Here is a 55,545-nt window from a genome sequence, read left to right on the forward strand (position 1 = left end):
AGCAGCTCCAGGTCCGACAGGACGGCGACGGGGTCCTCGCCCTCCATCACGGCGTACGCGCGCAGCGACGCCCGCAGCCGTCCCATCGCGGCGACCGCGCTGGGCCCCGACCCGGTGACGGAGCCCACGGTGAGTCCGAGCGCGGCGTCCGGCAGCGGCAGCGCGTCGTACCAGTCGCCGCCTCCGCGCGGGGACGTGCGGTGCCGCGCGGCGAGCTGGACGCCCGGGACCCGGGGGAGCCGGGAGGGCAGCAGCTCCTCGGCCATCGTGGCCATGCGCACACGTGTGCGCTCGAGTTCGAGGAGTCGCGCCAGGTACTCGGCGCCGTGGCGGACGTACAGGCCGACGAGGTGGCGCTGCCGCTCCGACGGCTCGGCCGGCTCGTCGTAGAGCCACACCGCGGCCCCCAGGCGCCCGGAGACCTCGGCGGTGAGGGGGAGGGTGAAGCTGGCCGCGTAGCCGAGGCGGGCGGCGACCTCGCGGTGCCGGGGGTCGAGCCCCTTCTCGGCGAACAGATCGGGCTCGGCGACGCCGTCGTCGGTACCGGGCAGCCCGTCGAGGATCCTGCCGTACGGCAGTGAGCCGCGCGGCACCGTCTCCAGGTGGCCGAGATCCGCGCGGGCCAGTCCCAGGCCGACGCTGGTGGCCGGGCCGAGACCGTCGGCGGGCTCCAGGGCGACGAGGCCGCGCCGCGCGCCCACCAGGGCGGCTCCCGCGCGGAGCAGTTCCCGGAGCGCCTCGTCGAGCGTGTCCGCGCGTGCCAGACGTTCGGTGAGCTCGTGCAGGGTCGTGAGGTCGGAGACCCAGCCGGCAAGGCGGTCCTGGAGCAGCGCGCCCGGCGCGTGCTGGGGGTTTGCCGCAGGGGTGGGGGAGGTACTCGCGACGGGCGCGACAGTGTGTGCGGGCGAGGGAACCGTTGAATCGATTCCGGCCACTTTCGGAGGGTGCGGGGCGTTCATGGTGTCCGGCTTTCCGACCGGTACGTACTGCTCAAAAGCATCGCAAACCCCCATGTCATTCTGCGTCGCCGGCAGTGTCTCCACATGTACACGTACTCGTGAGGAGATGTCCAGCATTGTCCTGCTGGGATTCCTGGTGTCCGTGAGACTGAAGGGAACTCCCGGCACACCTCTTGCCGAAATGTGAAGTTGGCTTGAAACTGCCTCAGGGGGAGGCTTATTGCGGTCGACTGGCCTTGCTCGACGGAGCGTCACAGCGGTCGTGATGGGTACGTACTCGGAGAAGGCCAGGGGTGGTTGGAAACCACTCGGGAACCTGGCGACGGACCCGGGCGTCTTAACCACCGACGACCGTGCCCCATCCTCCCGTGGCGGAGGCGGAGAGAAACACGCGCGACGGTAAACGCCAGACTTCGCCACCCCCACGCCACGCCCGTACTTCTGATACACGCAGTATGGGTGGAACGGCCGCGGAGGCAGCCCATGCTCGGCCCATAGGGGTTCCCCCTGCCCGGCGCGGGGGTGTGATGCGCCAACAGGTACGCACAGTGAAGTGATCGACACATGACGTGATCTGGACCCACGGTGTTGCCAGGCGTGCAACGGAAAGGAACGAGCGCTCATGCGCGAGATCCTCGGAAGGCGACGCAGGCTCCTGTCCCGGCGCGGCGACGAAGGGCCCGATCTGATCGGCGCGGCCCTGACCTTCGCCTCGGACTGGCAGTGGCCCGTACTCCCGGGCGTGGCGGTGGACCCGCAGGACCGGTCCCGCTGCGCCTGCCCCGACCCCGAGTGCACGGTGCCGGGTGCCCACCCGTTCGACCCCGGCCTCCTCGCCGCCACGACCGACGCGCGCATGGTGCGCTGGTGGTGGGGCAACCGGCCCACGGCGCCGATCGTCCTGGCCACCGGAGGCAACGCGCCCTGTGCGGTGTCCCTGCCCGCGGCGGCGGCCGCCCGCGCCCTCGGCGCGCTCGACCGGCGCGGTATGCGGCTCGGGCCGGTCGTCGCCGCGCCGGCCCGCTGGTCGATCCTGGTGCGGCCGTACTCCATGGAACAGCTGGGTGAGCTGCTGTACGCGAAGGACTTCGTGCCCGGCTCCCTCCGTTTCCACGGCGAGGGCGGCTACATCGCGCTGCCTCCGTCGCGGACCGCGCAGGGCGAGATCCACTGGGAGCGGGCGCCACTGCCCGGCTCGGCCTCGCCGTGGGTGCCGGACGTGGAGGCGGTGGTGGACGCCGTGGTCCACGCCCTGACCCGTACGGGCGTGAACGCGCCGGAGCTGTAGGCCGCGCGTCCCGCGCGACGCATATGCCCCACCGGGGGCACGGTCCACGGGCGGTATGCCCCCGGCCCGGTACCAACGACAAGCCGCTGAACCCCGCCGACGCCGGCGGGGTTCACGTCTGCGCGCGGCGGTCGATGCACGGCCCCGGGATCCGCCGTCACCGTGCTCCGGGGCAACTCGCCCATGGCAACGGGACGTCGGCGGTCGAACGCGTTCCGTGAACGGCGGGGGCATGCGAAGACCCGGTTGCTGGCGACGGGGGATGCACCAGCAACCGGGCTATGGGAACGGTAACAAGAGATCGGCGGTTCGCAAATTCGATCTCGGCGTTTCCGGTCACCGACTGGCTTGTCCGCGACGGGAGTTACGCATGAGTACGGTGGTGCGCGACAGGCCGGTTCCGCCGGCCGGGGAGCCGGCGGAACCCCGTCGCGGACCCCCGCCTCAGCTGAGCGTGACCTGGCGGTTCGTCAGCCCGCCGCGAGCGCGGCGCTCGTCGGCGGTCAGCGGCGCCTCCGTGGCCAGCGCGGCGGCGAGCCGCTCGGCGAACTCGGCCGCCGGCTTCTCCACGTCCTCGGCACCGACCGCGCTCGGCAGGTCCCATACCGGCACGGTGAGGCCGTGAGCGCGGAAGGAACCCACGAGACGGGTGCCCTCGCCGAGCGAGGAGCGTCCCGCCGCGTGCAGCCGTGCGAGAGCGTCCAGAAGCTGCTCCTCGGGGTACGGCATGACCCACCGCAGATGGTTCTTCTCCGGCGTCTCGCACCAGTACGCCGAGTCCACGCCCGTCAGCTTCACGGTCGGGATGGCCGCGGCGTTGGCCCGCTCCAGGGAGGCGGTGACGTCCGGCGTGGCGTTCTCCGGGTCCGGGACCCAGAACTCGAAGCCGCTGTGCACGACCGGCTCGAAAGCGCCCTCGGGGTCGAGCAGATCCTGCAGCCGGACACCGTCGGCGGGGGCGCGCCGGGACTGCACCGGCGTACCCGGGTCGGCGGTGAGCGCGCGCTGCAGGGTGTCGGCGAGGTCGCGGCTGATGTCGCCGGAGGAGGTGTCGTTCTGCAGGCCGAGCAGGACCGAACCGTCGTCGCGGCGCAGGGCGGGCCAGGCCATCGGCAGCACCGTGGCCAGCGTGACCGACGGGACGCCCTCGGGCAGGTCCTCCTTGAGCGTCAGTCCGACGGTGGCGGCCGGCACCAGCTCGCGCAGCGCCACCCAGTCGCACTCGCCCGGCAGGCCCTCGAACGGGCGGTGCACCAGCTCGGTCACCGCGTGCGCGGCCTCACGGCCGTGGCAGGCCTTGTAGCGGCGGCCGCTGCCGCACGGGCAGGGCTCGCGTGCGCCGACGACCGGGATCTGCCCGTCCGTGAGCTGCGGGCGCTTGGCCTTCGTCTGGGGTCGCTTCTTGGCCATCGTGGGTGTCTCCCGGTTACGGCTCGTCTCGTACGGGCGCGAGCCTAGCCGTTCACGCCACGGCCGACCGGAACCTGTGGACAACGTGCCGACCTGTGGACGGGGCGACCACCCCGGAGCGGGAGCCCGCCCTCAGCCCACGTCGTCGAAGACGTCCCCGAAGTCCAGCCCGGGCATACGGGAGACGGACGGAGCCGTCACGCGCGCTGCGAAGTCCTCGCGCCGACGCCCGGCGGCCCTGGCGTCCGGGTCGTACACGTCGTCGTGGACGACCACCCACACCGTGACCTCGCCCGGCACCTCGTCGCGTACACCCCAGTCGTCGGCCAGCGCCGTGATGATGTTCAGCCCCCGGCCGCCGTGCGCCGTGACCGACGGCGTGGCCGGCGCCGGGCGTGTCGGGCCGCCCCCGTCCGTGACCTCGACGACGAGCCGTCCGCGTGGATCCACCTGCCACGCGGCCCGTACGTCCCCGTCCCCGGCCAGGGCGTCGCCGAGCGGCCGGCCGTGCTTGCACGCGTTGCTCAGCAACTCGGACAGGATCAGTACGGCGTCGTCGATGACCGAGTCCGCCACCCCGCCGTCGCTCAGCTGCGTACGCATCCGGCGTCTTGCCTTCCCCACGCCCGCAGGGCCATGGGGCACGGCCATGCTCGACGACGTGGGCACCTCCTGTGCCACCACCAACGCCACCCCCGAGACCTCCTTCGCCCCACGCCACGGTGTGGATGCCCCATGGGCCCGAACCGGAAACCGGCCGATCCCCGGCCGATGACGCACTCGAAACGGCCGAACACGCACCGAACGCGCCGGAGCACACCCCGTAGCCATGTGGCTGGATCTCGTCGCAGTGGCCGAGATGTGAGGATGCGCCGGTTCCGGGCGCCGGGTCAAGACATGTGCGCGCTACGCGTGGGACGGGCGGGACGGATGGTGCGCCGCGCGGTCAGCGGCCGAGCTGATCGAGCACCGCGCGGGGACGGTTGGTGATGAGGGCGTCCACGCCGAGACGCACACAGAGGTCCACGTCCTCCGGCTCGTTCACGGTCCACACGTGCACCTGGTGGCCGGCCCGCTTGAGGCGCTCGATGTACGCGGGGTGGCTGCGCGCGATGCGGATCGAGGGTCCCGCGATCCGCACACCGGCGGGCAGCCTCCCGTCGCGCAGCCGCGGCGTGACGAACTGGGCAAGGTGGACCGTGGGCAGCGTCGGCGAGGCGGCGCGCACGCGGTGCAGCGACCGCGCGGAGAAGCTCATCACGCGCACCGGGGAGTCCTCCGCGGCGGCGGGCGCGTCGAGGCCGAACCGCTTGAGCAGGAGCAGCAGCCGCTCCTCGACCTGACCAGCCCACCGCGTGGGGTGCTTCGTCTCGATCGCCAGCTCGACCCGGCGCCCGGCGTCGGAGACCAGCCCCAGCAGCCGCTCCAGGGTGAGGACGGAGGTGGCCTCCCGGTCCTCCGGGCGGTGCTCCCAGTCGGGTTCCTCCACACGCGGCCCCCCGGCGGCGTCGCGGCTCTTCCAGGAGCCGAAGTCCAGGGCGGCCAGATCGGAGAGCTCGAGCGCCGACACGGCACCGCGCCCGTTGGACGTACGGTTGACGCGACGGTCGTGCACGCACACGAGGTGACCGTCGGCGGTCAGACGCACATCGCATTCGAGTGCGTCCGCACCGTCCTCGATCGCTTTGCGGTACGCGGCCAGGGTGTGCTCGGGGGCGTCCTCGGAGGCTCCGCGGTGTGCGACGACCTGGGGCGGGTGCTGTCGTGCGTGGGTCACCGCGTCATGGTGCCATCGCGCGCGGGCGGACGTTCGCCCGGAGTCGTGTGAACGGTGTCGCCGTCCGGTCGGAGGCATCGAGTGGCGTGCCTTACGTGAGTAATGCCCTATATAAAGAATGACTCCGGACCCACAGGAACGGCTTATGGTGCCCTGACGGCCCATGGGAAAAGCTGTCGTCATACAAAGAGACATGCACAGCTGTATCGCGCCGGCTCGTGGACGGGCGTGAACGAGCGTGACCGAGTGCGACCCAACAACAGCCGTGGACCGAGGAGAGAAGCTGTGAGCACCGAGAACGAGGGCACCGCGGTACCCCCGGCCCCGTCGGCACCGCCGCCCGCGCCGGTGGATGCTCCCGCTGCTTCGGCGTACCAGGGGCAGCCGGTCCCGGGAGCGGCTCCGGAACCGGGCCCCGCCGCGCAGAACGCCGATCACGGATACGGCACCGCTTCCCAGCCCCCGGTGGGCGAGCACGGCTGGGGCCGCCCGCTCGGCACGCACGGCGGACAGGAACCCACCCCTCCCCCCGCATCCTCCCCCGACGCCTCCTGGCCGCCGCCGGCGTACGGCGGCGGCGGGCACGGCGAGGGCGGCGGCTGGGGCTCCTCGTACCAGCAGCCGGCGCCGAAGAACGGCGGCGGGCGCGGCCGTACGGTCGCCGCGGTCCTGGTGGCCGCGCTGGTCGCGGGCGGCCTGGGCGGCGGTCTCGGCTACACGCTGGCCAAGGAGAACGACACCGACGGCTCGACGACCGTCTCGGCGTCCACCAGCGGCGGCAACGTGAAGCGTGACCCGGGCACGGTCGCCGGCGTCGCCGCCACGGCGCTGCCCAGCACGGTCACGATCGAGGCCGAGAGCAGCAGTGGCGAGGGCGGCACCGGCACCGGTTTCGTCTTCGACACCCAGGGCCACATCGTCACCAACAACCACGTGGTCGCGGACGCCGTCGACGGCGGCAAGGTCTCGGCGACCTTCCCGAACGGCAAGAAGTACGACGCGGAGGTGGTCGGCCACGCGCAGGGCTACGACGTGGCGGTCATCAAGCTGAACAACGCCCCCTCCGACCTGAAGCCGCTCACCCTCGGCAACTCCGACGACGTGGCGGTCGGCGACTCGACGATCGCGATCGGCGCGCCCTTCGGCCTGTCGAACACGGTGACGACGGGCATCATCAGCGCGAAGAACCGCCCGGTCGCCTCCAGTGACGGCTCCGGCAGCCAGGCCTCGTACATGAGCGCCCTGCAGACCGACGCGTCCATCAACCCGGGCAACTCCGGCGGCCCGCTGCTCGACGCCAAGGGCAACGTGATCGGCATCAACTCCGCGATCCAGTCCACCAGCAACGGCGGCTTCGGCACGGGACAGGCCGGCTCGATCGGCCTGGGCTTCGCCATCCCGATCAACCAGGCCAAGTACGTCGCCCAGGAACTGATCAAGACGGGCAAGCCGGTGTACGCCAAGATCGGCGCGTCCGTGTCCCTGGAGGACTCGACCGGCGGCGCGAAGATCACCGAGCAGGGCGCGGGCGGCTCCGAGCCGGTGGACCCGGGGGGCCCCGCCGACAAGGCGGGCCTGCAGCCCGGCGACGTCATCACCAAGCTCGACGACCGGGTCATCGACTCCGGCCCGACCCTGATCGGCGAGATCTGGACGCACAAGCCGGGCGACGAGGTCACGATCACCTACGAGCGCGACGGCAAGGAGCGCACCACGGAACTCACCCTGGGTTCCCGCGTGGGCGACAGCTGACCGCACCCGCGCACCCCGCACCCGTTACCCTGGTCCCCGCGCCGCCGATCACCGGCAGGCGCGGGGAGGCGTGCCCGAGCGGCCGAAGGGAACGGTCTTGAAAACCGTCGTGGCAGCGATGTCACCGTGGGTTCAAATCCCACCGCCTCCGCGCTGAGAGCAATGGAAACGGCCCCTGACCTGGTGATTCGGTCGGGGGCCGTTCTCGTGCCCGGCCCTGTGGCTCCCCGCTGTTCCCCGCGGTTTCCCGCTCGAACGGGCACGCAAGGGGCACGCTGGGGCACGTAGAGGGCACGCGCGGAGGGCTATCGAGAGATCGGGATCTCGTAGACGATCTCGCAGAGCGCGGCGGGTACGACGATGTCCGCGGTCTCCACGGGGCGACCCTGGTCGCTGTAGTACGTCCGCCGGATGTGCGTGACGAGCGCGCCCTTCTGGATGCCCAGGAGTGAGGCCTCCTCGGCGGTCGACTGCCTCGGCTCCGGCTGCTCCACGGCGTGGCTGACGGTGATGCCGATCTCCGACATGCGGTTCACGACCCCCGCCCCGGCGTGCGGCCCTCCCTCGGGGAGGACGACGAGTGTGCCGCCGGTGAGGTCGTACGGCTCCCAACTCGTCGACAGCTGCACCGGCCGGCCGTCAGCCAGGAACTCGTACGCGGTCCGCACGCACAGATCGTCTTCGGCGATACCGAGACGCGTGGCGATCTCCGCCGGCGCTGGCACCTTGGCCTCGGTCTTGCTCTCCCAGTCCCCTTGCCTGCCTACGGCCTTCATGTCGGCGCGGAACGGTGAGCCGCTGGGCTGTTCTCGCGCGGACGAACGGACTACGCGCACGCGCTGTCGGGGCTCGGCGACGTAGGTGCCGGAACCGGCGCGGCCTTCGAGCATGCCTTGGGAGATCAGCAACTCCTGTGCCCGGCGGACCACGTTGTCGCCGACGTCGTATTCCTGGCCGATCTGGGCGCGGGAGGGGAGTCGGTCCCCCGGTTCCCACTCGTGCTCCGCGATCCGCCGCCGTAGCTCGTCGGCGATGCGGAGATAGGGCGGTTGCTCAGACATATGGAAAATCTAGTCCACTAGCTCTAATCTAGTTAACTAGCTTCACTCAAAGTGATCGTCGCTAACCGGAGGGCTGCCCTGTGCCTGCTTCCAAGGAGCGCGCGGAGGCCATCGCCGCCCGGTTATCGGCCGTCGGGCTCGCCACGCGTGTGGAGGAGCGCGACGACTGCACGGCCATCGAGGCGGAAGTGCCGGAACCACTCTCCGCCGAGTCATGGCGGGAGGTCCTGGAAGCAGTGGCTACGGCCGACCGCTTCGGCCTCCTCGCCACCAGTTCGAATGACCGCACCCTCTGGGCGGTCGTACGCAAACGGTCCCTGCGACGGGCGATGTCGGGGGACCGGGTCATCAGCGATAGGGGCTGAATACCGTGCTCGATCGTATCCGCCGTACCGCCTCGCACCTCAGGGAGCGGTACCTCTACAAGGGTCGGCACCGCCGGTCTGTAACGCCTGTGCGGCCGGAGGTGCCGGCCTTTGAAGTGGCTCATGGTGCGGTGCTGTTCCTGCGCCGCCACCGCGAACACACGGGCGTTCTCGTGGGCGAGGAGACGGCGCTCGTCCGCCCGTACGTTCTGGCCAGTGAGGCCCGCGCACGGCACCGCTCGGCACCCGTGAGCAGCGCTCCCCTCGCTGGCTCTTGGTACGCCCCGGCAGGTGACCACTGATGCCGCCCCGCCAACAACTCCGCGCACCGGGGCCCGACTCCTACCGATCGGCCTCCTGCCGGATCGGGACGCACCACGCCTGTGCGGAGTCGTCCCCGGCCACCGCACCGGTCGACGTGCCGGTGATCTACGAAGCCTGCGACTGCTCGTGCCACACCATCGCCAATCGCCTGGCACGGACGGAGGCGGCACGGTGAAGGTAATGGCACCCAGTGGCGCGGTACTTTCCCCGGTCGAGATCACCTCGGCGAGCGTGCAGCGCGGCGACGTCATTCAGGTCGGGGGTCAGCAGTGTCGAGTGGCTGACCTCTTCCAGCTGCCTGGCGGAGCGAAGCGACTCGTCTTCGACTCGGGCGAGTTGCTGACCATCCACACGATGACACGGCTCGTCGCCCTGCGGCTCGTGCGAGTGAGGGGCGGTGATCCCACCCATGCCCTCGCGACGCGACACCATCGCCGATGACCTCCGGGACCGGATCGCTTCTGGTCGGCTCAAGCCCGGCGACCCCCTGCCCTCTGAGGCGCACTTGGCTGCGCAGTACAGGGTGAGCACATCGACGCTGCGGAACGCCCTCGCCGTGCTCCAGGCGGAAGGCCTCGTCGAAAAGGTCCACGGCAAGGGGAACTTCGTTCGCCGTCCGGTCCGCAGGATCACGTACGTGGGAGGGGCCCGGACACCGGACACCCTCGCCATGGACCTCGCACCCCTGAGCGTCACTGTCCGCATCAGTAAGGTCCGGGCCCGCGGGCATCTTGCGGCCTTGCTGAAGATGCCGACCGGCAGCCGTTTGACGGAGATCCTCTGTCTTGGCCATGAGGGCGGGAGGCCCCACAGCCTGGCTCGTATCTACGTCCCGTGCGACCTGGCGCCGGCCGCTCGCGAGTTACTCCCGTACGAGGCGGTGGTGACGCGATTGATGGAACTCCGCCCACCGCCGGTTGAAGTCCGGGAGGAGATCAGCGTTCGCCTCCCGACATCGGAGGAGGCATCCACTCTCCGGATCAGTTCCGCTCTGGCAGTCCTCGCTATCACCCGCCAGACGGCCGACACCGCCGGACGCGTGGTTGAGGCGGCCCTCCTGGTGCTGCCGGGGGACCGCGCCGACGCGGTGTTCACCACTCACCACATGCTCGACGAAAGGCCGGCGGAAGCATGACGACGTTCAACGAACTGCGACTCCTCCCCTGGACGGGCCCCGACGGCAAGCCGTGCTTCCTCAGCACCGATGACAACGGCGGCCACATGTCCCGCCTGGCGGACAACATGGAGTCCCTGCAACTCGGCATGGCCACGGACCTCCTGAACCAGGCATCAGAAACCCTCGCCGACGCCGAAACGGGACCGGACGAACTGCGACTCCTCGCGAGGGACCTGACCGGAGCCCTACGGGACACGCTCCGCGTCGCGACGAGTCGCGGTCACCGCCTCGATAGCCGGTCTACTGATCACCGGCTCCGCTGACCAGCGGGCCTGACGAAGCCCACGGCTCTGACCAGTTCAGATGCCGTGGGCTTCTGTCGTTGTCGGTCGACGTCGGCTGACCTCGTACGGCCCGGAGACGGCCCAGCTCTCTCGCCAGAGTAGACACTCAGCCAGCAGTCGTGGCGTGAGCTTCAGTCGCCCCCGAACCACAGATAACTGCCGGGAGTGGCTGCGCACTCACCCAGCATCCTCGCCAGGTCGTCCAACGCGGCGAGCTGACGCTCGTCGCCGCACTGTTGTTTCAGATCGCCAATCTCCTGAACGGCGGCTGCGGCCTCCTGCTCGTTCATCAACGTATCCCCGTACGGATCGACGGCAGTGAGCCGCCCTGGTACGCCGAGAAGCTGAAGCGAGCCGAGCGCATCGGCTAGGGCGTCACCATGCCCGTAGGAAGTCTGCAAGAGCGTCGCGCGCCAGGGCCTGCGCGCCGGCCGTGATGAGTGCAGCTCCAGATCAATCCCCATGCTCCATGATGCATGTGTCGAGCTGCTGTACAGCCACAACTGACCCCGGGCGGCCGTGACCTGCTGCCGCCTCACCGATGCAGCTGTTTTATGGTTCTGCCCCCGCCTGCCGATGCGCCGTGTCATCATGCCGCTCATGGATTGGAAACTGCTACTTGAATACATCAAGGTTTTCATATGGCCTAGCGTCGTCCTCGTCCTCGGCCTCGTGTTCAGGAAGCAGCTAGTCGGACTCGTTCAAAATATCGACTCAGTGGAAACGCCGATAGGTGGCGTCACTTTTCAAAGGCAAGCTGAGGCGGTGGCAGAAGAAGCGGCAGAAATTGAAGGCGAGATTGCTGCTGAAATCAGCGAGCCGACGCGTGGCGTTGACCAGACCGAACGACAGGAAGACGCAGACGTTGACGTTCGTAATGTGGTCGAAATAAGGCCCGAACGACTCCAGCGTGAACTTGCTAGCCTTCTCAAAGTTGCGCAGTCAGACCCCACCGCAGCCGTGCTAGGGGCATGGAAGGAACTTGAAGGAGCCCTGTCCGATGTAATTTCGCCTTCCAATGTTCGGCACACCGCAGGAGCCATGATCAGAAGGGTCGAGGTGCAAGGGATTCTTCCTGCGAGTCTTGCCCGTGTTGCCAATGACCTAAGAGCACTTCGTAATCGTGTGGTGCACGAGGGTGATGTGAGATTGACGACCGAAGGTGCGTCCTCTTATGTCACTGCTACGCAGAGTGTCATTGACGCACTATCTCTGGCGAGGACGCCCCAAGCCCGTGCCATCCGCTATGAGCAGGCAGTCTTGCGTGCATTCGTCGACCTCGGCTTTCCGATTCAGCAAGTCCACCGCGATGGAGATTTGGATTTTTTCGCGCATGTCGACGATAGGCAAGTTGGAATAGTCGTGAAGTATCGAGGTCAGGGCCGGTTCGAGCGATACGATCTAAAGCGTCTAGCAGAAAGGTTCCCTGTCTCGGTCGCGCCTGTACTGGTTGTTGTTAATGTCCCTCCGAGTGGTCCAGTCGTTGACTTCAACGCAGGAAATGGTGCGCTTCCGGATACGGCTATCCGTGAGGTTGTGCAGTGGAGAGACGGGCAGGATGAAACCCGCCTTGTGTACGCATTGCAAAGAGTGGCTAATTCCTGACTGTGCACTATTTAGGTCGGCGGAGCGGCTTTGGGCTGGAGCTGCTTTGGGGCGAGTGATCTTGGCCCCGTAAGCTGATGGCGAGTCGGGCAGTCTCTGGACCTGCCCGTTAAAGCACGACGTTGGGGCCAAGATCTTAGAGGCTCGCCCCAAAGTGGCTGCGTAAAGCCGCGGAGCCGGCCGCCCCAGCCACAGAGGGTGTCTCCCACTTCATGCCCGCAGACGCCGAGCGCGCCGCCGGGCGCGGCCAGCCGGGGCGCAGACAGGAGGCGGGCCGCGCCGCAGAGGCGGCGCGCACCCGCGCCGTGCGCGGGCCTTGATGAAGTAGGGAAAGTCTTATCCCGCTGGGATGAGCTGCTTGCCGTCGTGGCTCCGTACGTGGGGACCGTTGCCGTCCAAGGCGTCCAAGAGTCTGATCGCGTAGACCTCGGCCATGCGCTCGCTGACCTCCTCGGGTGTGAGCCAGGAGACGGCTGTCGACTCGTCAGAGGTGCGCTCGGTGCCGCCGGAGGGCTTGCAGCGGAAGACCAGGGCCACGATGCCGCGGGTCGTGTTCTTGTAGACGCCGGTGAGTTCGTCCACCTCGACGTGGATGCCGGTCTCCTCCCAGACCTCGCGGGCTACGCCGGCCTCCGGGGTCTCGTCGAGTTCCAGCACTCCGCCGGGGAGCTGCCATGTGCCGTTGTCGGCTCGGCGGATCGCCAGGAGGCGGCCGTCCTCGCGCACCACGACTCCGGCGACGGACACGGAGTGCAGGGGTGAGGCCGTTGCTTCCTGTGATTGACTCATGTACAGGAGCATAGGAGGCGGAGAGCAGCTATGGGAACTGCGGTAGAGGGGGGCAGGTCGGGGCCTCGGTACGTGCAGATCGCCGATGAGATCGTGCGGCAGATCCGCGCCGGTGTGCTCAAGCCCGGTGACATGGTGCCGAGTGAATCGGAGCTGGTGGAGCGTTACGGCGTCTCGGGCGGCACGATCCGTAAGGCCATGGTCGAGGTGCGGGCGAGCGGGCTCGTCGAGACTCGGCACGGCAAGGGTTCGATCGTGAAGGACCGGCCGCCGGTGCGGCATCGGTCGTCGGATCGGTTCCGGCGGTCCCTTCGGCAGGGGGGCAAGGCCGCGTATCTCGCGGAGTCGGCGCAGTCCGGTGCCACGGCGAAGGTGAGCGTCCTCTACATCGGGCCTATGGAGGCTCCCGAGGACGTTGCCCGGCGGCTCGGCGTTCCCGTCGGTACTCAGGTGCTCGCGCGCCGGCGTCTCTACTTCCGCAACGGCACCCCGGTCGAGACCGCCTCCTCGTACCTCCCATGGGATGTTGTCAAGGAGATCCCGGAACTGTTCGCCGAGAACCCTGGCGGCGGTGGCATCTATGCCCGACTCGAGGACCACGGGCATGAGTTCGCCGAGTTCGTTGAGACGCTGCAAGCGCGGCCGGCCTCGAAGGTGGAGGCGTCCGAGCTGGCGCTCAGCCCCGGCGCGCCGGTGGTTCACCTGATCCGTGAGGCTCGTACGACGGCCGGTCTCGTGGTCGAGGTCTGCGACACGCTCATGGCTGCTGACCAGTTCGTTTTCGAGTACCGGATCCCCGCTGACGACTGACGCCCGTTCAACTCCTCGCAACCCGTCGTGACTTCGTAGCCGCGGCGGGTTGACTCATGTACAGGAGTCAGGCACTCTTCTTCCCATCACTCATGTACATGAGTGATGGAGTTCAACATCTATAGAGGAGTGATCTGCTGTGCGTCAGATTCCCGTCGAGACCGCCGGTGCCACCGTGATGGTCGCCAAGGCCCCGCAGCCCAAGGTCCGCGACCGCCGTACCGGGGAGATCGCCACCGACATGGAGACCGGCGTCAAGCTGATGACGGTCGACGTGATGTTCGCGGCCAACGACGAGGTGGAGATCCTGTCCATCACCGTCCCGGAGACCGGCTTCTCCGGTGAGCTGACCATGGGTACCCCGGTGGCGCTCACCGGCCTGGTCGCCCGACCGTGGGAGAGCGAGTTCAACGGCCAGAAGCGGCACGGGATCGCCTTCCGCGCGGTCGCCGTCACCTCGCTGGTCGACGTCGACTCGGCCTCGAAGGCGGCCTGAGCCATGACGTGGCTGTTAGTCGCCCTGGTGCTGGTCGTTGCTGCTGCGGGTCTCCTGCGGTGGCGGCGCCCCGCCTGGTACTGGCTGACCTTAGGGGTCACCCTCGCGGTTCTGCGGGTCCTGGTCCGGTACGGCTCGGTCATGGACGCCTGCGGCCTGACGGTCCCGCCCTCGCGCTGGCGTCTGACGCTGGCCCGGATGACCAACCGCCCGGCTCCGGAGTCCCGCGCACCGCGCATCCTGCGGCTGCGGCCCACCCGTACCGGCTTGGTCCTGCGGCTTAAACTCCGGCCCGGACAGGATGCTTTCGACGTCGCCGCCGCCTCGGACCGGTTGCGCCACTCCTTCGGGATGTACGGCGTCACTTCCCGTGAGCTGCGCTCGGGCGTCGTCGAGATCCGGATGACCGGCTACGACGTACTCAAGCGGGTGCAGATGCCCGCCAAGATCGATGCTCGCCCGATGCGGGTTCCGGTGGCGCTGCGGGAGGACGGTTCGGTCCACTACCGCGACTACCGTGCCGTGCCACACGGGCTGACCCTCGGCGCGACGGAGTCCGGTAAGTCGGTCTATCAGCGGAACCTCGTCGCCGGGCTCGCCGCGCAGAACGTTGCCCTCGTTGGCATCGACTGCAAGCAAGGGGTGGAGCTGTTCCCGCTGGCGCGCCGGTTCTCCGCGCTCGCCGACAACCCCGATACCGCGTTGGAGCTGCTGGAGGCGCTGGTCTCCCACATGGAGGACGTGTATCAGCTCATCCGGGCCGAACAGCGCGTCAGCGTCGCCGTGCCGGATGCGGAGATCGCCGCCGACATCTGGGACCTGCCCGAAGACCTGCGGCCGGTGCCGGTCGTGGTCCTGGTCGACGAGGTCGCAGAACTCGCCCTCTTCGCGAGCAAGGAGGAGGAGAAGCGTCGGGACCGGATCATCACCGCCCTGGTCCGCCTCGCCCAGCTCGGCCGCGCGGCCGGCATCTATCTGGAGATCTGCGGGCAGCGCTTTGGCTCCGAACTCGGCAAGGGCATCACCATGCTGCGCGCCCAGCTCACCGGCCGCACCGCACACCGCGTCAACGACGAAACCTCGGCGAACATGGCCTTCGGAGACATCGCCCCGGATGCGGTCCTTGCCGCGATCCAGATTCCCGCTGAGACGCGCGGGCTCGCCATCGCCGGTGACTCCACCGGCGGTTGGCACCGCATCCGCGCCCCGCACACCTCGCTACGACACGCCGTGAACATCTGCAACAAGCACGCCGACCGCACCCCGGATCTCCCGGCCCTGGCCGCGTTCCGGCCCCCGGTCGCCGCGTTGGCGTCGGCCCGTGTGCCGCTGTCCAAGACAGCCCCCGCCACCGCCTGACCCTCGCCCCCACGGTCGGCGCGACCGCACTTCGCGCCGGGTCCCTACCCTCGCCATGCCCGATCACAGGAGGAGCCGTCATGACCCGCTCCGCCCTCCGCGTGGACGCCGTGCTCGTTCAGGCCGTCATCGCCGGGGCACTGTCCTTCGCCCACCTTCACGACCTCGCCGCCGCCGCTGGACAGGACGGCTGGAAAGCCTGGGCCTACCCGGTCTCCGTGGACCTGCTCCTCGTCGCCGCCTGGCGACGGCTGCGTACGGACGGGCCGTCCCGGCTGGCCTGGTGCTGGTTCCTGATCGCCCTCGTCGCCTCGCTCGGCGCGAACGTCGCCACTGCCGGACTCCTCGACCTGGACGACGTCCCGGCCTGGCTGCGCATCCTCGTCGCCGCATGGCCGGCCCTGGCCTTCATGGGCGGCACTCTCCTCGCCCACTCGTCCGCAGACCACACCTCGGCTTCGCCGGACCCTGCGCCGGTGCCGGACCCCGTGCCCGAGGTGGAACCCGAACCGGCCTCCGCTGCTGAGCCGGAACCGGCCCCGGTTGACTCCGCCGACGCTGCCCCACCCCTCCCGCCCGTCCACTCCGCTCCGGCTTCGCCGGCCGTTCCGGTCCCGGCCGCGCTGGTGGACCACGCCCGCAAGGTCGCCGACGACCACGAGCAGCGGACCGGCGCACGCATCGACACCGACACCCTGCGCGCCCGCCTCGGCGTCCCGCCGCACCTGGCCGACGCCATCGCCGCCCAGCTCACCTGACCCGACAGGAGACATGCCGTGCTCATCGACCCGGCCGACCTGACCGCCGCCGACCACCTCGACGCCGCCCGCGAGATGACCGCCGCGAACCGGCCCTTCCTCGCCCACCTGCTCGCCGAGGAGGCCGCCCGCCTCACCGCCGACCCGGCCACCGCCGCTGCGATCCGCGCCACCTTCCCCGCCCCGGCGCCGACCCGAACGGAGACCGACTGACATGCCCGCCCGCGACTTCTTCCACTCCGTGATGCGGATCGGCCCCGTGCAGATCGGCACCCACCGCGACCGCAACGGCACCACCAAGCACGCCGCCGTGTGCAGCTCGGACGGCTGTGGCTGGTCCGCGGACTACTCCACCCAGTCCGCCGCCCAGCTCGCCGCCCGCACCCACCGCTGCCGCGTCCGCTAGGAGGCCACCGCACATGGACGTCCCGCTCTGGCTCGCCCTGATCGTCGTCGGCTGGCTCGGCGTCAAGCTCGTCCGCCCGCCCTGGTGGCTGATCGCCGTGCTGCTCCTCGGCGGCTTCCTCCTCGCCGACAGCGTGTTCGCCCCGCTCATCGACTCCGCCGTGAAGTAAGGAGATCCGCTGATGTTCCGGCCCAAGCTCCCGACCATGCCCCAGCCCACCGGCACGGTCACCCCGCCCGTCGTCGTCGAGCCGACCACGATCACCCCCGGCGCCTCCACCCCGCCGGCCACCGTTCCGGCCTCGACCCGGCCCACGGTCCAGCTCACCCCCGGCACCGCGCTCGCCCTGGTCGGCGGCGGCACCGCCGTCGTCCTGGTTGTCGGCGCCGTCCTGGTCTCCATGCTCCTCGCGGTCGCCATCACGGGCGCCTCGGTCGCTGTCTGCGCCCTGGTGATCCGCTCGCTCGTCAACGCCGACGCCAAGCGTCGCTGACCGGCCCCCGGGCGGCCTCGATACCGCCAAGCATCCGCCGCCCGGGAGCCGTCCCTGTCCGATCTCGCAACCGGAAGGAAGCACCCAGCATGGCGCATCGCGCCTCACTCGCGCCTGAGCCGCTGCTCGACCCGGTCATCCTCGGCGACCTGCTGAGGGTGGCCTCGGCCGACGACTACACCCGATGGGAAGAACAGATCCGCCGCACCGGCGGCTGCTCCGACCCCATCCACCTCACCGGCTGGACCCTCCACAAGGACAAGACCACCGGCGAAACTCTGCACCACTACACCACCGCCGACGAGCCCGGCGGACGCCTCCGTCTCGCCTGCGGCAACCGCCGCGCCTCCCGCTGCCCGGCCTGTGCCTGGACCTACGCGAGCGACACCTACCACCTGATCCGCGCCGGCCTCGCCGGTGACGACCGCCGCGATATCCCCGCCACCGTCCGCGATCACCCGCGTGTCTTCGCCACGCTCACCGCGCCCTCGTTCGGCCCGGTTCACAACCGGCCCGATCACGGCGTCTGCCGCTGCGGCACCCGCCACGCTCCCGACGCACCCGAACTGGGCACCGCCCTCGACTCGGAGACGTACGACTACGCGGGTGCCGTCCTCTTCAACAATCACGCCGGGCAGCTTTGGCAGCGCTTCACCACCCGGCTCCGCCGCGAACTCGCCGCCCGCGCCGGCCTTCCCCGCCGGGAACTCGCCGATCACGTCCGCCTCTCGTACGGCAAGGTCGCCGAGTTCCAGAAGCGGGGGGCCCTGCACTTCCATGCGGTGATCCGGCTCGACGGGCCGGAGGGTCCTGGAACACCGCCGCCCGCGTGGGCCACGGCTGGTGTCCTCGCCGACGCGATCGGTGCAGCTGCGGCACACTCCTACACGTCGGTCTCCGTCCCGGCCGCCGGGGACCAACCGGCTCGGTCATTTCGCTGGGGCACACAGCTCGACGTCCGGCCGGTGAAGGCGTTCGGGGACGGCTCCGACATCACCGAACAGGCCGTCGCCTCCTACGTCGCCAAGTACTCCACCAAGGCAGCGGAGAACACCGGCACCCTTGACCGCCGCATCGGCGAACTTGCCGAACTCGACCGTCACCGGGTCCCGGACCACACTCGCCGACTCATCACCGCGTGCCGCGACCTGGACAGCCTGTACCCGGAACGGCGCCTCTGGGCCTGGGCGCACATGCTCGGCTTCCGCGGCCACTTCTCCTCCAAGTCCCGCCACTACTCCACCACCCTCGGCGCCCTCCGCCAGGCACGCGCCGACTACCGCGCCGCACAGGACGCCGAGGCCCTCGGCCTGGACGACCGCGAGCCGGAGACCGTCCTCGTCCTGAGGGACTGGCAGTACGCCGGCCACGGCCACACCCCCGGTGAATCCGCCCTCGCCGCCACCATCGCCCGGGACATTCGAGTCAACCGGGAGACCGCCCGCGAGGCTCTGGCCGCGCTGCCCGCCGACGAGAGGGGGTGGTGACCGTGGACCGCCTCCTTACCGTCGACGAGGTAGCTGAGCGCCTCGGTACGGGCGTCCGCTTCCCCCGCCGCCTCATCGAGGAACGCCGCATCACCTTCGTGAAGGTCGGCCGACATGTCCGCATCCCGGAGAGCGCCGTAGCGGCATACGTGGACGCCAACACCGTGGTGCCGATCGTCCTGCGCCCCGCCGGTCTTCGGAGGGCCGCCTGATGGCCGGTAAGCGCAAGTCCCGCCGGGGCTTCGGCCGTGTCCGCAAGTTGCCGTCCGGCCGGTTCCAGGTGCGCTATCCGGGGCCTGACGGCGTCCTGCGCCCTGGGGATCGCACGTTCGCCACGTCGACCGATGCCGACCGCTGGCTCATGCGGAAGCGCATCGAGATCGAAGAGGGGCGCTGGCTCGACCCGGCCGAGGGGCAGACGACCGTACGGGACTGGTCGGCCCGCTGGCTTGCTGCCGTCTCTCCGCAGCTCAAGCACAAAACACAGGCGTCGTACCGGTCCCTGATCAATTCGCTGATCGTTCCGGCCCTCGGCGACCGTGAGCTGTCCGGCCTCCGACCGATCACCGTCGCTGAGTGGGTCGGTGGGATGAAGTCCAGAGGGCTCAGCGCGTCGCGAATCAGGCAGGCGTACCGGGTCCTGTCGCAGATCATGCGGTCGGCCGTCGACAACGACATGATCCCGCAGACGCCCTGCCGGGGCGTGAAGCTGCCTCGGATGCCGCAGACCGAGCCGCACATCCTTACCCCGCTGGAGGCTTCGCGGATCGTCCAGAGTGCGGCCAAGCCGCATGACCTGCTGATCGCCCTCCTCGCGTACGCGGGCCTGCGGGTGGGTGAGGCGTTCGCCCTTCGGCGCGCGGACATCGACGTCTCCGGCGGCTTCGTCCTGGTCGACGAGAACCTTGCCGAAGCCAACGGGACCTTGGTCTTCGACACCCCCAAGTCACATCAGAAGCGGCTCCTTAGGGTCGGTCCGTCGCTCGCGAAACGGCTCGGCCGGCACTTGGAGACGCTGCCCGGCGGGGATGACGCGCTCCTGTTCCTGACACCCGGCGGCAAGCCGCTGCGCTACAACCAGTGGCGCAAGGCGTACTTCGACCCGGCGGTGTCGGCAGCCGGACTGACCGACGTCACCCCGCACGACCTCCGCGCCTCGCACGGCACGTGGGTCGCCGACCGGTACGGCGTCATGACCGCCGCTCACCGGCTCGGCCACTCGAACGCGAGCGTCACCACTCGGCACTACGCCCGTCCTGTCGCTGGTCGTGATGACCAGGTGGCCGAAGCAGCGGACTCATGGCTCAGTGGGCACGATGGCGACGGCTCCGTCGGGATGCTCGCACCCGACTGACCTGTGGGGAAGCAGTCGGCCCATCCGAGTGGTGAAAGGCCTCAGGAACCGTCGTGGTAGCGATGTCGCTGTGGGGCGACTCCCGCTCCCTCTGCATGTTGAGCAGCGAAGACGGACCCTGACCGGGGTAGATCGGTCAGGGTCCGTTCTGCTGCGTACTGCCCGAAGTACTCGTCGTTGCCCTGTGTCTTCCGCTCGACTGAGCATGGATGAGGCGTTGGCATCCGGACACAAGCCGATGGGGATCGATCAACGACGGTGAGTCGGCTGCGTATAGCTCTGCGGACGCTGCTGTGGGGGGTCAGATACCGTACGTCGGTACCGGCTGCCCTTGTTGACGGGTTCTCGATCCCCAACTACTCCTGGTGGGTAGGATTTTGTCGACCTTCATCGACCTCAGGGGGGCTCCATGATCGAGATAGTCGCTGCCTTAATTGGCGGAGTTTGCCTACTCGGCGGTGCTGTGATCACTGCTCGGTGGACACGCTCGCGGTCCACCGGCAACCGGACCCCTCCTCCTCCGTCACCCGGTAGTGACACGCGGCCAGACGACGACACCAACATCCCTCGGCCCTCTCGTGGCGCTCAGCCGGGCGGCATTACTGTCAACGGGCAATTCATTGAAACGAACAACGGCACCGTGTCGCAGAACAACTACCGAGATGGCCAGCAGTGAAGCTCCCTGCTAGCAATGCGGGTTGGATAGGGATTGCTTATTACGTGTTCGGCGCTGTCTTAGCCGTTCTCGTTGCAGCGGCTGGCGCTGAAGTGATTAATAACTACTTCCCGTATGTTTTGCCAACTCTCGAATGGCTTTTCCGGCGTTTGGTTCGCCTATCCTCTGATGAGTACGTCGGGGCCTTCGTGCGAGACCGGCTACTTGTCTTCGCTGCAATCGGTTTGATCTTCGTCTTTTGGGTCACGCACAAGTGGCCCACTTTGGTCAAGACGATCGGTCAGGCGCTAAACCCGTTTGCACGAGTCGGAGTGGCTACCGTGTCAGCCGTTGCTGCGGTCTTGATTGCGCTTATATTGGCTGGTCCGCTTGGTCAATCAAAAAGCGAAGGTGAGTGCGCCTCATCCTTTCACCTAAGTCTGGACCGTGCGCCTTCACTGGTGAGCAATACGACGTGCGAGGGGGGGAAGCGTGTCCGGGACGGCGATTGATCAGTATATTCAGACCAATAACGGCAGCGTGTTTCAGACGATTATTAAAAATGAGGCGATTGACGAGGAGACCAAGCGAAACGTACGTAAACTGGCGGTCTCCTCTCCTCAGATGCTCGCCAAGATCGATGAAATGCTAAAGGACTCGGGTGATGTGAAGGCAGCTGCTGCTCTGGTGCGGGAAGCGAGTGACATCCTGACTGGTAAGGGGGACTTGACGACCCAGTTCACAGGCGCGGGCGACGACCCCATGTTTCCCGGAAAAGGTGAAAGAGAGCTCCGCAAGGCAGTTGCCAGCCCATTTGTTCTCCTCGTTGTGATCGTCGCTCTGATCCTTTGGTTGTGACCCCCTCCGACCACTACAGGGCAGATAGCCGTTCACCCTCACCCAACTCCCGTCTGGTCCGCCCTCGACCCACACACCGCGGATCGGGCGTGGGTACCTGGCGTCCAGGTGGAGCGCGCCGCTTATATGAATGACCGACGCCGAGGGCCGCTCCGCCGCGACGGCCAGGCGGCCGAAGCATCCGACGTGTGGTCCAGCGGACATGACGGCGTCCAGGGGCACGTAGGGGGCACGACGGCAACGGCGACGGCTCGGCGGGGATGCCTGCGCCCGTCTGACCTGCGGCGCAGCGGTCATCGGCTGTGATCGGCGAAAGGTCTTGAAAACCGTCGTGGCAGCGATGTCACCGTGGGTTCAAATCCCACCGCCTCCGCGCAGGTCATAGATGTTGCAGGTCAGAAGGGGTGCCCCGTTCGCCGGGGCACCCCTTCTGCGTTCACCTTGTCTCACCTTGAATCGCCGGTATCCCACTTCTGTCCAGCGCGTGCGGCCAACCTGCGGCCAGAAATCACGCTGGTCTGCAAGAAAATGGTGGCAGACCGATCTCAGTCCTGCTCCCAGCAGACGAACACCTGACGCAGGTAGGGCCAAGTCCTGGGACCGACCTTGCCGTCCACGTCCAGGACCCTCTCACCGCACAGTTCGTTGACGCTGGCCTGGAAATTCTTCGCGGCCCTCTGCGAGTTGCTTCCGAAGATGCCGTCCACGGTCCCCGGGTTGTACCCCTTGTGCTTAAGGAGGCACTGGGCCTCCGCCCCCGCCGCCGACACGGATGTGGAGGAGGGCTGTATGGTCTCTCCGCTGTAGTGCCCGGCGTAGTACTTGATGTCGTCGATGTCATTGCCAGGCGACTTCTCCGTGACGTTGCACGAGTACGCTTGGATGCTGGCGTCAGCGGCCGTTGCTGGAGTGATTGCCATACCGGACATGGCCAGTGCAGCCGCCCCCAGGGCCATGTTGAGCTTCACACGCAGTCGCAAGTCCTGCTCCCATGTTTGGCGGGACACCGGGAATGCTTCGCGTTTCTATCCCGTCCCGTTGAATCGGTCGCGCACTGTGCTGTCGCAGAGTGCGCGACCAGTGTGAAGAGCTTCCGAGGTAGGGCGTACCTATAACCTTCCGGGTTGTGTTCAGAGGTACCCCGTGCCTCACCTCGGTGATGGACCTCCTGCGACCTTTCGGTCCCTCTCCCGTGCTCCGCCAGACCCTGCTCGATCAGGGCGTTCATCGTGTCCTCCTGACCTGCGCAGGTGTGAGCGCCTTCCGGCGGACCTCCTTCCATACTGCGCCGTACTCCTGCGACCGGACCGGGCCACCCGCGCACAGCGCTGAACGTGTTCGACGGCCAGGCGCAGGCAGTTGCTCAGCACCGCGCGGCGGCGGCCGGCTTGCCGTCCTGCCGCTTGGCCAGGTGCTTTCACACCGTGCGCACCGTGGGTTCAAATCCCACCGCCTCCGCGCTGAGAGCAGTGAGAACGGCCCCTGACCTGGTAGTTCGGTCGGGGGCTGTTCTTGTGTCCGGCCCTGTGGCTCCCCCGGGGGAGCCGGTCGAACGGGGCGCAAGGGGCACGCGGGCTTTCTCCGTGGTCGGGAGACGGGGGCGTGTCGGTCGGGGCGGGGGGGACAGAATGAGGCATGCGCGTGGATGACTGGTATCTCACCGAAGACGTTGACGACCTTCTCGACCGTGCCGGGGGGTTTCTGCGTTCGCGGCCCGGGATGCATGTGATGGCGCTGACCTGGGCCGAGAGGGTGCGTACGCGGGGGCCGGCGGCGTTCGGGGGCGGGACCGCGCTCTTCGGGGTGCTGGAGTCGGCGGGTGAGGTGCGGGCCGTGTTCTATCGGCTGCCGCCGCGCGGGGTGAGCGTCACCCCGCTGACGGCCGGGCAGGCCGACAGCCTCGCCGCCCGGCTGGCCGGGGTGCTGCCCGAACTGCCCGCCGTCAGCGCGGACCACGAGAGCGCCGCCGTGTTCGCCGAGGCCTGGGGGCGGCACACCGGTGCGACGTCCAAGGCCCGTGACCTGCGACTGCGGCTGTACCGGCTCGGCACGCTCACCCCGCCCGAGCCGTTGCCGGCGGGGCGGGCGCGCGTGCTGGGTGAGGGGGATCTCGACGAAGCCGCTTTCTGGTGCGGAGAGTTCGCCAAGGCCGTCGGTGAGGACGTCACCGTGAACGCCGAGACGTGGAGCAGCACCCGGTACGCCGACAAGCGGTACACGCTCTGGGAGACCCCGGACCGTACTCCCGTCTCCGTCGCGGGTATGAACCCGCTGATCGGCGGACAGATCCAGGTGGACATCGTGTACACCCCGGCCCGGCTGCGGGGCCGGGGCTACGCGGCCGCCGTGGCGGCCGAGGTGAGCCGGGCCGCGCTGGCCGCCGGCGCGCGGGACGTCGTGCTGTTCGCGGACCTGTCCAACCCCACCAGCAACGCTCTCTACCAGCGGCTCGGTTACCGCACCCTCGCCGACTGGGGGACCTACGACTTCGCGTACGTGGAGCCGGAGGCCCGCTGAGCACCGCCGGAGCGGTTTCAGGACACCACGCGCAGCAGGCGCAGCTGGCCGATCTCCGCCACGTTCTTCATCAGTTCGGCGTTCACCCAGGCGACCATGTGCGCCTTGGTGCGCGCCGGGTCGTCCGGCCAGGGGAAGGGCGCCGGGGTGCTCAGCTCCGCGTCGGTGAGGCCGTCGAGGACCGCGAGCCATTCGTCGCGCAGGGAGCGCAGCCAGTCCACCGTCGCCGGACCCTCGCCGGGCCAGACGATCTCCGTCCGCGCGCGGGGGAGGCGTCCCCGCGCGTGGTCCGTCGTCACGCTCCACCACCAGCCGATGTGCCAGGTGACCCAGGCGATGGTGGGCACGGGCACGGGGTCGGGCTCGGTCTCCGCCCAGTCGGGGACCCAGGCCCCTTCGGGTGACCGGCGCACGGTCCAGCAGTGGGGCGTGGGCTCCCACAGGAAGTCGTCCGGTTCCAGGCGTTCCAGGTGGTACTCGAACAGGGACCAGGTCAGGTCGAACTGGAAGCGCAACAGGGAGGTGGGCATGAGGGACCTTCTGTGGGGCGGCAGGGGGTCAGAGTTCCTCGTCCGCCGCGAGGGTGTCCCAGTTCACTTCCAGGAGGCCGGGTTCCGCGTCGTGGCCCGAGGGGACGCACGCGGTGGGCTGGAACCAGACGACGGTGAGGCGGGAGCGGTACAGGGCGCGGTCGTGGGACGGGTCGAGAGCCTCCGCGCGGAAGCTGCCCACACAGGCGACGGAGGGCAGCACCTCCACCGGGCCGAAGGCGCCCGCGTACTGGTCGGGGTACTCGCGCGGGGGCGGGATCAGATGGACCTGGGCGCCCGGGAAGGAGCGGCCGGCCATGCGCACCAGCGCGTCGATCCGCCGGTCGTTGAGGGGTTTGCAGGGGTAGCCCTCGAGCAGGCCGCCGTAGGTCGACGACATATGGAGTGCGGAGAGGTCGACCGGGCGGCCGGAGGCCAGGACGACGCGGGCGAGTGCCATGGTCGGCACCTTATGGCGGTGGTGCATTCGGGGCTTTCGAATTTCAGGGGCGGTGGGCTGTCATGCGGGCGGCCGACGCGATCGTCGCGCGGGCCTCTCGTGCGGTCAGGCCCGTGCTGACGGCGGCGGTGACCAGCGGGTCCACCAGGTCCGGGCCGATGCCGTCCTCGTAGGCGCGGCAGGCCGCCCAGAACAGGCGGGTGTTGCGCTGCCCCTCATGCGCCGCGAGGACGAACTGGACCAGGCCCTGGCCGTGTCCGCCGGCCGACGGGGGAGTCGGGTGGTGCGCGCGGGGCGGCGGGAGAAGCAGGCGCAGGAGCGCGGGCGGGCAGGGGGCCGGGGGCAGGTGCGCGGTGCCGGGGGCGGTGGCGTACGTGCCGCGGTCCGTACGGGAGCCGGGGCCGACGAGATAGCCGCCGGCGCCCCGGATGTCGATGCCGGGGGCGAGGCGGCCCGCGGAGTTGGGGACGACGACGTCCGGCGGGCCGCTCAGCCACAGATGGCGGCCGCCGCTCGGGGTGAGGACGACCACCGTGGCGGGGATCGTGAACAGGTGACGCAGTGCCAGTTCGCGCAGGGCGGCGGAGGCGTCCGTGCCGGTCTTGGTGTCCAGGTCGATGCCGACGAGGTGGTGCGGGGGCAGTCCGCAGGCGATGCCGTAGCCGGTGGCGCGGGGTGCGGCGGCGAACAGGGCGCGGATCCGGGCGGGGTCGGTGGAGGCGTCGTGGACGCCATGGCCGTAGTGGCCGCACTCGCCGTGACAGGGCGGGCCCGCCGGCTCCGGTAGGTCGCGGTGGGGTGAGCGCAGGGCCGGGAGCTTGGTCCGGGACAGGGGGATGACGGCCAGGCCGCGTTCGGCGGCTGACAGGGCGTGTGCGAGGGCCAGCGTCGTGGCCTGCCGGTCGGTGGTGGCCATGAGCTTATTTTCGTACATGCGTTCGAAAAAGGGAAGGGGGAGTGCGGACGGCGTGCGGGAGTGGAGCCGTCGCCGGGACGGTGGCGGAACGCTTCACCCCTTGCGGGGGCGGGCGCGTGCCAGTCCCGTGCGGGAGTGGTGGGAATTCGGGGGCGTGCCGGGGTTTATCCCGTTGTCGTCACGCTTGCGTGCGAAGGCGGCGTCCAGGGTGGTTCGGCGGGGATTGCCTGGGCAGCACTGATCTCGCGACGTCGTGCACAGCACCGGGGTGGGGGGCCAACTTCCCTGGTGACAGCCGAATCCCACGCACAGGCGGTCATGAGCCGGTGCGTCCTTGTTCTGGAGGGAATACAACATGGCAAGTATCCGTACCGCCCGCGTCATCGCCGCGGTCTCCGCCCTTCCGCTCGCGGCCGCCCTCTTCACCGGCGTCGCGACGGCGGACAACGGCGTCCTGGCGGACGACGGATCGATCGCGACGGCCACCAGCTCCGACGCCGGCGCCCTGGGCAGCGGCGTAGGCGGCGACAACTTCGGCAACTCGGCGACCTCGCAGCAGCAGGCCACCGGCTCCGGCGCCACGAACCAGAGCAACAGCGCCCAGGTCAGCGGCTCCGCCTTCACGGCCGTCAACCAGGGCAACGACAACGTGGCGGTCAGCTTCAGCCCGCTGTGGTGAGGGGGCCGGCGGCGACCTGACGGGGGGTGTCACCGGGGCGCCATGGGGGGCCTTGGGGGGGAAGCGTTCGCGCGGCAGTGCTTCGGCGCTGCCGCGCGGGCGTTTTCACCGGGGGAATTCCTCGTGAGGGCTTCCGGGGCGGCCCGTCACGGCACTTCTGCGGGGCCCTCGCGGGCGTCTCCCCGGCGGCCCGGAACGGGTGCTTCTCGCGGAGGATCCCCCGTGGGCGTTCCTGCCGTGGTCCCTCATGGGTGTTCCTGTGGCGGGCCTGTCACGGGTATCTCGTGGGCGTTGCTGCTGTGGTCCTTCATGGGTTCCTGTGGCGGGCCTGTCACGGGTACCTTGCGGGCGCTCCTGCCGCGGGCCCGCCACGGGGGCTTTCGTGGCGGCCCGTGGCGGGTGCGTCTGCGGCGGCCCGGCACGGGGGCTTCCGCGGCGGCTTCCCGCGGGTGTTCGCGCCGAAGCCCGTCGCGGGCGCTGCCGTGCCGGCCCCGCGCGGGTGTTCCGCCGCGGCTGCGCACAGGTGTTCCGCGGTGGCCCGGCACAGGTGTTCCGGAGTGGCCCCGCGCGGGCGTTTCCGTAGCCGGCCTCAGGGGTCGACCCGCAGTACCCCTCACCCGCTCGTCCACCTTCAGGAGGTGCAGCCCGCCCCACCCCTACAACCTGAGGGGGACGTGGCTTCGGGACCTGCGGGCGATTTGCCGGGCGGCACCCGCTCCTAGCGTGGAGCCATGACCACACCCGTCTGCACCAGCGCTTCGAAAGCCGCCGCACCGGCGACAGTGACGCAGACCCGGACCCAGAACCTCCGGTACCCGTCGTTCTCGTCGTACATGAGGGCCCGCCAGCCGGTACTCCTGCGTACCGCGCGGTCCCTGACCGGGAACCCCAGCGACGCGGAGGACCTCCTGCAGACGGCCCTCGCCAAGACATACGTCGCCTGGGAGCGCATAGAGGACCACCGCGCGCTCGACGGCTATGTGCGCAGGGCCCTGCTGAACACCCGGACGTCGCAGTGGCGCAAGCGCAGGGTCGACGAGTTCGCCTGCGACGAACTGCCCGAGCCCGACCTGGTGCCCACCGGCGGCGACCCGGCCGAGCAGCAGGCGTTGCGCGACGCGATGTGGCGGGCGATCATGCGGCTGCCCGCGCGACAGCGGGCGATGGTCGTCCTGCGGTACTACGAGGACCTCAGCGAGGTGCAAACGGCCGAGGTGCTCGGGGTCTCGGTGGGAACGGTGAAGTCGGCCGTGTCGAGAGCCCTCGGCAAGCTCCGCGAGGACGCCGAACTGTGCCTCGTCCGCAGCTGAAACGCGCCGGCTCCACGGCACGGCGGTGATCGATCATCCGCTCCCCTAGTGACATACCGCGCGGTATGTGCGCAGAATCAGCGCAACCCGTACCGCCCGCGCAGGCAATGTCGCCCAGGAGGACGCCGTGCTGAGCACCATGCAGGACGTACCGCTGCTGATCTCGAGGATCCTGACCCACGGGTCGACGATCCACGGCACCTCACAGGTGACCACCTGGACCGGCGAGGGTGAACCGCACCGCCGCTCCTACGCGGAGATCGGCGCCCGTGCGGCCCAGCTGGCCCACGCCTTGCGCGACGACCTCGGTGTCACCGGCGACGACCGGGTCGCCACCCTCATGTGGAACAACGCCGAGCATGTAGAGGCGTACTTCGCGATCCCCTCCATGGGAGCCGTTCTCCACACCCTGAACCTCCGCCTGCCGGCCGAGCAGCTCGCGTGGGTCGTCAACCACGCCGCCGACCGGGTGATCATCGTCAACGGTTCGCTGATCCCCCTGCTCGCCCCGCTGCTGCCGCATCTGAAGACCGTCGAGCACGTGGTCGTCTCCGGCCCCGGCGACCGTTCCGCGCTGGCGGACGCCACCGCGCGGGTGCACGAGTACGAGGATCTGCTCGCCGGACAGCCCGTCGCCTACGACTGGCCGCGGCTGGACGAGCGTGCCGCCGCCGCCATGTGCTACACCTCCGGCACCACCGGCGACCCCAAGGGCGTCGTCTACAGCCACCGTTCCATCTACCTGCACTCCATGCAGGTCAACATGACGCAGTCGATGGGCCTGACCGACCAGGACAACTCGCTGGTGGTGGTCCCCCAGTTCCATGTCAACGCCTGGGGCCTGCCGCACGCCACCTTCATGACCGGCGTCAACATGCTGATGCCGGACCGCTTCCTGCAGCCCGCCCCGCTCGCCGAGATGATCGAGGGCGAGAGGCCGACCCACGCCGCCGCCGTCCCCACCATCTGGCAGGGCCTGCTCGCCGAACTGACCGCCAGGCCCCGGGACGTCTCCTCCCTCACCCAGGTCACCATCGGCGGCTCCGCCTGTCCGCCCTCCCTGATGGAGGCGTTCGACGCGCTGGGCATGCGGGTCTGCCACGCCTGGGGCATGACGGAGACCTCCCCGCTCGGCACCATCGCCCGCCCGCCGGCGCACGCCGTGGGCACCCCGGAGGAATTCGCCTACCGTCTCACCCAGGGCCGCTTCCCGGCCGGCGTCGAGGCCCGCCTCACCGGCCCCGGCGGTGAGCGCCTCCCCTGGGACGGTGAGTCCGCGGGCGAGCTGGAGGTGCGCGGCACCTGGATCGCGGGCGCCTACTACAACGGCCCCGGCGCCGAGCCGCTGCGCCCGGCCGACAAGTTCAGCGAGGACGGCTGGCTGAAGACCGGCGATGTGGGCACGATCTCCCCCGACGGCTTCCTCACCCTCACCGACCGCGCCAAGGACGTCATCAAGTCCGGCGGCGAGTGGATCTCCTCGGTCGAGCTGGAGAACGCGCTGATGGCCCACCCGGACGTCGCCGAGGCCGCCGTCGTCGCGGTCCCCGACGACAAGTGGGGCGAGCGCCCGCTGGCCACGGTTGTCCTCAAGGAGGGCTCCACCGCCGACTTCACCACCCTGCGCGCCTTCCTTCAGGAGGAGGGCAAGATCGCCAAGTGGCAGCTCCCGGAGCGCTGGTCGGTGATCGCGTCGGTCCCGAAGACCAGCGTCGGCAAGTTCGACAAGAAGGTGCTGCGCAGGCAGTACGCCGAGGGGGAGCTGGACATCACCCGGCTCTGACACGGACGTACGCGATCCGGCTCTGACGCCGGCGTACGGAGTCGGCCTATGGCGTCGGCGTACGGATCGGGCCCTGACGCTCTGGCGTACGGGTCCGGCCCTGACGCTCTGGCGTACGCGATCCGGCCGTGACGCCGGCGTACGGATCCGGCCTCTGACGCGGACGTACGCGATCCGGCTCTGACGCCGGCGTACGGAGTCGGCCTCTGACGCCGGCGTACGGAGTCGGCCTCTGACGCCGGCGTACGGATCCGGCCCCTGACCTAGGCGTACGTGATCCGTCCCTGACGTAGGCGTACGCGACGCCGACGCCGACGCCGACGCCAACGCCGACGCCGACGCCGACGCCGACGCCGACGCCGACGCCAACGCCAACGCCGACGCCAACGCCGTGGCCGGCACCGGCGTACGCGATGCGGCGCCCGAGACCCGCGTACCTGCCCGGCCCCGGCACTCGCCGGGTGGCGAGGGGCATGCCCCGCCACCCGGCGAGCACGCCCTGCTCACCGTCGTATCGCCGTGCTTCCCCAGCCCAGCGCCAGCCAGACCGCCGCGACCGCCGACACACCGCTCCAGCCGAGGTGGGTGAAGGCGGTGCCCGCGAGGGCGGAGGCGGTGGCGCCGCCGGCGAAACCGGAGACGACGTAGGCCGTGTTGGCGACGGCCGGGCTGGAGGTGGTGGTCAGGGCGAGGGTCTGGTTGGCGACTTGGGAGGCGACCAGGGCCGTGTGGATCGCGACCGCGGCGACGAACAGCGCCCAGATGACCTGCCCGCCCAGCCAGAACAGCGGCACGGACCCGGCCGCCAGCAGATACGCCCCCCGCACGACCCTCGCGGCGCCGAACCGGTCGACGAGCCCGCCCGCCAGCGGAGCCACCACGCTCGCCGCGAGCCCGAAGAGGCCGAACAGTCCGGCGGTGGCCGTGGACAGGCCGTAGGCCGGGCCCGTCAGCAGCAGCGCGAGTGAGGTCCACAGGGCGCTCCACGCGCCGAACATCCCCGCCTGGCGCACCGACGCGCGCCACAGGTCGGGCGAGCGGCGCAGCAGTCCGGGCAGCGCGGCGATCCCGCCGAACAGCGGGCCGTCGCGGTGCCGCCGCCCGGACGGCAGGACGAGGGCGGTGGCGACGCCGAGCGCGAGCGTGAGCACGGCCGCGCCCGCGAACACCCACCGCCAGCCGAAGGCCTGCCCGGCGAGCCCGCCGAGCACCCGGGCCGCGACGATGCCGGTGAACAGTCCGGCGATCACGGCGGCGACATGGCGGGCGCGGCGCGCGGCGGGGGCGCGTTCGGCGACCAGCGGGACGAGGAGCTGCGGTACGACCGTTCCCGCCGAGGCGACGAACACGGCGACGGCCAGCGCCCCCGTACCGGGCGCGACGGCACTGGCGAGCAGGGCGGCGGTGGTGACCAGGGTGAGCGTGGTGACCAGCCGGCGCCGGTCGACGGTGTCGCCGAGCGGGGCGAAGAACAGCAGTCCGACGGCGTAGCCGAGCTGGGCGACCGAGGCGATCCAGGCCACGGCGGACGGCGTGGAGCCGAAGTCGCGGGCGATCAGGGAGAGCAGGGGCGCGGCGAGATAGATGTTGGCGGCCGTGACCGCGGTGCACACGGCGATGAGGGCGAGGAACGCGCCGGAGCCGCGGGACGGACCCGGCTCCGGGGCGGCGGCCGGTGGTCTGCGGACCTGTCGGCCGGTGGTGGCGCTGGGCGGCGCTGAGGACATGAGCGGGGTACCCCTTCGAGCCTGCTCTAACAACTAACTGGTTGGTTGGCTGACGGGAGAACAGTCTGCGGCCCGGTTCGATTCCCTGTCAACCAAACAGTTGGTTACATGCCGCGCTACCCTGTCCCGTATGGGAGTCAGGGACCCCGAGGCCACCAAGGCCCGGATCTTCGAGTCGGCGGTCACCGAATTCGCCCGCCATGGCATCGCCGGCGCCCGCATCGACCGCATCGCGGCCGACGCGAAGGCCAACAAACAGCTCATCTACGCCTATTTCGGCAACAAGGCGGAGCTGTTCGCGATCGTTCTCGAACGCAAGATGCTGGATCTCGCCGAGTCCGTGCCCGTCGAACCCGACGACATCGACGGCTGGATCGACCGGCTGATGGACTACCACGCCGCCCACCCCGAGCTGCTGCGCCTGCTCTTCTGGGAGGGCCTGGAGTACGGCACCGACGAGCTGCCGCACGAGGGCGAGCGCCAGGAGCACTACGTCCGCAAGGTCGCCCTGCTGAAGGACGGCCAGGACCGGGGCGTCGTCACCGACGCCATCCCGGCCGGCGACCTGCTGTTCCTGCTGACCGCGCTGGCCAACTGGACGGCCGTCGTCCCGCAGATGCGCCGCATCCTGGTCGGCGCGGACACCGGCGACCGCGCACGGCTGCGCGCCTCGGTGAAGGAGGCGGCCCGCCGCCTGGTCGCCCGCTGACCACGCCCGTCAGTTGGTCCCGATCCGCGACAGCAGGTCGACGATCCTGTCCTGCACCTCGTCGGTGGTGGACCGCTCCGCCAGGAACAGCACCGTCTCGCCGGACGCCAGCCGGGGCAGGTCCGCCTGGTCGACGGCGGCCGTGTAGACGACGAGCGGGGTGCGGTTGAGCTGCCCGTTCGCCCGCAGCCAGTCGATGATCCCGGCCGGCCCCGCCTGGCGCCGGTGCACCTGCATCAGGTCCATCACCACCAGGTTCGGCCGGAACTGTCCCGCCAGCGCCACCGCGTCGGCGTCGCTCGCGGCCCGCGCGACCTGCATCCCGCGCCGCTCGAGCGTTCCGGTCAGCGCCAGCGCGATCTCCGCGTGCTCCTCGACGAGCAGCACGCGCGGGGGGTGCTGCTCGCTGTCGCGCGGTGCGAGTGCCTTCAGCAGTACGGCGGGGTCGGCGCCGTACGCGGCATCGCGCGAGGCCTGTCCGAGTCCGGCCGTGACCAGCACCGGCACCTCGGCCGCCACCGCCGCCTGCCGCAGCGACTGCAGCGCCGTACGGGTGATCGGACCGGTCAGCGGGTCCACGAACAGCGCGGCGGGGAACGCCGCGATCTGCGCGTCGACCTCCTCGCGCGAGTGCACGATCACCGGCCGGTAGCCGCGGTCGCTGAGCGCCTGCTGGGTGGTGACGTCCGGCGGGGGCCACACCAGCAGCCGGCGTGGGTTGTCCAGCGGCTCCGGGGGCAGTTCGTCGTCCATCGGCTGCGGACGCGGCGGGTCCGCCACCTCGACGGCCCCGCCGGGACCGTCCAGCGGCTCGGGTCCCTCGGCCGCGTCCGCGTCGGGCGCCCCTATGGCGTACGAACGTCCGGTGCCCTCGGTCGTCGACGTGCGCCGGGACTGCGCCTGGGCGTTCGCGGGCACGGGCTCGGCCGCCGGGTGCGGGCGCGCGCCCTGCTCACCGCCCGCGGCCGGATCGGGACGCGTACCGAGCTTGCGGCGCCGGCCGCCACCGCCCGGCTGGTGCGGGGGCGGGGTCGCCGACGGCAGCGGCTGCTGCACCTGGGCGGCCTGCCGCGTGAACGGCACGCCCTGCCCGAGCGTGCGCACGCTGATCGCCCGCCCCTGGGTGGAGTTGGGATCGACCGGAGCCGAGGCCTCCGCCGGCAACGGCTGGGCGACCCGCCGCACCGGTGCGCCCTCCGGCGGCAACGGGGTCCCGGAAGCGGGCGTCGGCTGCGGTACGGCCGTACCGGCACCGGAGGTGTCACCGGCGGCGGGCCACTGCTGTGCACCGGGGGCGGCTTCGGCGTGCGCGGCCTCCTCGGGAAGCGGCTGAGCGGGGGGCAGGGGCTGGGCCTCGGCGGACGGCTGCGCGGGAACGCCCCGGGGCACGACGGGCATCGCCTGCGGCGGCAGCGCGGTGCCCTGCGGGGCGGGGGGCACGGCTCGGGGCGGTACGGCGGCATCTTGCGGCGCGACGGGCGCCCCTTGCGGCGGTACGGCGGCGGCCTGCGGCGGAGCCGGCGCGACCGGCGCCCCTTGCGGCGGTACGGAGGCGGTCCGCGGCTGGGCGGCGGCGCCCTGCTGCGCGGCCGGTACTCCCTGCGGCGGGACCGCGGCGCCCTGGGGTGCGACGGGCGCTCCTTGCGGTGGTACGGCGGCACCCTGCGCGGCGACCGGTACTCCCTGGGACGGAGCGAGGCCACCTTGCGGCGCGACCGGCGCCCCTTGCGGTGGTACGACGGCGGCCTGCGGCGGCACCGCGGCGCCCAGGGGCGCGACCGGTGCCCCATGCGGCTGCGCCGCGACACCCTGCGCCGCCACCGGCCCCCCATGCGGCGGCACGGCGCCGGCCTGGTGCGCGTGTCCCCCCTGCGCCGGAACCGTAGCCCCCGGCCCGGCCACGGCCGGAACCGCCTGCGGAGCCGCGGCCCCCCACGGCGCCGGAGCCCCCGGAGCCTGGACGTTCGCCGACGGGACGGCCGGAACGGCACCCGGAGCCTGCGCGGGGGCGCCCTCCGCCTGCTGGGCGGCGGCCCGCCGACGGCGGCCCGTCGGCGCGCTGGTGGGATGCGGCTGCGGCGGGGTGTGATCGTCGGCCTGGTCGTGCGAAACGGCGTCATGACGCCCGTCGTCCGCACCCACGTGCCCGAGCGCCTCCGCCGCCGGTCCGGCCTGCTGCTCCTGGTCCGCCTCGGCCGGAGGCAGCGCGAACACCGTACGGGGCGCGGCCTCCTGCGCCGCCGCCCGCTCGGTGGCGGCGGCCAGCGCGCGCCGGCGCCGTCCCGTGGCCTGGGCCGGGCCCGAACCCTGCGCCGTGCCCGAACCCTGGGACGGTACGTGCACCGCGACCTCGGCCCCGGCCGCGCCGTCCGCCGCGTCCCCGCCGGACGGCGCGGGCAAGGCCGGCGGCAGCGCCTGCTGTTCGTCGGACCCGTGCCGGGCCCGCCGCCCGGACGGTGCGGGCATCCCCTGCGGCGGTACGGTCCCGCCCAGCCCCGTGTTCGAGGCGGCGGCCCCCGCCGCGTGCTCGGCGGCGGTGACGACGGCACCCTCGGACACGCCGGCGGCCCCGGCGAGTTCGATCTCGGCGCCCACCGCGGCCGGCGCGTCCTCGGCCGGCCGGCCACGCCGCCGCCCGGTGCCACCGGACGCCTGCGTCGGCTCGTCGTCGGCGGCGGCCGCAGCAGCGGCCGCGCGGCGCCTGCGGCGGCCGGTGGGAGCGGACTCCGAGCCGTCGTCCGCGCCCGGCACCTCGCTCTCCAGGAAGGCGTCCACGGAAGCGCGCCGCGCCCGTCGCCGCCCGCCACCGGAGGCCGGCTCGGCGACAGCGGGCTCCGTGGCCACGATCGCCAGCTCGGCGGCCGGTACGGACCCCGCCCCGCCCCCGATCGGCACCTCGAGGACGAAGGCACTGCCGCTCATCCCGGGCACCTCGTGTGTCTGCAGCACACCGCCGTGCGCCCGGACGATCCCGCGCACGATCGGCTCGTGCACCGGGTCGCCGCCGCCGTACGGTCCGCGTACCTCGATGCGTACGACCTCGCCGCGCTGCGCTGCCGCGACCACGACCGTGTTGTCCAGGTAACCGCCCGCCGACACGGGCGTGTTGCCGGTCGCGTCGACACCCGCGACGTCGGCGACGAGATGCGCGAGGGCGGTCGCGAGCAGCCGCGGGTCGACCTCGGCCTCGATGGGCGGCGCGTGCACCGCGAACTGCACCCGGCCGGGCCCGATGAGCTCCACGGCCCCCTCGACCCCGGCGGCGACGACGGCGTCGAGCATCACCTTCGTACGGGCGACCTGTTCGCCGCCGGTGTCGAGCCGCTGGTAGCCGAGGACGTTGTCGATGAGGGTGGTGATGCGGGCGTAGCCGGCGGACAGATGGTGGAGCACCTGGTTGGCCTCGGGCCACAGCTGCCCGGCGTCGTCGGCGGCCAGCGCGGACAGCTCGCGTCGCAGTTCGTCGAGCGGGCCACGCAGCGACCGGCCGAGCAGGGTGAGCAGCTGGTCGTGCCGGGCGGCGAGGGCCTCGTAGCGGTCCTTCTCCCGCTCCCCGAGGGCGGCGTACCGCTCCTCGTTCGCGGCGAGTTCCTCGGTGTGCCGCTCGGCCAGCTCCTCCAGCTCGGTGACGTGGCTCTGGCGCAGGGCGGTGAGTTCGGAGGCGTGCTTTTCGGCGAGCCGCTCCAGCTCCTCGGCGTGCTTGCGTCCGGCCTCCTCCTTCTCCTCGGCGAGCGAGTCGAAGGGGCGCCGGTCGGCGAAGGTCATCACGGCGCCGACGAGCTGGTCGCCGTCGCGCACCGGCGCGGTCGTCAGGTCGACCGGCACCTGGTCGCCGTTCTTGGCGTACAGCACCTGCCCGCGCACCCGGTGCTTGCGTCCGGAGCGCAGGGTGTCGGCGAGCGGGGACTCGCCGTACGGGAAGGGGGCGCCGTCCGCGCGTGAGTGCAGCACGAGCGTGTGCAGTTCGCGCCCGCCGAGTTCGCCCGCGCGGTAGCCCAGTATCTGGGCGGCGGCCGGATTGACGAGGACGATCCGTCCGTCGGTGTCGGTGCCGACGACGCCCTCGGAGGCGGCGCGCAGGATCATCTCGGTCTGCCGCTGGGACCGGGCGAGCTCGGCCTCGGTGTCGACGGTGCCGGACAGGTCGCGGACGACGAGCATCAGCAGTTCGTCGCCGGCGTAGCCGTCATGGTCGTACGCCTGCTGGCCGGTCTCCAGATTCGCACTGGTGACCTCGACCGGGAACTCGGTGCCGTCGGTGCGCCGGGCGACCATCCGCGTGGGCTTGGTGCGCGCGTGGGGGTCGATGTGGTCGGGCCGCCGCATGGATCCCGGGATGAGCTTGCTGTCGAACTCCGGCAGCAGATCCAGCAGCCCCCGGCCGACCAGCGCGGTGCCCGGGGTCTCGAACGCCTCGAGGGCGATGGTGTTGGCGTTGACGACGGTCCCGTTGGCGTTGACCAGCACCAGGGCGTCGGGTAGCGCGTCCAGTATGGCTGCGAGGCGAGCAGCGCCTCGGGATGGCCTGCTGCTCACGAGACGCTTCCTCCCTGTTACCGCGACGTGCCGACCGCTCGGGCCATCTTGCCAACCTGCCCGCAACGTGTCACGCGAGGGATTCTAAGGGCTGGGATTGCGCTCGCGACGCGGGATGGGACGCACATCGCATCATGAAGTGACGGTGATGTGACGCCCGGTGCCCTCCGGACCCCTGACTGCCTGCGCCGACACGGCCGGAACCTTCGCTGTACCTTTACGCCCCCTGTGCCCCGACTCGCTGCCGCACGCCCCCCTCAGGCGCCCCGCGCGGAGCGCGTTTCGGGCAGCAGCGGCACCAGCCGGTCCCAGCGGGCGATCTCGCATCCGTTCGTACGGCCGTACGTCGCGTCGACGGGGCGGCCGGCCCAGGTGCCGGTGACCCGGGCGGTGGCGGGACCCCCGTACCGCAGGGTGCAGACGGCGTCGCGCGGCACGGGGGCGAAGGCGTCCCGCCCCCACCGGGTGTTCCGCTCCACGGCCGCGCAGGCCCCGGCGGGATCGGGGTGACTGCCGCCGCCGGGCCGGCACCGCACCTCGTACGTCCCGTCCGCACCGCCGCCCGCGTCGCGCACGGTGACGGTGAGACGGTCCCCGCGCGGGGACGCGTCCTGGGCGTGCGCCGGGGGAGGCGCGGCGGACAGGGGGACCAGGAGGTGTCGTTCGGATCTTGCCGGGGTCGCGGGGTCCGGCACGCGCATCTGCGGCGTTGTCGTCGGTTGCCAACGCTCCGCGTTGACGCCCTCCTCCGCCTTGCAGCCGCACGCACCAGACCCCGCTCGGGTCGACAACAGGACGCCGTTGCCTGGAGCCGGCCTGATCCAAACGACACCCCCTAGGGCGGCGGCGGATACGGCGACGGCCGCGCGGAGGTGTGTCATGAGCCGGGACATGACCTGACCAACGCGCCACCGCGCGGGACGTTGCGCCACGCGGGCGTGACGGCGGCAAGTGCTTTGCCCTGCGGGCTACCCGCCTAGTACCGTGGGTGCCGATTGGTGACAGCCCACGCGGTTGTGTCATCATCGGCACGCACCGACTCGCACGCGCTCACGCGCGGACAGTCTGTGCGACCTGTGCATGGAGGCGTCGCCTAGTCCGGTCTATGGCGCCGCACTGCTAATGCGGTTTGGGGTTTACGCTCCATCGAGGGTTCAAATCCCTCCGCCTCCGCACTGTCACGAAGCCCCGGTCCCCGCGACCGGGGCTTCGTCGTTCCCACCCCGCCGATTCCGGCGTTTGCGCAGGTCGCAAGGGGTGAACCAAACGGATTTCACATGGCGGCGGCAGTCATGTAATGTTCTTCCTGTCGCCGCGAGCGGGCTGAAAGGACCGGGAAGCGGCGAGAAAACTGAAGAAACAAGCACTCGTAGCTTAACGGATAGAGCATCTGACTACGGATCAGAAGGTTGCAGGTTCGAATCCTGCCGAGTGCACACAGAGCGAAGGCCCCGGAGTGATCCGGGGCCTCTTGCGTTTCAGGGGCGTACAGCAGCGAAGTACAGCAACCGCGTCTCAGCCGGCACCGCCCTTGGCGTCGGACAGTCGGCCGATCGCGGCGCGCACTTCCTCCTCGCTCGCTTCGGCGTAGACCTCCGTCGTCATGGCGATCTGTGTATGCCGAAGGATGCGCCGGGCCACTTTCGGGTGGACCCTGAGCGAGCTGCACATGTGCCGCGTGTTCCGAGCGAGATGAACCGGAGCCCGGCGCGACGAGCCCGCAGGGCGAACATACGGGTCATGCGGCCCGGCTCGATGGGCGTGCCGTACTTCGTCGTGAAGAGCGGGTCATGGCTGTCCTGCCAGAGCTCCCCGGTGGCTTTCCGATCTCCGGTCTGCCTCAAGGCGCCGCTGATGCGGCGCCTTGAGGCAGAGTGCCGGCAGAGGGAGGGAATCGTCGGAGTCCTCGGTCTTGGTCTCGCGATGCGGGATCTCCCACCCCGCGCGCTGGATCTGGTGGTCGACGTACAGCTCTCCCCGCTCGAAGTCGACGGCCTTCCACGTAAGGCCTAGGACCTCACCCCGGCGCAGGCCGAGGCAGAGCACCAGACCCAGGCGGCGACGAGATGGTCCTCCCGGGCGGCGGCATCGGTGAGAAACCGACTGGCTTCGGCGACGGACCACGGCTTGATCCGGCGGCGACGAGGCTTCGGCACCTTCACGAGCGAGGCCACGTTCTTGCTGGTTTCCTCCTCGGTGACCGCGTGGGTCAGGGCCGCTCGGAGAGCATCGCGCGCGGCTCGGATCACGCGGCGGGACGGGTACGCCTCGCCGCTCTCCCCGATGGCGCAGCACTACCTCCTCGCGAGTCCTGCCGTAGGCGTACCGGTGCTGAGACGGCGGCGCGCTGTCGTACGCTCAGCCCACCTGCACCGGTCCGCCCGCCCCAGTCACCAGCAGGCCGTAGTTCTCGGTGGTGAGGTAGGTCGACAACTGGGCATGCCGGGCACCGACGTTGAGGTCGCGCCAGAAGCGTTGCAGCGGGTTGTCGAGGGCGAATGCACTGGAGCCGTGCAAGTCCAGCAGCAGGTCGACGGCGCGCAGGAACTGCTGCAGGATGGAGACCACCTCCATCCGTAGGCTCGATCGCTGCACGGCGGTGACGTCGTCGCCGGGCAGCTGCTCGGTGATGCGGCCCGCCAGGCTGATCAGCCGGTCGTAACCACTGGTCACCATGTGCTCGGCCTCGGCGAACACATGTCGGGCCGACGCTGATTCGGCGAGACTGTTGTACTGCGTCATGGGCGGCTTGCGCGTATGCACAACGGCCTTCACCACGTCCAGCGCGCCGAGCGTCGCTCCGGCCAGAGCCGCTGTGATCGAGACCGCCTGGGAGGTGATCTCCAGTGGCCGGCCCTGAGTGAGATCGGGCCCGCCATCGGGACCGACGGGGAACTCGAAGAGGCGCTCCGTGGGAACGAAAACGCCGTCGGCGACAACAGTGTGACTGCCCGTGCCCTGCAACCCGGCCACTCGCCAGGTCCGCTCAACGGCCAGCTCGGACATCGGCACGAGCGCACCCCCCACATGAGGCACACCGTCGTCTCCCACGGACACCACCGCCAGGAACGCCCAGTCGGCATCCTCGGCTCCCGAAGCGTAGGCCCATCGCCCGGTGACCTTGACCCCGTCGGGAACCGCGACAGCCTGGCCGGGTGTCGAGCCGCCACACCACCGCACATCGGGATGGGAGTAGACCTCGGCAAGGACCTTCTCGGGGAACCCCCCGGAGAAATGGGCCTTCGTCCCCGTCGAGATCGACACCACCCACGCCGAGGACGGACAAGCGCGCCCCAACTCGGACAGCACCCGCACCAGGGTGACCAGATCCACGTCCGCACCGCCGAACTCGACCGGAGTGCCCAGTGCGAGCACGCCGGCCTCACGCAACGCCTCGAGGCTCTCCGGGGCAAGGCGTCCCCGCTGGTCGGTGGCGTCCGCGTGCGCGGCCAGCACCGGCACCGCCGCACGCGCCTTCGCGACCCACTCTTCCGTCGCTTCCTGCGTGCTTCCAGCCGTCTCCGTCATGCGATGTCCCTTTTCCTGGAAAGGCTTGCCGCGCCGAGCGGCATCCTTATGCGGTGAAGCGGTGCCGTGTGCCGACCGGCCGCGCAGACGCACCTGGCGTGACGCGCCAGGCCACACCTCCCGAACGGCGCTGCGCCGGCCGGAGGATGCCGTCGACTCACTAGATAGAACGTTCGGTGCACAAGCAACCTAGCGGCGCCGCGAGACGGTGGTCAAGGCTGTCCCGCGCTCGAGGATGCTGATCCTGTGGTCGAGGCATTGCCGGGCTATCACCCGTGTCCGGGCGTGTGGTGGATCTCGAGGCGCCGGGCCAGGGCGAACGCCTCTTCCGGTGCGAACACCTCGTGGAGTGGGGGGACTTGGGGATGTCGAGGTTGTCGCAGGCATCGTGACCGGGCAGGGCCGGGAGCGGATCGCGGACATCGGCGAGGAGCCGCCAGGGCTTCTCGTCCTTGCACACCACCGGGCGTGCCGGGTCGTAGGGCCGGGCACGAACCAGTACGTCTTCCATCCGGGCCGCGAACTCCGCGTTCGCCCGTGGCGGGATGGTCCGGCAGGATCAAGCCGGTGACGGTGGGATGTTCTGGGTGGCGTGGAAGAAGTTGTCCGGGTCGTAGGCGCGTTTGACCGTGGCCAGGCGGTCGTAGTTGTCGCGGTAGGTGGAGCGGACGCGTTCGGGGCCTTCCGACTCGCCGAGGAAATTGACGTACGAGCCGCCCATGGAGTGCGGGTGCAGGTCGCTCCAGTAGTCGACGCACCACTGGCGGATACGGTCGGCGTTGGCCGGGTCGGGGTCGATGCCGGCGATGACGCCGGACCAGACGGCGTCCCGGTAGGCCCAGGCCGTGTCGCCGGGGGAGACCCGGTGGGCCGCCCCGTCCACGGGGTAGAGGTGCATCGTCGACAGGTCGGTGGGCAGGGCGTGGGCGTACCGCTCGTGCACGGCGACGGCGTCGTCCGGGATGCCGTCGAAGAAGTCGCCGCGCCAGTACCACTGCAGACCCTTGGGGAGCAGGCCGTCGAACATGGACTGCAGGGCGGGGTACGGCATCGGTGTGGTGAAGTGGAAGGCCGGCGGGGCGGGGTCGTTGACCACGGACAGGACGTCCTCCAGCCGGCCGGACTCCAGGTCGCCGGTGTAGCACCAGACGACGGCGCACATCTTCTGTCCGTGGATCGGCTCCGGGAAGGGCGGGCCGGGCGGCACGGACAGCACCGCGAAGAACCCGTTGAGGCTTTCGGGCGCGGCGGGCAGGAACTCCCGGTACCAGCGCAGCACCTCCGCCGTGCGGTCGACCGGCCACACGGTCACGGCGACCCCGACCGTGTGCACCGGCCGCAGCCGGAAGGTGAACGACGTGACGACGCCGAAGTTGCCGCCGCCGCCGCGCAGCGCCCACAGCAGGTCCGGGTGTTCCTTCTCGGTGGTGGTGACGAGGGTGCCGTCGGCCAGGACGACGTCGGCGGCGATCAGACTGTCGACCGTCAGTCCGTACGCGCGGGTCAGATGCCCGTGCCCGCCGCCCAGTGTGAGACCGCCGACGCCCGTCGTCGACATGATCCCGGCCGGTACGCCGAGGCCGAAGGCGTGCGTCTCGTGGTCCAGGTCGGCCAGCTCGGCGCCCCCGCCCACCTGCGCGGTCTGCGTCTCCGGGTCGACCCGCACCCAGCGCATCGGGGACAGGTCGAGGGTGAGCCCGTCGTCGATCAGGCACAGCCCCGGCCCGCTGTGGCCGCCCCCGCGCACGGCCAGGTCGGTCCCGGTCTCCCGGGCGAAGGCGAGGGTGGTGCGTACGTCCGCCGCACCCGCGCATCGGGCGATGGCGGCCGGGCGTCGGTCGATCATGCCGTTGTAGACGCTGCGGGCCTCGTCGTAATCCGTGTCCTGCGGCGTGACCAGCCGCCCTCGCAGGGACTCGCGCAGGCTGTCGAACGTGGTTGCCTCGGTGACGCTCATGAGCGGACACCCCTCGGGAAGGTGCGGTACAGGTCCGCCCCCCACTCCCTCCAGTGTGGCGCGGGTCACACTATATGGCGATGTGGGTGTCATTCCGGACGGTGCGGGTTCTCGTGGTGCCGCAGCTCCGTGCGGAGGTGGTTGGTCAGGGCGGTGGCCGCCGCCGTGAGGAAGATGAAGCTGTAGAGGATCTGCAGGATGGTGACCAGCCGGGCCGTCTGGCCGCGCGGGGTGATGTCGCCGTAGCCGACGGTGGCGAGGGTGACCACCGTGAAGTAGAGGGCGTCCAGGCGGGTGGCGATGCCGTCGAGCTCGCCGGGGCGCTGGGCCAGGGCCTGGTAGGCGGTCGCGAAGACCAGGATGGACAGGCTCATCAGCAGCGGGATGACCAGTCCCGGGCGCACGTCCCGCACCCCGAGCAGCACATGGACGACCTGCCGCAGCAGCAGGAGCGCGATCAGCGTCAGGGCGAGGCAGAACAGGACCCAGCTCAGCACCGGGCGGCGCGGGCCCAGCCGGTCCAGCGGCAGAAGGAAGTAGGCGGTGACCATCGCCGCCACGCCCGCCGCCTCGACCAGCCACGGCCAGACGGTGCTCCACGCGGCGGACGCGCGCTCTAGGCCCGGCGCTCGGGGGTCTCGCGGCGCGGTGCGCACAGGGCCCAGATGATGAAGCCGTCGATGACGACGAGGACGATCGCCCACACCGGTGCGTACGGCAGCCACACGAAATTGGCGATCATGCTGAGTCCGGCCAGGGCGACGCCCACCACGCGCGCCCAGCCGGCTCCCCTGAACAGGGCGATACCGGCGGCGGTGACCAGGGCGCCGAGGATCAGATGGATCCAGCCCCAGCCGGTCAGGCTGAACTCGTAGGTGAAGTTCCGGGTGGCGACGAAGACATCGTCCTCGGCGATGGCGGCGATGCCCTGGAAGATCGCCATGATGCCGCCGAAGGTCATCAGGATCGCCGCGGCCGCCGTCCAGCCGGTCGCCCAGGGGCTCCTCGCCTCCCACCCGGCCTGATGGTGGCGGGTACCACTCACATTGCTCGCCATGTGATCGACCTTTCGGACTGTCCCCCGGCAGTGTCTCCACCAGGTTTGCACTCCGGTCCGCACTCGGCACCTCGGCTGCCGGGAGGCGGCGGGCATTGTCAGTGGCGCCCCCTACTCTCGTCGGAGATGGCACAGGCATGGAGATGCTCGGGGCTGCGGTGGCCGGCCGAAGGCCCCGTGCTGGCGTGGGAGGGCGGCCGGAGCTCCGCGCTGACCTGGGGGAAACGGGTGGCCTTCGGGGTCGCGGGAGGGAAAGGGGGAGTGCGGACATGCGTGGGGGCAAGGGGGAACGCGTGTCCGCCGGGGGCGGCGGTCCCGGCGCGGAGCACGGGGGCGCGCTGCGAGGAGTGCGCCCGGCTGGACCGGGCGCACTCGGTGGCCGCCGACACCCTCGCGGACGACCCGCGCCCCTACCGCGTCTACCTGGCCTGGTTCGGGCCCGGTATGACCAAGGTCGGGATCACCGCCGTACAGCGGGGACCGGCGCGGCTGCTGGAGCAGGGGGCGGTCTGCTTCAGCTGGCTGGGGACGGGCCCGCTGATGGCGGCACGCCGCACCGAGGAGCTGCTGCGCGCGGCGCTCCGCGTGCCCGACCGGATTCCGTACGCCGACAAGCGGGCGGTACGGGCGGTCCTGCCGGCCGGGGAGGGGGAGCGGGCGGCCGAGCTGGCCGGCCTGCACGCGCGGGCGGTCGCCCTGGCGGGCTGGCCGGAGTCGCTCGCCCGGGAGCCGTTCCACCCCGTTGATCATGTCGAGGCGTTCGGACTGAAAGGGGTGCCGCCCGCCGTGGGGGAGGTGGGCGAACTGGTCGCCGGGGGCGCGGTGAGCGGGGAGCTCGTGGCGGCCGCCGGTCCCGATCTGCATCTGGCGACGGCGAAGGGGGTCCTGGTGCTGGACACCCGGCTGCTCACCGGATGGGGACTCCTCCCGGGCGACGGACGGGAGTTCACGGTGCCGGTCCGGCCGGTCAGGGACCGTACGGCGGCCGCACAGGACGGGCTGTTCTGACCCGGTGGCCCCCCGGACCCGAGCGCGGTCGCGGGTGACCGGCGACCGGAGTGCACGGTGCGGTCCGGGAACGGACGCGCCGTTCTGATCCGGTGCCCTCTGGACCTCGACAGCGGGTGCGGGTGATCGTGGGCGGCATGAGCGCTCACCCCGGCCCGCGTGCCGAAGCCGACGACGTACGGCACTTCTGGGAGGGGCTCGGGCTGCCCGGGCTCGTCGACGTGCACACGCACTTCATGCCGGAGCGGGTGCTGCGCAAGGTGTGGGCCTACTTCGACGCGCTCGGACCGCTGACCGGCGGCGTCGAATGGCCGATCACCTACCGTGCCGAGGAGGACGAACGGGCCGCGCTGCTACGGCGGTTCGGCGTGCGGGCGTTCACCGCCATGCTCTACCCGCACAAACCGGGCATGGCGCGCTGGCTCAACGGCTGGGCGGCCGGCTTCGCCGCCCGCACCCCCGACTGCCTGCACACCTCCACCCTCTTCCCCGAGCCCGGCGTCGCGGAGTACGTGCGGGAGGCCGTCGACGCGGGCGCCCGCGTCTTCAAGGCCCATGTGCAGGTGGGCGGGTACGACCCGGCCGACGCCTCGCTCGACGCCGCCTGGGGGCTGCTCGCCGAGGCCGGCGTACCGGTGGTGATCCACTGCGGGTCCGGTCCCGCGCCCGGCAAGCACACCGGCCCCGAGCCGATCGCCCGCGTCCTGGCCCGGCACCCCCGGCTGCGGCTGATCGTCGCGCACCTCGGCATGCCCGAGTACGAGGACTTCCTCGACCTCGCCGAGCGGTACGCGGAGGTGCGGCTGGACACCACCATGGCGTTCACCGACTTCAGCGAACGCCTCGCCCCGTTCCCCGGGCGGGCTCTGCCCCGGCTGGCCGACCTCGGTGACCGCGTCCTGCTCGGCACCGACTTCCCCAACATCCCCTACCCCTACCTCCACCAGCTCCGCGCGCTCGAGCGGCTGGACCTCGGGGACGCCTGGCTGCGGGCGGTGTGCCACGACAACGCCGCCCGGCTGTTCGGCCTGGCAGGCTGACCGGATCCGGGCCGCTGGACCCCGGAACCGGGCTGCCGCCCCCGGACCTCGGTTGCCGGACCCGGACCGCCGGGCGGGCGGCCGGAACCCGGACCGGCCGGACCCGAAACCGGGGGCCGCGGGACGGGAGCAGTCCCGACGAACCTCGAGCCGCCCCCGGACCGCCGGGCGGTCGGACCGACACCGGATCCGGAGCGTGACCGGGGCCGGCCTGCCCGGGCCCGATCCGGGGTGCCGGGCCCGGCAGGCCGGATCCCGGGATGCCGGACCCGAGAAGCCCCGCTGAACGGAGCCCGTGAGTTTCTCAGGTAAAACACAGGTTTCCGAAAGGGTGCTCTCAGAGGCCCCCGACATCGTCTGCGGTATGACCACGATCTCGCCCCAGGGGCGCACCGCACTGCTGAGGCCGGACGGGAGCCCCGTCCGCGTGCTTGTGGTGGACGACGAGCAGTCGATCACCGAGCTGCTGTCCATGGCCCTGCGCTACGAGGGCTGGCAGATCCGCAGCGCGGGCGACGGCCAGGGCGCCCTCCGCACCGCGCGCGAGTTCCGGCCCGACGCCGTCGTCCTGGACATGATGCTGCCGGACATGGACGGTCTGGCGATCCTCGGCCGGCTGCGCCGTGAGCACCCGGACGTGCCCGTCCTGTTCCTCACCGCCAAGGACGCCGTCGAGGACCGTATCGCCGGACTGACCGCCGGCGGGGACGACTACGTCACCAAGCCGTTCAGCCTGGAGGAGGTCGTCGCCCGGCTGCGCGGGCTGATCCGCCGCTCCGGCGCCGCCGACCGCCGCTCCGAGTCGATGCTGGTCGTCGGCGACCTCACCCTCGACGAGGACAGCCACGAGGTCACCCGCGGCGGCGACGGGATCCATCTCACCGCCACCGAGTTCGAGCTGCTGCGCTTCCTCATGCGCAACCCCCGGCGTGTGCTCAGCAAGGCCCAGATCCTCGACCGGGTCTGGTCGTACGACTTCGGCGGGCAGGCCAACGTCGTCGAGCTGTACATCTCGTATCTGCGCAGGAAGATCGACGCGGGCCGGGAGCCGATGATCCACACCCGGCGCGGCGCCGGCTACATGATCAAGCCCGCGGTCGCATGAGCGGACGGCGACGGCCGCGGCCGCGGCGGCGAGCGGGTACCCCGCGCACCCTGCGGACCCGGCTCGTCGTCGCGTCCGTGACGCTCATCGCGGTGGTGTGCGCGGTGATCGGCACCGTGACCACACTGGCGCTGCGGTCGCATCTGTACGAGCAGCTCGACGGGCAGGTCCGTGAGGTCGCCGCGCGTGCTTCGGGCATGTTCGGGCCACCGGGCCAGGGCGGGGACGGCGTCGGCAGGGAGCCCAAGCGGATCGACCTCACCGACTTCGTCGCTCATGGACCGCAGCCGCCGTACAGCATCGCGGCGCAGGTCGAGAACGGCTCGGTCACGGAGGCCCTGTACGGGGCGAAGTCCGAGGACGACTTCTCGATGAGCGCCGAGTCGCTGAACGCGGCGCAGGTTTCCGTGCTCGACTCCGTCCCACGGGACGGCGGCGAGCACTCCGTGGACCTCCCGGGCCTCGGCGGCTACCGCGTCGTCTACCAGGAGGGCCCCAACGGGGCCTTCTACGTCGCCCTCCCCGCCGCAGACGTCGACAACACCATCAACACCCTGATCCTCGTCGAGATCAGCGTCACCGCCGCCGGGCTCATCGCCGCCTCCCTCGCCGGAGCCGTCATCGTCGGCGTCGCCACCCGCCCCCTGCGCAAGGTCGCCGCCACCGCCACCCGTGTCTCCGAACTTCCCCTGCACACCGGCGAGGTGACCCTGGAGGAACGCGTCCCCGACGCCGAGTGCGATCCGCACACCGAGGTCGGCCGGGTCGGCGCCGCCCTGAACCGCCTGCTCGACCACATCCACGGGGCGCTGCACGCCCGCCAGGAGAGCGAGACCCGGGTACGGCGGTTCGTCGCCGACGCCAGCCATGAACTCCGTACGCCGCTGGCCTCCATCCGGGGCTACGCCGAACTCACCCGGCGCGGCCGGGAGCAGGTCGGCCCCGACACCCGGCACGCGCTCAGGAGGATCGAGTCCGAGGCGGGCCGGATGACCCTGCTCGTCGAGGACCTGCTGCTGCTCGCCCGCCTGGACGCCGGCCGGCCGCTGCAGTTCGAGGAGACCGACCTCGTACCCCTCGTCGTGGACACCGTCAGCGACGCCCGCGCCGCCGGGCAGGACCACGTCTGGCGCCTCGAACTGCCCGACGAGCCCGCACCGGTGTGCGCCGACGCCGCCCGGCTCCAACAGGTTCTCGTCAACCTGCTCGGCAACGCCCGCAACCACACCCCGCCCGGCACCACCGTCACCGCACGCGTGCGCCGCGACGGGCCCCGGCTGTGCGTCGACGTGACCGACGACGGGCCGGGCATCCCGCCCGGACTGCTCCCGCACGTCTTCGAACGGTTCGCGCGCGGCGACTCCGCGCGCACCCGGGCCACCGGATCGACCGGTCTGGGCCTCGCCATCGTGCAGGCCGTCGCGGCCGCGCACGGCGGTGCCGTGACCGTCGACAGCGTGCCCGGACGCACCGCGTTCACCCTCCATCTCCCCGCCGCGGCACCGCAGTTGACGCCCGAGCCGTACTCACAGCCACGGCACAGCGTCACCACATGGGCACGACAGGGCGGTTGACCAGAGTCGGTCCCATGCGAACCGATTCCTCTCCCGGCACCCTGCCGGCGCGGGAGCACCTCCCGGCCGCCGGAGCCGGTACGCCGGTCCTGGACGTAGTGATCCCCGTCTACAACGAGGAGAAGGACCTGGGGCCGTGCGTCCGCAGACTGCGCGAGCACCTGACCCGCACCTTCCCCTACGCCTTCCGCATCACGATCGCCGACAACGCCTCCACGGACGGCACCCCGTACGTGGCCGGCCGGCTGGCGGAACGCTTCCCCGAGGTGCGGTCGGTGCGGCTGGAGCAGAAGGGCCGCGGCCGGGCGCTGCGCACCGTCTGGTTCGCCTCGGACGCCCCCGTCCTCGCCTATATGGACGTGGACCTGTCCACCGACCTCAACGCACTGCTGCCGCTGGTCGCCCCGCTGATCTCCGGCCATTCCGACCTCGCCATCGGCTCCCGGCTGAGCCGCAGCTCCCGCGTGGTGCGGGGCGCCAAGCGGGAGTTCATCAGCCGGTCGTACAACCTGATCCTGCGGGGCTCGCTGCAGGCCCGGTTCTCCGACGCGCAGTGCGGCTTCAAGGCGATCCGCCGTGACGTCGCCCGGGTGCTGCTGCCGCTGGTGGAGGACAGCGGCTGGTTCTTCGACACGGAACTGCTGGTCCTCTCCGAGCGTGCCGGGCTGCGTATCCACGAGGTGCCGGTCGACTGGGTCGACGACCCCGACTCCACCGTGCACCTCGTGAGGACGGCGACCGACGACCTCAAGGGCGTCTGGCGGGTCGGCAGGGCGCTGGCCACCGGCTCGCTCCCGCTGGACCGGCTCGCCCGCCCCTTCGGCGACGACCCGCGCGACCGCACCCTCGAGGACGTCCCGCAGGGCCTGGCCCGCCAACTGGTCGGCTTCTGCGCCGTCGGTGTCCTGTCCACCCTCTTCTACCTGCTGCTCTACAGCGGCTTCCGCACCTTCACCGGCTCCCAGACCGCCAACGGGCTGGCCCTCCTCGTCTCCGCGGTCGCCAACACCGCCGCCAACCGGCGGCTCACCTTCGGGGTGCGGGGGCGTGGCGGCGCCGTACGGCATCAGGCGCAGGGGCTGGTCGTCTTCGGTATCGGCCTCGCCCTGACCAGCGGCTCCCTCGCCGCGCTGAACGCCGCCGCCGACGAACCCGCCCACTCCACCGAACTGGCCGTCCTCGTCGCGGCCAACCTCGCGGCGACCGTCCTGCGGTTCCTGCTCTTCCGCGCGTGGGTGTTCCCGGACCGCGCCCGGTTTCCCGAGCCGGCCGTCGCCCGGCAGGACGCGACCCTGCCGCTCCAGCCGGTCCGTTCACCGCTGCCCACCCGTCCGTCCCGCCCTTCCGACTCCGACCCGAGGGACCTTCGATGACCACGCAGTACGACCGGACGGCGGATCCCGCCACCTGGGAACCCCCGGCCCCGGCCCGGCACGCCGCTCGCGTCCCGCTCGCCCGCAGAGCATGGCGCGGCAGGCCCGAGGACCCCCGCTGGGCGCGCCCCGCCTTCCTCGCCCTGGTGCTGGCCACCGGCGTGCTCCACCTCTACAACCTGAGCGCCTCCGGCTACGCCAACTCCTTCTACTCGGCGGCCGTCCAGGCGGGCAGTGAGTCCTGGAAGGCGTTCTTCTTCGGCTCGCTCGACGCGGCGAACGCCATCACCGTGGACAAGCCCCCGGCCTCCCTGTGGCCGATGGAGCTGTCGGTGCGGATCTTCGGCCTGAACTCCTGGGCGATCCTGGTGCCCGAGGCGCTGATGGGCGTCGGCACGGTCGCCGTCGTCTACGCGGCCGTCCGCCGCCGCTTCAGCCCGGCGGCCGGTCTGATCGCGGGCGCGGTCCTCGCGCTCACCCCGGTCGCGGCGCTGATGTTCCGGTTCAACAACCCGGACGCGATGCTGGCGCTGCTGATGTCCGTCGCCTGCTACCTCGTCGTCCGCGCCCTGGAGGACGGCCGTACGAAATGGCTGGTGTGGGCCGGGGCCGCGATCGGTGTCGCGTTCCTCGCCAAGACCCTCCAGGCCTTCCTGATCCTGCCGCCCCTCGCTCTGGTCTACGGCGTCTGCGCGCCCGTGCGCCTGAAGAAGCGGCTGGCCCAACTCGTTCTCGCCACCGTCGCGCTGGTCGTCTCCGGCGGCTGGTGGGTGGCGGTCGTCGAACTGTGGCCGGCGTCGTCGCGGCCGTATGTCGGCGGGTCGCAGAACGACAGCTTCCTGGAGCTGACCTTCGGCTACAACGGGCTCGGCCGACTGAGCGGCGAGGAGACCGGCAGCGTCGGCGGTGGTGGCGGGGGCATGGGCGGCGGCGGTGGTCAGTGGGGTGAGACCGGCTGGGACCGGATGTTCAACTCCGAGATCGGCGGCCAGATCTCCTGGCTGCTGCCCGCCGCGCTGATCCTGCTCGTCGCCGGCCTGGTCCTCACCCGCAAGGCCGCACGGACCGACCTCGCCCGCGGCTCGTTCCTGGTGTGGGGCGGCTCACTGCTGATGACCACGGCCGTCTTCAGCTATATGGCCGGCATCTTCCACCAGTACTACACGGTGGCCCTCGCCCCCTACCTCGCGGCCGTGACCGGCATGGGCGCGGCGGCCCTCTGGGAGAAGCGGCGCGAGCTGTGGGCGTCGCTCGCCCTGGCGGCCGCCGTCACGGCCACGGCAGCCTGGGGGTACGTACTGCTCAACCGCACGCCCGACTACCTGCCGTGGCTGAAGTGGCTGGTCCTGACCGGCGGGCTGGTGGCCGCCCTCGGGCTGGTCTTCGCGGGCAAGGCGGGGCGGCGGCCGGCCCTCGCGGCGGCGGGGCTGGGCCTGGTGGCCGCGCTGGCCGGTCCGACGGCGTACACGCTGAGCACCGTGCAGGAGGGCCACACCGGTTCGATCGTCACGGCCGGACCGGCGGGGGCGAGCATGGGCGGGGGGCCCGGCGGGGGCGGTGGCGGCTTCCCCGGCGGGGGACGGCCGGGCGGTCAGGGGCAGCAGGGCGGTCAGGGCCAGACCCCGCCCGGCGGCACCGGCAACGGCGGCTTCCCCGGCGGCGGTCCGATGGGCCAGAACGGCCAGGGCACGGGCCCGCGGAACGGCACCGGGGGCAACAACGCCGAGGGCCGGACGGGCGGTGGCGGCGGCATGGGCGGCCTGCTCGGCGGCGCGGACGTCGATTCCGAGGCGAAGGAACTGCTGGAGACCGGCGCCGACGACCACACCTGGGCCGCGGCGGCCATCGGCGCCCAGAACGCCGCGAGTTACCAGCTCTCCACCGGTGAGCCCGTGATGGCCATCGGCGGCTTCAACGGCACCGACCCCTCACCGACGCTCGCCGAGTTCCAGCAGTACGTGACGGACGGGAAGATCCACTACTTCGTCGCCGGCGGAGGGATGGGCGGCGGCATGGGCGGTGACTCCGGCAGCTCCGGGCAGATCTCGGCCTGGGTGCAGGAGAACTTCAAGGAGGTGACGGCGGGCTCGGCCACCTTCTACGACCTGACACAGCGGACGACCGGCGGCTGACGGTCCCCGCACGGGAGCGGAGGGCGGTGGCGGACCGGGCCACCGCCCTCGTCCGCGCGCCCGGCCGGCATGATGACGCGTCGGCACGTCGAGGAAGGTGCGCCATGGTGAGAGCGTGGTGACACGGGTGCCGGACGCTGCCGGGGCCGCCGAGGAGTCGGCCGGAATCCTTCGGGCCCGGGTCGGCGACACGGTCGAGGAGACGCGGGAACGGACTTCGCCTTCGCCCTGGACCTGCTGGTGGCCGGCATCGAGACGATGGCGTCCCGCGACCGCGCCTGAGGCTCAGTCCCCCTCGGTCAGCCGGGCGGGGAACCCACCGGTCGCCACCGGACCCCAGCGCTCCGGAGTGATCCGGATGATCGACTTGCCCTGCTTCGCCATGGCGGCGCGGTACTCGTCCCAGTCCGGGTGCTCACCGGCGATGTTCCGGTAGTACTCCACCAGCGGCTCCACGGACTCGGGTGCGTCCACGACCTCGGCGGTGCCGTCGATCTGGACCCACGGCCCGTTCCACTCGTCGCTGAGGACGATCAGGCTCACCCGGTCGTCCCTCTTGGCGTTACGGGTCTTGGCGCGCTCGGGGTACGTGGAGACCACGATCCGCCCCGAGTCGTCGACCCCGCAGGTCAGCGGCGATCCCTGGGGCCCGCCGTCGCCCCGCCGGGTCAGCAGGATCGCCCGGTGCCGGGGCCGTACGAAGTCCAGCAGCCCGTCGAGGGAGACACGGGTGTTCGTCGCGATGTTGGGTGCCATGCGGGCAGCCTAGGCTGCCATGGCCTCCGGGAGGTTGTCGTACACGGGCACGTCGCGGCGCAGGCCCGTCAGTTCGAGCACGCGGCCGGCCACGCTGTCCGGGCGGGCCACCACGTACACACGCGTCCCGGGGCGCAGCAGACGGCGTACGTCGTTGATCAGGCGGACGCCCTGGGAGTCCATGAACAGGGTCGCGGAGAGGTCGAGGACCAGGACGCGGGGACGGGCGGCCGTACGGACTCCGGCCAGGATGACGCCGAGCAGATCCCGGGCGTTGGAGAAGTCGATCTCCGACGGGAACCGGAGCAGTGCGTGCCCGGGCGGACGCGGGGGGTCGGAGGGGTTCGGCAGGAAGGTCACGGCGCTCACCTGGCAGACGTTCGTCCGGTGTTCCGGCAAGGCCACTTCCTGACCCGTCCGCCCATTGCACCACGCGGGAGGGCACCGGCGGAAGCGGACCGGGCAGGTGACCGGCCCGGGTGCCGACACCGCAGGTCGGGCGTCACCTCACCGCAATCGAACGGCTAGAGTTCTGTGCGTCCTGTGCTCGCAGTCGGGAATGTGCTGCGGAGCTCTCCTGCGCACGGCCGTGGTGCCGTGCATGCCGAAGAGGTTCGTGGTGGCTGCGTCCCGGTTTTCTGATTTGCCCCGTTTCCCGGTCGGGTTGGACCTGGCCGAGGCGCTCACGTCGGCGGCGCAGGGTCTGCACGAGACCTCCACCCCCGACAGCACCCTGGACACGGCGGTCCGTCTCGCCGTGGATCTCATACCCGGCGCCGACCACGTCGGCATCTCCGTCATCGAGCGCGGCAACCGGCGCTCCGCCCTGGCCTGGACCGACGACGTCGTACGTACCGCGGAGTCGGACGACGGCCCCGGGAGCGGACACCAGCCGTACTGGCACCGGCTGTGGACCGCCCCCGTCGCCGAGGTCGACGACAGCGAGAACGGTGACGGCGACACCGCGCTGTCCGTGCTGGGCCTGCGGTCCGTGCTGTCGCTGCGGCTGCGGGCCGACCGCCGCCGGCTGACCGTGCTCACCGCCTACGCCCGCAAGCCGCGCGCCTTCGACGAGGCCGCGCTGCGGGTGGGCCGGCTGTTCACCGCGCACGTCGGGATCGCCCTCGACTCCGCCACCGTGCGCGAGCAGCTCACCGAGGCGATGCGCACCCGGGACCTGATCGGCCAGGCCACCGGCATCCTGATGGAGCGCCTGGACATCGACGCGGCCGGTGCCTTCGACAGCCTGGTGCGGGCCTCACAGCGGGAGAACGTCAAACTGCGTGACCTCGCCCGCCGTATCGTCGACCCGCACAACACCCCCTGACGGGCCCTCACGCGGCGGGCAGCGACTCCCCCTGTACGGCCTGGACGTCCAGCTCCACCCGGAGGGTCGCGCCGATGGCCGCGATGCCGGCCTGGACGACCTGGTTGTAGTTCATCGCGAAGTCCTCGCGCCGCAGTTCGGTGGTGGCACGGAAGGCCGCCCGGGTGCCGCCCCACGGATCGGCCCCGGTGCCGAGGTACGCCAGGTCCAGGTCGACGGGGCGGACGACACCGCGCATGGCCAGCTCGCCGTGGACCGTCCAGCGGTCCGGGCCCGCCTCCGCCAGACCGGTGGACCGGTAGGTGATCTCGGGGTGCCGCTCGACGTCCAGGAAGTCCGCGGACCGCAGATGGGTGTCGCGTGTCCCGTTGCCGGTGTCGATGGACGCCGCCCGGATCACCGCCTCCACCCGGGACTTGGCGATGTCGTCCGGCGCGATCTCCACCATGGCCGCGAACTCGGTGAACCTGCCCCGCACGCTGGAGATGCCCAGGTGCTGGGCGACGGCCGCCACGCTCGAATGCGCCGGGTCCACGGTCCAGGGCCCCGGCGGCGGCAGCTCGGTGCCGCCCTGCCGGGCCAGCGTCACCGTCCCCACCTCGGCCCGCCCGCTCGCCGTGACGATCGCGCTGGCGGCGGCGGGCGCGTACCCGACCGCGGTGACGATCACGGTGTACGCCCCCGGCGCCAGCTCGGTGGCGTCCCGTACCGCTCCCTCGGCGTCCGCCCCGGCGCGCAGCACCTGCGTACCGGTCCCGTCGGCCAGGGTGACGACCGCGTGCGACACGGCCCATCCGTCCCGGGTACGGATTCTCGCGGTCAGTGGCATCCCGTTTTCTCCCTGCACATGCGTACAAAATGGCCGTGAACAGACCGGCCCGTGGCAGGGGGCGCGACTCCGCTACAGAACGCGCCGCCCGCCACGGGCCGGGGTCTCGCTACTCGCCGGGGTGGGCGAGCTCGATGTCGTGGTCGTCGGTGCCGGGGCCGGTGACCGTCAGCGCGCCGGCCACCGGGGGGTAGCCCGTGGCGATGACCGTGTACTCGCCGCCGTCCAGGTCGGCGAAGGCGTACGCCCCGTCCGTACCGGTCGTCGCGGTGGCGACCACGTTGCCGGCGGCGTCGACCAGGGTGACCCGGGCGTCGGCCAGCGGCCCGTGCGGGGCACGGACCACGCCCCGTACCCGGGCGCCGGTCTCCAGGTCGACCTCGACCCGGGTGACGCCAGTGCCGCCCACCTCGACGGGCAGGGCGCGCGGCCGGTACCCGGCGGCGTTCACCGCCACGGTCACCGTGCCCGGCACCAGCTCGGTGAAGGAGAACTCGCCCTGCTCACCGGTGTTCCCGGCGGCCAGCAGATCGCCGCGCACATCGGTGACGATCACCATGGCGTCCCCCACCGGCTGTCCGCCGTCGGCGGCGCGGACCAGTCCGGTCAGTCCGCTGGTGCCGCTGAGCAGGATGTCGTAGGCGACCGGTTCGCCGTTCACCACGACGGTGGACGCCTGCGGCTGGTGGCCGTCGGCGGCGGCGATCAGGACGTACGACCCGGCCCCGGGCGCGTCCACGGCGTAGGCGCCGTCGGCCTGCGCCACGCACCGGCCCAGCTGACGCCCGCCCAGCGAGATCAGCGTGACGGCGGCCTGCGGCACGGGCGCCCCGTCGGCGCCGCGTACGAAACCGCGCACCGGGACGCAGGGGGAGGCGGGCGTCTCCGGCTCACCGGGGCCGGCGGCCGCCGTGGCGACGGCGGCGAGCCGCTGGGTGGCCGCCGGCGCGGTGTCCGGGCCGGCCGACGGGGCCGTCACGGCCGTCGGCGCACCGGCCGAAACCGGCTCCCCGGCGACACGGGTGGCCTCGGCGGGGGCCTGGGCCACCGGCGGGGCGGCCTCGGCCGTGGCCTCCGCCGCCTGGGCCAGCGCGCCCGAGGTCCGCAGCGGGACCTCCTTGATGAACAGGGTCACCAGGAAGGCGAGCAGGGCGACCGGTGCGACGTACAGGAAGATGTCGGCGATGCCGTGCCCGTAGGCGCTCTCCAGCCAGGTGCGGATGTG

At 71.2% G+C, this 55,545-nt stretch carries 52 protein-coding genes, 3 tRNA genes and 2 pseudogenes (2 of these 57 cut by a window edge); 34 read left to right on the top strand and 23 right to left on the bottom strand.

Annotated elements, in window-relative coordinates:
• Positions 1-1,076: the 5' portion of a PP2C family protein-serine/threonine phosphatase gene (locus ACGFR9_RS22895; protein ID WP_393211619.1), read on the bottom strand. 436 nt of this gene lie to the left of the window's left edge; the window shows 1,076 of its 1,512 coding nt (coding positions 1-1,076); the start codon lies at positions 1,074-1,076; the stop codon falls past the left edge of the window.
• A gap of 505 nt (positions 1,077-1,581) precedes the next feature.
• Here ACGFR9_RS22895 and ACGFR9_RS22900 point away from each other — a divergent pair.
• Positions 1,582-2,247: a bifunctional DNA primase/polymerase gene (locus ACGFR9_RS22900; RefSeq protein ID WP_393211622.1), complete on the top strand. Its 666-nt coding sequence runs from the start codon at positions 1,582-1,584 to the stop codon at positions 2,245-2,247.
• 444 nt (positions 2,248-2,691) lie between these two features.
• Here ACGFR9_RS22900 and ACGFR9_RS22905 read toward each other — a convergent pair whose 3' ends face one another.
• The 3 genes from ACGFR9_RS22905 to ACGFR9_RS22915 all read right to left on the bottom strand — a co-directional run bounded on the left by ACGFR9_RS22905 (position 2,692) and on the right by ACGFR9_RS22915 (position 5,434).
• Positions 2,692-3,657 (bottom strand): DUF5926 family protein, encoded by a 966-nt coding sequence (locus tag ACGFR9_RS22905; RefSeq protein ID WP_393211625.1) that lies wholly within the window; start codon positions 3,655-3,657, stop codon positions 2,692-2,694.
• Positions 3,658-3,789: 132 nt separating this feature from the next.
• A complete protein-coding gene (locus tag ACGFR9_RS22910) occupies positions 3,790-4,437 on the bottom strand; it encodes an ATP-binding protein (protein ID WP_393211628.1) in 648 nt (215 codons plus the stop codon).
• Positions 4,438-4,603: 166 nt separating this feature from the next.
• On the bottom strand, positions 4,604-5,434 hold the full coding sequence (locus ACGFR9_RS22915; protein ID WP_393211631.1) for a glycerophosphodiester phosphodiesterase: 831 nt from the start codon (positions 5,432-5,434) through the stop codon (positions 4,604-4,606).
• Between the two features lie 285 nt (positions 5,435-5,719).
• Between ACGFR9_RS22915 and ACGFR9_RS22920 the strand changes: the two genes are divergently transcribed.
• Together ACGFR9_RS22920 and ACGFR9_RS22925 are read left to right on the top strand one after the other, a co-directional pair.
• Positions 5,720-7,186: a S1C family serine protease gene (locus tag ACGFR9_RS22920; RefSeq protein WP_393211634.1), complete on the top strand. Its 1,467-nt coding sequence runs from the start codon at positions 5,720-5,722 to the stop codon at positions 7,184-7,186.
• A gap of 64 nt (positions 7,187-7,250) precedes the next feature.
• A tRNA-Ser gene (locus ACGFR9_RS22925) sits at positions 7,251-7,337 on the top strand.
• Positions 7,338-7,491: 154 nt separating this feature from the next.
• Here ACGFR9_RS22925 and ACGFR9_RS22930 read toward each other — a convergent pair.
• The gene (locus tag ACGFR9_RS22930) at positions 7,492-8,247 is read right to left on the bottom strand and encodes a GntR family transcriptional regulator (protein ID WP_393211637.1); all 756 of its coding nucleotides are present in this window, start codon (positions 8,245-8,247) and stop codon (positions 7,492-7,494) included.
• Between the two features lie 80 nt (positions 8,248-8,327).
• Between ACGFR9_RS22930 and ACGFR9_RS22935 the strand changes: the two are divergent.
• The 4 genes and pseudogenes from ACGFR9_RS22935 to ACGFR9_RS22950 all read left to right on the top strand — a co-directional run bounded on the left by ACGFR9_RS22935 (position 8,328) and on the right by ACGFR9_RS22950 (position 10,376).
• Positions 8,328-8,605, top strand: a pseudogene (locus ACGFR9_RS22935) (hypothetical protein).
• Between the two features lie 511 nt (positions 8,606-9,116).
• On the top strand, positions 9,117-9,377 hold the full coding sequence (locus tag ACGFR9_RS22940) for a hypothetical protein (protein WP_393211640.1): 261 nt from the start codon (positions 9,117-9,119) through the stop codon (positions 9,375-9,377).
• Positions 9,346-10,071, top strand: coding sequence for a GntR family transcriptional regulator (locus ACGFR9_RS22945; RefSeq protein ID WP_393211643.1), 726 nt, complete (start codon positions 9,346-9,348; stop codon positions 10,069-10,071). Before ACGFR9_RS22940 ends, ACGFR9_RS22945 begins: the two co-directional genes overlap by 32 nt.
• Positions 10,068-10,376, top strand: a complete 309-nt coding sequence (locus tag ACGFR9_RS22950; protein ID WP_393211646.1) for a hypothetical protein — start codon at positions 10,068-10,070, stop codon at positions 10,374-10,376. Before ACGFR9_RS22945 ends, ACGFR9_RS22950 begins: the two co-directional genes overlap by 4 nt.
• 152 nt (positions 10,377-10,528) lie before the next feature.
• Here ACGFR9_RS22950 and ACGFR9_RS22955 read toward each other — a convergent pair whose 3' ends face one another.
• Complete coding sequence (locus ACGFR9_RS22955) at positions 10,529-10,999, bottom strand: hypothetical protein (RefSeq protein ID WP_393211649.1); 471 nt, start codon at positions 10,997-10,999, stop codon at positions 10,529-10,531.
• On the opposite strand from ACGFR9_RS22955, the gene ACGFR9_RS22960 reads away from it, so the two are divergent.
• On the top strand, positions 10,998-12,002 hold the full coding sequence (locus ACGFR9_RS22960; RefSeq protein ID WP_393211652.1) for a hypothetical protein: 1,005 nt from the start codon (positions 10,998-11,000) through the stop codon (positions 12,000-12,002). The two genes, ACGFR9_RS22955 and ACGFR9_RS22960, sit on opposite strands and share 2 nt — an antisense overlap.
• A 336-nt stretch (positions 12,003-12,338) precedes the next feature.
• Here ACGFR9_RS22960 and ACGFR9_RS22965 read toward each other — a convergent pair whose 3' ends face one another.
• Positions 12,339-12,803: an NUDIX hydrolase gene (locus tag ACGFR9_RS22965; RefSeq protein WP_393211655.1), complete on the bottom strand. Its 465-nt coding sequence runs from the start codon at positions 12,801-12,803 to the stop codon at positions 12,339-12,341.
• An 18-nt stretch (positions 12,804-12,821) separates the two neighbouring features.
• Between ACGFR9_RS22965 and ACGFR9_RS22970 the strand changes: the two genes are divergently transcribed.
• The 12 genes from ACGFR9_RS22970 to ACGFR9_RS23025 all read left to right on the top strand — a co-directional run bounded on the left by ACGFR9_RS22970 (position 12,822) and on the right by ACGFR9_RS23025 (position 21,467).
• Entirely contained in the window at positions 12,822-13,601 is a 780-nt protein-coding gene (locus ACGFR9_RS22970) for a GntR family transcriptional regulator (protein ID WP_393211658.1), read from the top strand.
• Between the two features lie 139 nt (positions 13,602-13,740).
• Positions 13,741-14,097 (top strand): hypothetical protein, encoded by a 357-nt coding sequence (locus tag ACGFR9_RS22975; protein WP_393211661.1) that lies wholly within the window; start codon positions 13,741-13,743, stop codon positions 14,095-14,097.
• A 3-nt stretch (positions 14,098-14,100) separates the two neighbouring features.
• Positions 14,101-15,456, top strand: coding sequence for an FtsK/SpoIIIE domain-containing protein (locus ACGFR9_RS22980; RefSeq protein ID WP_393211664.1), 1,356 nt, complete (start codon positions 14,101-14,103; stop codon positions 15,454-15,456).
• Positions 15,457-15,536: 80 nt separating this feature from the next.
• A complete protein-coding gene (locus ACGFR9_RS22985) occupies positions 15,537-16,214 on the top strand; it encodes a DUF2637 domain-containing protein (protein ID WP_393211666.1) in 678 nt (225 codons plus the stop codon).
• 18 nt (positions 16,215-16,232) lie between these two features.
• Positions 16,233-16,427 carry a hypothetical protein gene (locus tag ACGFR9_RS22990; RefSeq protein ID WP_393211668.1) on the top strand — a complete coding sequence of 65 codons (195 nt, stop codon included), beginning with the start codon at positions 16,233-16,235 and terminating at the stop codon, positions 16,425-16,427.
• 1 nt (position 16,428) lies between these two features.
• On the top strand, positions 16,429-16,620 hold the full coding sequence (locus ACGFR9_RS22995; protein WP_370404275.1) for a mobile element transfer protein: 192 nt from the start codon (positions 16,429-16,431) through the stop codon (positions 16,618-16,620).
• 13 nt (positions 16,621-16,633) lie between these two features.
• Positions 16,634-16,789 (top strand): hypothetical protein, encoded by a 156-nt coding sequence (locus ACGFR9_RS23000; protein ID WP_086014686.1) that lies wholly within the window; start codon positions 16,634-16,636, stop codon positions 16,787-16,789.
• Positions 16,790-16,801: 12 nt separating this feature from the next.
• On the top strand, positions 16,802-17,113 hold the full coding sequence (locus ACGFR9_RS23005; protein WP_393211670.1) for a SpdD-like protein: 312 nt from the start codon (positions 16,802-16,804) through the stop codon (positions 17,111-17,113).
• Positions 17,114-17,202: 89 nt separating this feature from the next.
• Positions 17,203-18,600, top strand: a complete 1,398-nt coding sequence (repSA, locus tag ACGFR9_RS23010) for a replication initiator protein RepSA (protein WP_393211672.1) — start codon at positions 17,203-17,205, stop codon at positions 18,598-18,600.
• Positions 18,594-18,812, top strand: a complete 219-nt coding sequence (locus tag ACGFR9_RS23015; protein WP_370404274.1) for a helix-turn-helix domain-containing protein — start codon at positions 18,594-18,596, stop codon at positions 18,810-18,812. Before repSA ends, ACGFR9_RS23015 begins: the two co-directional genes overlap by 7 nt.
• Positions 18,812-19,954, top strand: coding sequence for a tyrosine-type recombinase/integrase (locus tag ACGFR9_RS23020; protein WP_393211674.1), 1,143 nt, complete (start codon positions 18,812-18,814; stop codon positions 19,952-19,954). Before ACGFR9_RS23015 ends, ACGFR9_RS23020 begins: the two co-directional genes overlap by 1 nt.
• Positions 19,955-21,101: 1,147 nt before the next feature.
• Positions 21,102-21,467: a hypothetical protein gene (locus tag ACGFR9_RS23025; RefSeq protein WP_393211676.1), complete on the top strand. Its 366-nt coding sequence runs from the start codon at positions 21,102-21,104 to the stop codon at positions 21,465-21,467.
• A gap of 545 nt (positions 21,468-22,012) precedes the next feature.
• Here the strand turns inward: ACGFR9_RS23025 and ACGFR9_RS23030 are convergent.
• On the bottom strand, positions 22,013-22,435 hold the full coding sequence (locus tag ACGFR9_RS23030; protein ID WP_393211678.1) for a peptidoglycan-binding protein: 423 nt from the start codon (positions 22,433-22,435) through the stop codon (positions 22,013-22,015).
• Positions 22,436-23,102: 667 nt separating this feature from the next.
• Here ACGFR9_RS23030 and ACGFR9_RS23035 point away from each other — a divergent pair.
• Complete coding sequence (locus tag ACGFR9_RS23035; RefSeq protein WP_393211680.1) at positions 23,103-23,984, top strand: GNAT family N-acetyltransferase; 882 nt, start codon at positions 23,103-23,105, stop codon at positions 23,982-23,984.
• Positions 23,985-24,001: 17 nt separating this feature from the next.
• Here ACGFR9_RS23035 and ACGFR9_RS23040 read toward each other — a convergent pair whose 3' ends face one another.
• From ACGFR9_RS23040 to ACGFR9_RS23050, 3 genes are read right to left on the bottom strand one after another with little or no spacing between them, the layout of a single operon-like run.
• Complete coding sequence (locus ACGFR9_RS23040) at positions 24,002-24,514, bottom strand: DinB family protein (RefSeq protein ID WP_393211681.1); 513 nt, start codon at positions 24,512-24,514, stop codon at positions 24,002-24,004.
• A gap of 28 nt (positions 24,515-24,542) precedes the next feature.
• Entirely contained in the window at positions 24,543-24,974 is a 432-nt protein-coding gene (locus ACGFR9_RS23045; protein ID WP_393211683.1) for a hypothetical protein, read from the bottom strand.
• A 43-nt stretch (positions 24,975-25,017) separates the two neighbouring features.
• Entirely contained in the window at positions 25,018-25,890 is an 873-nt protein-coding gene (locus ACGFR9_RS23050; RefSeq protein ID WP_393211685.1) for a bifunctional DNA primase/polymerase, read from the bottom strand.
• 355 nt (positions 25,891-26,245) lie between these two features.
• Here ACGFR9_RS23050 and ACGFR9_RS23055 point away from each other — a divergent pair, with 355 nt between their 5' ends.
• From ACGFR9_RS23055 to ACGFR9_RS23065, 3 genes are all read left to right on the top strand, one after another.
• On the top strand, positions 26,246-26,569 hold the full coding sequence (locus tag ACGFR9_RS23055; RefSeq protein ID WP_311643782.1) for a hypothetical protein: 324 nt from the start codon (positions 26,246-26,248) through the stop codon (positions 26,567-26,569).
• Between the two features lie 731 nt (positions 26,570-27,300).
• A complete protein-coding gene (locus ACGFR9_RS23060) occupies positions 27,301-27,879 on the top strand; it encodes a SigE family RNA polymerase sigma factor (protein WP_393211687.1) in 579 nt (192 codons plus the stop codon).
• Positions 27,880-28,018: 139 nt separating this feature from the next.
• Positions 28,019-29,662 (top strand): long-chain fatty acid--CoA ligase, encoded by a 1,644-nt coding sequence (locus tag ACGFR9_RS23065; protein WP_393211823.1) that lies wholly within the window; start codon positions 28,019-28,021, stop codon positions 29,660-29,662.
• 503 nt (positions 29,663-30,165) lie between these two features.
• Here ACGFR9_RS23065 and ACGFR9_RS23070 read toward each other — a convergent pair.
• Positions 30,166-31,389 (bottom strand): MFS transporter, encoded by a 1,224-nt coding sequence (locus tag ACGFR9_RS23070; protein ID WP_393211689.1) that lies wholly within the window; start codon positions 31,387-31,389, stop codon positions 30,166-30,168.
• Positions 31,390-31,519: 130 nt separating this feature from the next.
• Between ACGFR9_RS23070 and ACGFR9_RS23075 the strand changes: the two genes are divergently transcribed.
• Entirely contained in the window at positions 31,520-32,098 is a 579-nt protein-coding gene (locus ACGFR9_RS23075; protein WP_393211691.1) for a TetR family transcriptional regulator, read from the top strand.
• 9 nt (positions 32,099-32,107) lie between these two features.
• Here the strand turns inward: ACGFR9_RS23075 and ACGFR9_RS23080 are convergent, their stop codons facing one another.
• Positions 32,108-36,634 carry a PAS domain-containing protein gene (locus ACGFR9_RS23080; RefSeq protein ID WP_393211693.1) on the bottom strand — a complete coding sequence of 1,509 codons (4,527 nt, stop codon included), beginning with the start codon at positions 36,632-36,634 and terminating at the stop codon, positions 32,108-32,110.
• A gap of 257 nt (positions 36,635-36,891) precedes the next feature.
• Entirely contained in the window at positions 36,892-37,335 is a 444-nt protein-coding gene (locus tag ACGFR9_RS23085) for an SSI family serine proteinase inhibitor (RefSeq protein ID WP_393211695.1), read from the bottom strand.
• Positions 37,336-37,716: 381 nt separating this feature from the next.
• Between ACGFR9_RS23085 and ACGFR9_RS23090 the strand changes: the two genes are divergently transcribed.
• Positions 37,717-37,807, top strand: a tRNA-Ser gene (locus ACGFR9_RS23090).
• A 190-nt stretch (positions 37,808-37,997) separates the two neighbouring features.
• Positions 37,998-38,070, top strand: a tRNA-Arg gene (locus ACGFR9_RS23095).
• Between the two features lie 79 nt (positions 38,071-38,149).
• On the opposite strand, the pseudogene xerC reads toward ACGFR9_RS23095, so the two are convergent.
• The 5 genes and pseudogenes from xerC to ACGFR9_RS23120 form a co-directional block, all read right to left on the bottom strand.
• Positions 38,150-38,928, bottom strand: a pseudogene (gene xerC / locus ACGFR9_RS23100) (tyrosine recombinase XerC); the annotation flags it as partial.
• A gap of 64 nt (positions 38,929-38,992) precedes the next feature.
• Positions 38,993-40,162, bottom strand: coding sequence for an acyl-CoA dehydrogenase family protein (locus ACGFR9_RS23105; RefSeq protein ID WP_393211697.1), 1,170 nt, complete (start codon positions 40,160-40,162; stop codon positions 38,993-38,995).
• A gap of 559 nt (positions 40,163-40,721) precedes the next feature.
• Entirely contained in the window at positions 40,722-42,119 is a 1,398-nt protein-coding gene (locus ACGFR9_RS23110; protein ID WP_393211699.1) for an FAD-binding oxidoreductase, read from the bottom strand.
• A gap of 89 nt (positions 42,120-42,208) precedes the next feature.
• On the bottom strand, positions 42,209-42,670 hold the full coding sequence (locus ACGFR9_RS23115) for a potassium channel family protein (protein ID WP_393211825.1): 462 nt from the start codon (positions 42,668-42,670) through the stop codon (positions 42,209-42,211).
• A 65-nt stretch (positions 42,671-42,735) separates the two neighbouring features.
• Positions 42,736-43,176, bottom strand: a complete 441-nt coding sequence (locus ACGFR9_RS23120; protein ID WP_393211701.1) for a hypothetical protein — start codon at positions 43,174-43,176, stop codon at positions 42,736-42,738.
• A gap of 126 nt (positions 43,177-43,302) precedes the next feature.
• On the opposite strand from ACGFR9_RS23120, the gene ACGFR9_RS23125 reads away from it, so the two are divergent.
• From ACGFR9_RS23125 to ACGFR9_RS23150, 6 genes are all read left to right on the top strand, one after another.
• Positions 43,303-44,184: a DUF2797 domain-containing protein gene (locus ACGFR9_RS23125; RefSeq protein ID WP_393211703.1), complete on the top strand. Its 882-nt coding sequence runs from the start codon at positions 43,303-43,305 to the stop codon at positions 44,182-44,184.
• Between the two features lie 137 nt (positions 44,185-44,321).
• A complete protein-coding gene (locus tag ACGFR9_RS23130) occupies positions 44,322-45,224 on the top strand; it encodes an amidohydrolase family protein (RefSeq protein ID WP_311643798.1) in 903 nt (300 codons plus the stop codon).
• Between the two features lie 364 nt (positions 45,225-45,588).
• Entirely contained in the window at positions 45,589-46,329 is a 741-nt protein-coding gene (locus ACGFR9_RS23135; RefSeq protein ID WP_311643800.1) for a response regulator transcription factor, read from the top strand.
• Positions 46,326-47,903 carry a HAMP domain-containing sensor histidine kinase gene (locus ACGFR9_RS23140; RefSeq protein WP_311643801.1) on the top strand — a complete coding sequence of 526 codons (1,578 nt, stop codon included), beginning with the start codon at positions 46,326-46,328 and terminating at the stop codon, positions 47,901-47,903. The genes ACGFR9_RS23135 and ACGFR9_RS23140 overlap by 4 nt, the downstream gene beginning before the upstream one ends.
• A gap of 14 nt (positions 47,904-47,917) precedes the next feature.
• Complete coding sequence (locus ACGFR9_RS23145) at positions 47,918-49,276, top strand: glycosyltransferase (protein WP_393211706.1); 1,359 nt, start codon at positions 47,918-47,920, stop codon at positions 49,274-49,276.
• Positions 49,273-51,408, top strand: coding sequence for an ArnT family glycosyltransferase (locus tag ACGFR9_RS23150; RefSeq protein WP_393211708.1), 2,136 nt, complete (start codon positions 49,273-49,275; stop codon positions 51,406-51,408). The genes ACGFR9_RS23145 and ACGFR9_RS23150 overlap by 4 nt, the downstream gene beginning before the upstream one ends.
• Positions 51,409-51,693: 285 nt before the next feature.
• Here ACGFR9_RS23150 and ACGFR9_RS23155 read toward each other — a convergent pair whose 3' ends face one another.
• Positions 51,694-52,164, bottom strand: coding sequence for a PPOX class F420-dependent oxidoreductase (locus ACGFR9_RS23155; RefSeq protein ID WP_393211710.1), 471 nt, complete (start codon positions 52,162-52,164; stop codon positions 51,694-51,696).
• A gap of 9 nt (positions 52,165-52,173) precedes the next feature.
• Entirely contained in the window at positions 52,174-52,533 is a 360-nt protein-coding gene (locus ACGFR9_RS23160) for an STAS domain-containing protein (protein ID WP_393211712.1), read from the bottom strand.
• Between the two features lie 232 nt (positions 52,534-52,765).
• On the opposite strand from ACGFR9_RS23160, the gene ACGFR9_RS23165 reads away from it, so the two are divergent.
• Entirely contained in the window at positions 52,766-53,491 is a 726-nt protein-coding gene (locus ACGFR9_RS23165) for an ANTAR domain-containing protein (RefSeq protein ID WP_393211714.1), read from the top strand.
• A gap of 7 nt (positions 53,492-53,498) precedes the next feature.
• On the opposite strand, the gene ACGFR9_RS23170 is transcribed toward ACGFR9_RS23165, so the two are convergent.
• Both ACGFR9_RS23170 and ACGFR9_RS23175 read right to left on the bottom strand, forming a co-directional pair.
• Positions 53,499-54,320 carry a YceI family protein gene (locus tag ACGFR9_RS23170; RefSeq protein WP_393211716.1) on the bottom strand — a complete coding sequence of 274 codons (822 nt, stop codon included), beginning with the start codon at positions 54,318-54,320 and terminating at the stop codon, positions 53,499-53,501.
• A 109-nt stretch (positions 54,321-54,429) separates the two neighbouring features.
• A protein-coding gene (locus tag ACGFR9_RS23175) for an MFS transporter (RefSeq protein WP_393211718.1) crosses the window boundary here: on the bottom strand, positions 54,430-55,545 show its end. It continues 1,440 nt past the right edge of the window; the window shows 1,116 of its 2,556 coding nt (coding positions 1,441-2,556); its start codon lies off the right edge, out of view — the gene reads right to left on this strand; its stop codon occupies positions 54,430-54,432.

Origin of the sequence: Streptomyces sp. NPDC048584, assembly GCF_043199595.1 — a bacterium.
Classification (GTDB): domain Bacteria; phylum Actinomycetota; class Actinomycetes; order Streptomycetales; family Streptomycetaceae; genus Streptomyces; species Streptomyces edwardsiae.

Excerpts from the sequence above, each read along its gene's own strand:
- ACGFR9_RS22900 (WP_393211622.1), top strand. The coding sequence starts at position 1,582 with ATGCGCGAGATCCTCGGAAGGCGACGCAGGCTCCTGTCCCGGCGCGGC.
- ACGFR9_RS22905 (WP_393211625.1), bottom strand. The coding sequence starts at position 3,657 with ATGGCCAAGAAGCGACCCCAGACGAAGGCCAAGCGCCCGCAGCTCACG.
- ACGFR9_RS22930 (WP_393211637.1), bottom strand. The coding sequence starts at position 8,247 with ATGTCTGAGCAACCGCCCTATCTCCGCATCGCCGACGAGCTACGGCGG.
- ACGFR9_RS22940 (WP_393211640.1), top strand. The coding sequence starts at position 9,117 with ATGGCACCCAGTGGCGCGGTACTTTCCCCGGTCGAGATCACCTCGGCG.
- ACGFR9_RS22945 (WP_393211643.1), top strand. The coding sequence starts at position 9,346 with ATGCCCTCGCGACGCGACACCATCGCCGATGACCTCCGGGACCGGATC.
- ACGFR9_RS22950 (WP_393211646.1), top strand. The coding sequence starts at position 10,068 with ATGACGACGTTCAACGAACTGCGACTCCTCCCCTGGACGGGCCCCGAC.
- ACGFR9_RS22960 (WP_393211652.1), top strand. The coding sequence starts at position 10,998 with ATGGATTGGAAACTGCTACTTGAATACATCAAGGTTTTCATATGGCCT.
- ACGFR9_RS22955 (WP_393211649.1), bottom strand. The coding sequence starts at position 10,999 with ATGAGCGGCATGATGACACGGCGCATCGGCAGGCGGGGGCAGAACCAT.
- ACGFR9_RS22965 (WP_393211655.1), bottom strand. The coding sequence starts at position 12,803 with ATGCTCCTGTACATGAGTCAATCACAGGAAGCAACGGCCTCACCCCTG.
- ACGFR9_RS22970 (WP_393211658.1), top strand. The coding sequence starts at position 12,822 with ATGGGAACTGCGGTAGAGGGGGGCAGGTCGGGGCCTCGGTACGTGCAG.
- ACGFR9_RS22980 (WP_393211664.1), top strand. The coding sequence starts at position 14,101 with ATGACGTGGCTGTTAGTCGCCCTGGTGCTGGTCGTTGCTGCTGCGGGT.
- ACGFR9_RS22985 (WP_393211666.1), top strand. The coding sequence starts at position 15,537 with ATGACCCGCTCCGCCCTCCGCGTGGACGCCGTGCTCGTTCAGGCCGTC.
- ACGFR9_RS22995 (WP_370404275.1), top strand. The coding sequence starts at position 16,429 with ATGCCCGCCCGCGACTTCTTCCACTCCGTGATGCGGATCGGCCCCGTG.
- ACGFR9_RS23000 (WP_086014686.1), top strand. The coding sequence starts at position 16,634 with ATGGACGTCCCGCTCTGGCTCGCCCTGATCGTCGTCGGCTGGCTCGGC.
- ACGFR9_RS23005 (WP_393211670.1), top strand. The coding sequence starts at position 16,802 with ATGTTCCGGCCCAAGCTCCCGACCATGCCCCAGCCCACCGGCACGGTC.
- repSA (WP_393211672.1), top strand. The coding sequence starts at position 17,203 with ATGGCGCATCGCGCCTCACTCGCGCCTGAGCCGCTGCTCGACCCGGTC.
- ACGFR9_RS23020 (WP_393211674.1), top strand. The coding sequence starts at position 18,812 with ATGGCCGGTAAGCGCAAGTCCCGCCGGGGCTTCGGCCGTGTCCGCAAG.
- ACGFR9_RS23035 (WP_393211680.1), top strand. The coding sequence starts at position 23,103 with ATGCGCGTGGATGACTGGTATCTCACCGAAGACGTTGACGACCTTCTC.
- ACGFR9_RS23040 (WP_393211681.1), bottom strand. The coding sequence starts at position 24,514 with ATGCCCACCTCCCTGTTGCGCTTCCAGTTCGACCTGACCTGGTCCCTG.
- ACGFR9_RS23045 (WP_393211683.1), bottom strand. The coding sequence starts at position 24,974 with ATGGCACTCGCCCGCGTCGTCCTGGCCTCCGGCCGCCCGGTCGACCTC.
- ACGFR9_RS23050 (WP_393211685.1), bottom strand. The coding sequence starts at position 25,890 with ATGGCCACCACCGACCGGCAGGCCACGACGCTGGCCCTCGCACACGCC.
- ACGFR9_RS23055 (WP_311643782.1), top strand. The coding sequence starts at position 26,246 with ATGGCAAGTATCCGTACCGCCCGCGTCATCGCCGCGGTCTCCGCCCTT.
- ACGFR9_RS23060 (WP_393211687.1), top strand. The coding sequence starts at position 27,301 with ATGACCACACCCGTCTGCACCAGCGCTTCGAAAGCCGCCGCACCGGCG.
- ACGFR9_RS23065 (WP_393211823.1), top strand. The coding sequence starts at position 28,019 with ATGCAGGACGTACCGCTGCTGATCTCGAGGATCCTGACCCACGGGTCG.
- ACGFR9_RS23070 (WP_393211689.1), bottom strand. The coding sequence starts at position 31,389 with ATGTCCTCAGCGCCGCCCAGCGCCACCACCGGCCGACAGGTCCGCAGA.
- ACGFR9_RS23075 (WP_393211691.1), top strand. The coding sequence starts at position 31,520 with ATGGGAGTCAGGGACCCCGAGGCCACCAAGGCCCGGATCTTCGAGTCG.
- ACGFR9_RS23085 (WP_393211695.1), bottom strand. The coding sequence starts at position 37,335 with ATGCGCGTGCCGGACCCCGCGACCCCGGCAAGATCCGAACGACACCTC.
- ACGFR9_RS23105 (WP_393211697.1), bottom strand. The coding sequence starts at position 40,162 with ATGACGGAGACGGCTGGAAGCACGCAGGAAGCGACGGAAGAGTGGGTC.
- ACGFR9_RS23110 (WP_393211699.1), bottom strand. The coding sequence starts at position 42,119 with ATGAGCGTCACCGAGGCAACCACGTTCGACAGCCTGCGCGAGTCCCTG.
- ACGFR9_RS23115 (WP_393211825.1), bottom strand. The coding sequence starts at position 42,670 with ATGGTCACCGCCTACTTCCTTCTGCCGCTGGACCGGCTGGGCCCGCGC.
- ACGFR9_RS23120 (WP_393211701.1), bottom strand. The coding sequence starts at position 43,176 with ATGGCGAGCAATGTGAGTGGTACCCGCCACCATCAGGCCGGGTGGGAG.
- ACGFR9_RS23125 (WP_393211703.1), top strand. The coding sequence starts at position 43,303 with ATGGCACAGGCATGGAGATGCTCGGGGCTGCGGTGGCCGGCCGAAGGC.
- ACGFR9_RS23130 (WP_311643798.1), top strand. The coding sequence starts at position 44,322 with ATGAGCGCTCACCCCGGCCCGCGTGCCGAAGCCGACGACGTACGGCAC.
- ACGFR9_RS23135 (WP_311643800.1), top strand. The coding sequence starts at position 45,589 with ATGACCACGATCTCGCCCCAGGGGCGCACCGCACTGCTGAGGCCGGAC.
- ACGFR9_RS23140 (WP_311643801.1), top strand. The coding sequence starts at position 46,326 with ATGAGCGGACGGCGACGGCCGCGGCCGCGGCGGCGAGCGGGTACCCCG.
- ACGFR9_RS23145 (WP_393211706.1), top strand. The coding sequence starts at position 47,918 with ATGCGAACCGATTCCTCTCCCGGCACCCTGCCGGCGCGGGAGCACCTC.
- ACGFR9_RS23150 (WP_393211708.1), top strand. The coding sequence starts at position 49,273 with ATGACCACGCAGTACGACCGGACGGCGGATCCCGCCACCTGGGAACCC.
- ACGFR9_RS23155 (WP_393211710.1), bottom strand. The coding sequence starts at position 52,164 with ATGGCACCCAACATCGCGACGAACACCCGTGTCTCCCTCGACGGGCTG.
- ACGFR9_RS23165 (WP_393211714.1), top strand. The coding sequence starts at position 52,766 with ATGCCGAAGAGGTTCGTGGTGGCTGCGTCCCGGTTTTCTGATTTGCCC.
- ACGFR9_RS23170 (WP_393211716.1), bottom strand. The coding sequence starts at position 54,320 with ATGCCACTGACCGCGAGAATCCGTACCCGGGACGGATGGGCCGTGTCG.